Here is a 53,177-nt window from a genome sequence, read left to right as displayed (position 1 = left end):
CATCGACACGTTCGCGAGATGGGTCTCCGCTCCGACCTTCTTGGTGACGTCGATCAGTTCCAGCATCGTCTCTCCCTCGGGCCATCCCGGGCTCCCTCCTCTCGGGAAACCGGGCGCCGGGTCTTGGTCTCGTTCGCGCCGGAGAAAAGTCCGGCGATTCATATATCAAGATAATTGAATCGATTAGGGCGCAGAACGGGCTGTGCCTGGGTCGATCCCGGTTCCTTCGATCATCCTGGTGCGTCCGCCGTCCTCCCGGCCGGCGAAAGCGGTGTTCTAGCGGACGGACGCGGCCTGGGTGGACCGTGGCTGCCCCTTCATGAAGTCGTCCAAGGCCGACGCCTCGGCGGGCGCCAGGCGGAGGCCGAGCTTGGAGCGGCGCCAGAGGATGTCCTCGGCGCTGACGGCCCATTCGCGGTCGACGAGGTAGCGGATTTCCGCCTCCGTCAGGCCGGCACCGAAGTCGCGGCCGAGGTCGGCGTCTGTCCGCGCGTCGCCCAGAAGGTCGCGGGCCCGGGTGCCATAAGCGCGGGCAAGGCGCCGGACGAGAGCGGGCGTGACCTGAGGATGCGCCTGCTGGAGTAAGGACACCAGCGCGTCGAAGCCTTCCACCGGGAAATCGCCGCCGGGTAGGGTGGCACCCGAGGTCCAGGGGCGGTTGCGGCGGCCGATCGCCTCCTCGACCTTTTCCAGAACGCTTTCGGCAAGCCGGCGGTAGGTGGTGATCTTGCCGCCGAAGACGTTGACGAGGCGCGGCGCGGCGGCCTCGCCGTCGACCTTCAGCACGTAGTCGCGGGTGGCTTCCTGCGCCTTGGATGCACCGTCGTCGAACAACGGGCGCACGCCGGAGTAGGTCCAGACGATGTCGGCGCGGGTGACAGGCTCGGCGAAATACTCGCTGGCGGCGGCGAGGAGGTAGTCGGTCTCCTCGTCGGAGATGCGGACGGCGGCGGGGTCGCCGGTCCAGTCGCGGTCGGTGGTGCCGATCAGCGTGAACTCGCCCTCGTAGGGGATGGCGAAGATGATGCGGCCGTCCGGGTTCTGGAAGATGTAGGCGCGATCGTGCCGGAACATCTGGCGGACGACGATGTGCGAGCCCTGGACGAGGCGTACGTTGTGGGCGTCGTTGCGGCCGAGGGGGCCGCGCAGGACCTCGTCGACCCAAGGGCCGGCGGCATTGACGACGATGCGGGCGGTGACCTCGCGCCGGGCGCCGGACTGGCGGTCCTCCAGCGTAGCGACCCAGTGGCCGTCGGCCCGGCGGAGCGCCGCGACCCGGGTGCGGGTGAGCACGGTGGCGCCGCGGTCGGCTGCATCTCGGGCATTGAGGACGACGAGGCGGGTGTCCTCCACCCAGCAGTCGGAATACTCGAAGCCCTTGCTAAAGCCGCCCTTGAGCGGCTTGCCGGTGACGTCGGTGGTGAGATCGAGCGTGCGGGTGGGCGGCAGGCGCTTGCGGCCGCCGAGGTGGTCGTAGAGGAAGAGGCCGAGGCGCAGCAGCCAGGCGGGCCTGAGGCCCTTGGAATGGGGCAGCACGAAGCGGAGCGGGCGGATGATGTGCGGGGCCATCGCCCACAGCACCTCGCGCTCCTGCAGCGCCTCGCGGACGAGACGGAACTCGTAGTGCTCCAGGTAGCGCAGGCCGCCGTGGATCAGCTTGGTGGACCAGGAGGAGGTGCCGGAGGCCAGATCGTTCATCTCGGCGAGCAGCACCGAGTAGCCGCGACCGACGGCGTCGCGGGCAATGCCGCAGCCGTTGATCCCTCCGCCGATGACGAGAACGTCCACGTCGGCCATGGCCGCGTGCTCCTCCCTTGCAGTGCAGCATTTTGTTTTCGATCAGCTGCTTGAAGGGGAGATTATGCGAAAGGAAACGAACGTCAAGCGAAAGTTCGAGCGAAAGGCCTTACGCGGGGAGAACCCCGACGGGACCCAAGCAACGTCCACAAGTCGGATCCGGCAATACGATCTGAAGCTGATCGACGTTGCAGACAGCTCTACACTGCGTCCAGCTCCGATCAAAATTTCCGATTGCGCAAGGCCCTGCAAGATATACGGTTGCGTAGAATCTTAATTTGGAGCTGGAGAGCATTGAGCAGGGCGCGGTTGAATCAGTTCAGCGCAGTTGTAGCGGCTGGTTTCGCTTTACAGCTGATCTTTGCAGCCTGCTGGCTGCTGCTCATCAACGCCAATCCTGCAGTTTGGACGAAATGGTTGCTCCTGGGAGCCTTTGCTGCCGCATCCGGTACGACGTTGTATAAAGTTGGTGGCGATGACGATGCGGGGATGGCCGCGTGTGTCAGCGGCGCCCTTGCTTTCATCGGATCGACAGTCGTCTTGGCTTTGGGTTTTCTCGCGTACCCTGGCCTGGCGAAGGACGTTGTTGCTTTCTCATTCGGTCACTTGGTTCATGCGGCGAAACTTTTTGGATTGATGTTCGCTGGATACCTGATCGTTGCGTGCAGCACGAGGTTGGCCGTCCACTTGGCACGATGTCTCTGATCGTCGAGACGGTTCGGCGAGGGGTTAGCTTTTGCCGATCCCCTCACCTTGTTCTCGCACGCGCGACCGCTCACGCCGTTGTGGCGGCCCCGGCCTTGAGGCGGGCGGCGCGGGCTTCGCGGTACCAGGCGGGGACGGCGAGGGAGGCGACGGCGAGGAGCGCGATGGCGGTCTTGGTCGCCTCGTTGAAGGGGCCGTAGTGGAAGTCGACGGCCTTGAGGAGGTAGATGACGACCACGTGCCAGACGTAGACGTGCAGGGAGTGCCGTCCGATCAGGCGCAGGAAGGGCAGCTGGAAGAGGCTGTGGAGAGCCTCGCCGACGCGGCGGAGCGCAGGGCTTTCCGAGCGGATGCCGGCCATCATCGTCCAGGCGAGGAGGTAGGCGACGGCGGCGAAGTTCAGGGCGTAGAGGATGGAGAACTCGCCGCGGTTGTCGAGCGCGGGGAAACGCTGGCCCATCGCCTCGGGGAAGACCTCGAAGGTGCGGGAAAGGCGGAGCGCCAGGAAGAAGAGGGTGAGGATCAAGGCGGTCCACGCCAGGGTGGTGCGGTTCGGGTCCATGATCTTCGCCCAGTCGATGCGGCGGGCGCTGGTCAGTGCGCCGAGGACGAGGCCGCTCATGAAGACGACCTGCCAGGCGAAGACGTTGAAGTGGGCGCGGAGGGCCAGCGCCGGGTCGACCTGCTTCATGGCGGCGTCGACGGCGTTGGCGAGCGGCAGGTGCGCGCCGAACTGGACGGCGAGCCAGAGCACGAGCGAGCCGATGGCCACCGCCTGCCAGCGGCCGTTGACGCACATCCAGACAAGCGGCGGCGCCACCATCATGTAGACGATGTACTGGGGCAGGATGTCCATGAAGGTGGGCTGGTAAAGGAGCAGCGCGGCAGCGGCGGCGAAGTGGAGGTCGTTCTCGGCGAGTTGCCAGAGATAGGGCTCCCAGATGGTGCGCGCGTCCTTGACGAGGGCGACGAGCGCCATCACCGCGATGAGGCAGAAGAGCGCCCACATGTAGAGTTCGCGGGCGCGATTGCGGATCTTTGCTGCACCTGCGTCGTAGCCGCGCTTCTTCATCTGCCCGGCGTAGACCATGCCGACCAGAAGGCCGGACATGAACACGAATCCCTGGGCGTCCTGGACGAAGCCGAGCTCGCCGTGATTGATCTTCACCAGGAGGTAGCCTCCGGCGAAGCTCAGGTGATTGAGCACCATAAAGACGAGGAAATAGCCTCTGAGGCCGTCGAGAGCTTCCAGGCGACGCATCGCTTCTCACCTCACAAACGCCGCCCGCCCGTCCTCATGAACCCTTCTTTCACCACTCGGTTCCATAGCCACGGCAAAGCCTAGCAATGGTCATTTTGTCGTCGCGATCTGCATGCTATTTCAGCACGCCGATCGGAACCCCGGGCAATTTCCGGCGTTTGTGATCGGTATGCGTTTTGCAGCGCACATCCGTCCTTCCAGATCGAACCGACTGACACGAGGATCTTATGATCGACGTCGTACGGGATGAGGTCGTACCCGCGACCATCCGGGCCGCCATGGTGGCCGCCCTGTTTCTGGTGCTTTGGATCGTGCTGGTGATCGGCGGCAGCCTGATCACCCTGGTCGCCTACGCGGCCATCAAAGCGCCCGTCCTTCTCTGGCTCTACGAGCACATGGCGCTGGCGGCGCTTGCACCGATCACGGCCTACGGGGTGTTCCGGCTGGTGGAGTTCAGCACCCGACCGCGCACGGCCTGACAGGGACGCGGCTTGGGCGCCCATCGGGGAGCGACCGGCCGGTCCGCAACCAACGCACATGAAAAGACCGCCCTCGGGCGGTCTTTTTTCGTTCGGTTTCGGGAGATGACCCGTCGGCGGCTACTCGGCCGCCTGGGGAAGGTCCGGACGCTCGGCTTCGGGCGGGCGGCGGAGCGCGAGGGGGGTGACGTTGGCCGGGGCTGGTCCAGGGACCGGGGCCTCGGCTGCCGGCATGGACTGGGCGTGGGCGTGCGTTGGCAGCGCCGCTGCCGCGGGCACCTCGTCCATTGCCTCGCGCGGGTTTGGGTTGAGCAGCCAGCGGAAGACGACCGCGATGCCGTGCGAGATGCTGTCCATGATCGAGTAGACGGACGGGATGTAGACCAGCGACAGCACGGTGGAGACGATGAGGCCGCCGATCACCGCGATGGCCATCGGCGCGCGGAACTCGCCGCCCTCGCCGTGGGCCATGGCGGCGGGGAGCATGCCGGCGGCCATGGCGATGGTGGTCATCACGATCGGTCGGGCCCGCTTGCGGCCGGCGTCGATGATCGCCTCCTCGCGCGGGACGCCGTGCTTCTCGCGCTCGACGGCGAAGTCGACCAGCATGATCGCGTTCTTGGTGACGATGCCCATCAGCATGAGGATGCCGATGACGACGGGCATGGAGACCGCGTTGTTGGTCAAGAGCAGCGCCAGCACCACGCCGCCGACGGAAAGCGGCAGCGAGGCGAGGATGGTGAGCGGCTGGAACACGTTGTTGAAGAGGACGATCAGCACCACGAAGACCATCAGGATGCCGGAGCCCATGGCTGCGGCGAAGCCGGAGAAGACCTCGGCCTGGATCTCGGCGTCGCCGGTTTCCTGGACGCGGATGCCGGCCGGCAGGTTCTTTATCGTCGGCAGGCTCATGATCATTTCCTGACCCTCGCCGGTGGTGTAGCCGGGGGCCATGTCGGTGCCGACCTTGACGAGGCGCTCGCGGTCGTAGCGCTCGATGGTGGACGGGCCATAACCGAAGCCGATGTCGGCGACGGCGGACAGCGGGACGGAGCTGCCGGACCCGGTGGGCACGCGCAAGGCCGCCAGGGTGGCGAGTTCGCCGCGGGCGCCTTCCTTGAGCTCGACGCGGATCGGGATCTGCCGGTCGCCGACGGTAAACTTGGCGAGCGCGGCGTCGGCGTCGCCCATGGTGGCGACGCGGATGGTGGAGGAGATGCCCGCCGGAGAGATGCCAACGTCGGCGGCCTCGTCGGACTTCGGCGTGATCCGGATCTCCGGGCGCGGGAAGGACGACATGGCGGACGGGCCGGAGAACATCGCCTCGCGGCGCATCTCCGCCTCCAGCTGGGTGGCGGTGCGGCTCAGCGCCTCGCCGTCGCGGCCGAGCAGGGCGATGGCGGTCTCGCGTTCGCCGCGGTCGTTGACGAAGTAGCTGCGGATGTCCGGGACCGTGTTGAGCAGGTCCTGGACGACCATCTGGACGTCCTTCTGCTTGCGGATGCGCTCGGTCTTGGGAACGAGGGTGATGATGACCGCTGCGCGGCGTTTCTCCAGCGTGCCGGTGGGCGAGGTGCCGCCCATGACGAAGACGCCCTTGACCTCCGGAACCTCCTTGCGAAGCAGCGCGGCGATGGCGTCGGTGGTGTCGCGCGTGTCGTCGAGAGTGGCGCCGGGCGGCAGTTCGACCGAGGCGACGATGCGGGATTCGTCGCCCGGCGGGATGAAGCCGGTGGGCAGGAACTTGGTGGACCAGAGCGAGACCGCGAAGAGCGCGATGCCGACCACCAGCGTGACCCAGCGCATGCCGAAGGGAACGCGCAGGCGGCGGCCGTCGTGGCGGCGGAACGGAGTCGGGATCCGGAAGGTGTGCAGCGTGCCCTTCAGGAAGCCGGTGTAGCCGCGCATGATGAAGCCGTCGTGCTCCTCCTCCGGGTGGGGACGGGCGAGCCAGGCAGAGATGAGGGCGAGGCCGACGATGCCGGCGAAGAGCGCCACGCCGACCGTCTGCCAGCCATAGGCCTCCAGCCGGGCGATCGTGCCGGCGAAGCCTTCCAGCGAGCCGCCCGGAGCAAGGAGCGCCTTGTCGTCGGCGACGACGATCGCGGCGACGAAGGCGACGGTGGCGAGCGGCGCCATGATGGCGATGCGTTTGGCGACCGAACGCCCGAAGCCACGGTAGACCGGGCGGCCGTCGGTGCCGTCGCCGAGATAGGGCCGGCGCATCAGGAAGGCCGCCATCATCGGCGTGATCAGGCGGGCGACGAGCAGCGAGAAGAAGACCGCGACCGCAACGGTGAGGCCGAACTGCTTGAAATACTGGCCGGCGACGCCGCCCATGAAGGAGACGGGGGCGAAGATCGCGATGATGGTGACGGAGATGGCGATCACGGCGAGGCCGATCTCGTCGGCCGCTTCCATCGCCGCCCGGTAAGGCGACTTGCCCATGCGGATGTGGCGGACGATGTTCTCGATCTCGACGATGGCGTCGTCGACGAGAATGCCGGTGACGAGCGTGATGCCGAGCAGGCTGACGAGATTGAGCGAGAAGCCCATCATGCTCATCGCCCAGAAGGTGGGGATGGCGGAGAGGGGCAAGGCGACGGCGGCGATGATGGTAGCGCGCCAGTCGCGCAGGAAGAGCAGCACCACGAGCACGGCGAGAATGGCGCCTTCGATCAGCGTGCCCATGGCGCTTTCGAAGTTGCCGTAGGTGTAGTTCACGCTGTCGTCGATGCGCTCGAAGGCGACGTCTGGGAAGTCCTTGGCGAGCTGGTCGACGCGGGCGCCGACGACGCGCGAGACGTCCGCATCCGAGGCGCCCTTGGCGCGGTAGACGGAGAAGGCGACGATCGGCTTGCCGTCCAGGCGGGCGAACGAGCGGGGATCCTCCCAGCGGTCGACGACCTCGCCGAGTTCGGAGAGGCGCACCTCGCGCCCGCCGGAGATGACGATGCGGCGGTCGGCAAGATCCGCGAGCGTGGTGGCGCCTGCGAGCGTGCGGATCGCCTGCTCCTGGCCGCCGACTTCGCCCTTGCCGCCGGACAGGTCGACGTTGGTGGCGCGGAGCTGTGCGTTGACGTCGGCGGCGGTGACGCCGAGCGCCATCAGCCTGTCCGGGTCGAGCTTGACCTGGATCTCGCGCCTGACGCCGCCCATGCGCTCGACGCGGCCGACGCCCTTGAGGGCCTGCAACTGGCGGATGACGGTGTCGTCGATGAACCAGGAGAGCTCCTCCGGCGTCATCGCAGGGGCCGCGGCGGCGTAGGTGAAGATCGACTGGCCTTCGACGTCGATGCGCTGGACGACCGGCTCCTCCACGGAGCCCGGGAGGTCGCCGCGGATCTTGGCGATGGCGTCCTTGACGTCGTTGAGGGCGCGGTCGGTGTTGATCTCCAGGCGGAACTCGATGGCGGTGGTGCTGGCGCCGTCGGTGATGGTGGAGATGACGTGCTTAACCCCGGCGATGCCGGCGACGGCATCCTCGACGGGCTTTGTGACCTGGGTCTCCAGTTCGGAGGGGGCCGAGCCGGAATCGGTGATCGTGACCGCGATGACGGGAACGTCGATGTTTGGGAACCGCGTGATCGGCAGGTTCATGAACGAAACCCAGCCGAACAGGCAGAGCACGACGAAGAGCAGGACGGGCGGGACCGGGTTGCGGATCGCCCAGGCGGAAAAGTTCCAGTTCATCCCTTCGCCCCATCGTTGACCGCCGCGACGGGCGTCACCGCATCACCGTCGCGCAGGAAGGATCCCGCGCGCGCCACCACCTGCTCGCCTTCGGCAAGACCCTCGACCAGTTCGACGTAGCCGTCGGCCGTGATGCCGGTCTTGACCGGGCGGCTCGCCACCTTGCCGTCGCGGACAACGAGTACCGAGCTTTCGCCACCTTCCGTGGCGACCGCGGAGACCGGGACGGCGATGCCGGTGGTCTCGGCCGTGACCACCTCGCCGCGCGCGAAGGCGCCGGTGCGGACTGCCAGATTTCCCGGAAGTGCGATGTGGACCTTGCCCAGGCGTGTCGCGGCATCGATTTCGGGCGAGACGAGGCGCACCTTGCCGGCGATGGGCGCCGCCGCGCCGGCGAGGGTGACGGAAACGGACTGGCCGGGCATGAGCCGGGCCAGGACAACCTCAGTCACCTCGGCGGCAAGTTCGAACTCGCCGTCGCGGGCGATCTCGAAAAGCGGACCGCCGGCCGCAGAGGCGATTGCGCCGACGCGGGCCGACCGGCTGAGGACGAGGCCCGCGGCGGGCGCCCTGATGGCGGCCTTGGAGAGCCGCAGCTCAATCTCGCGGCGCTGCGCCTCGATCAGGGCCTTGTCGGCCTCCGCAAGAGCGAGACCCTGCCGGGCGCTGGCGAGGCGAGCCGCGGCGGTGGCAGCGGCGGACGTCCGCTGTTCAAGGACATCCTGGCTGGTGACACCGCGGCGGGTGAGCTCCTCGGCGCGGACCAGGGCGGCAGCGGCTTCCTTCTCGGTGGCCTCGGCCTCGGTGATCTGCGTCAGCGCCTGGGCGATGGCAGCCTCGGACCGGGCACGCTGCGAGTCGTTCTGGGCGAGCTGGATCTCGATCGTATCGGTGGCGAGGCGGGCGACCACGTCGCCGGCGGCAACCGTGTCGCCCTCGTCGACGAGCAGTTCGGCGATCCGGTAGCCCTCTAGGTCGACGCTGACGAAGACCCGCTCACGCGGGACGATGCTGCCGGTGACGACCAGCTGCTCGGACAAAGAGCGGACGGCGGCGGCGATGACGGTGACGGATGGGGTCTTGCCGGCAAGGGCGGCCGAGGGCGTCTCGGCGGCTTCCTGGCCGACAGCGGGGCCGGCGACCGGAAGCGCGACGAGCGCGAGGGCGAGGACAAGGGCGGAGCGGACCATCGGGCTTTCTCTGGGCAGTCACGAGCCGGTTCGCGGCTCGGATCTTCTACGGAATGCAACCGCCATCAGACCTGATGTGCGGCCAGACAAATGCTTAGAACCAGCATGCAACCGGGCACTTCTATACGCGGGCATCGCCTAATCCCGGCAGCAATGCACGCGGGATCGGCGGAGCGGTCCGTCAATCGGGGGGCGCGCCGGCGCGCGGCAGCAACAGGCCCTCGATCACGCGGGTCAGGTAGGGGGCGATGCCATCGACGGTCACCGCAGGATCGAGCTGCAGGCGCAGCATCAAACCGTCGGCGACCGAGAAGAGGACATGCAAGACCGTGTCCACATCCACGGTGGGGTCGATCTCGCCGGTGTGCTGACCTTCGCGGAGGGCGGTGAGGAAGGTGTCGCGGACGCCGCACTCGATGTCGTGGAACTGGCGGCCGAGGTCATGATTGCGGATCGACTCGACGCAGATCTCGACCATCAGGGAGCCGAAGCCGCGGGCCTCGACGTCCTTAAGGTAGGCGATGGCGACACGAACAAGGCGCTCGACAAGCGGGCCTTCGGTCTTGAACACCTCCAGCGTATGGCTGGCACGTTCGCGCTCGTCGCCGGCGATGGCGGCGATGATCGCCTCCTTGGAGGGAAAATAGCGGTAGAGCGCACCGGGGCTCATCCGCGCCTCGCGGCAGATCTGGTGCATGGAGGCGCCGTGGAAGCCCCAGCGGGAGAAGCAGATCCGCGCAGCGTCGAGTATCTGCGTGCGGCGCAGGTCTTCCCGCGTTTCCCGGCCGTCGACCAGGGCATCCGGCTTCAAGGCAGCATCCATGGCGGCAGGGCCGATCACGATCATCACCCCCGAGGATCGGGAGCGAACGTTCGTTCTCACTTAGGCGAGGCCGTGAGCGGAGTCAACAGGCTCCGCTGCCCTGCAGCATGCAGCCACCGCGGCCGCTCCTCGGGGAAGCGGCCCTGGGCGATCAGGCGGCGATTTCCGGCGGGCCGCAGCGCCAGCGGTTCAAGCGCCACTTCGGGTGGGTCTGTAGCCATTCCACCGCGGCGATCTGGCCGTTCATGGCGCAGGCCATTAGGGGACCATCGAAAGGCATGCGTTGGTGGCGGCATTCATTGGGCGACGCCATCAGGCAGACTGTCAGGACAAGCTCGATCATCGTGACCTTCTCCTCGCAGGTGCGGGACAATTTCCCGCAATGCACAAAGAGGGCCAGACGGATGGAGTGCGGATTCAGAATACCTTTCGGCAGATTTCAGCGTGCAGCAGACCTGCGGGAGAAGCCCGGGATTGGTGCAATGCAGCATCCTGGGTGGTGCATCGACCCGCCTCTTACAGGTTCCGTCCTGCGTCGACCTGCTGCATGCCGCATCACCTGCCTCTCTCGTGTGCAGATGATGAAGCCCGTGCTCCGCGTTCCGTTCCACCGACGGCGCGCCTCGGGCGCACGAAAAAGGGCGGCCGCTCGAAAGCGGCCACCCTCCTGGTCAATCCCGATCCGATCCTACTTGGCGAGCGCGCCGGCGACCTTGCCGGAGACGTAGCCGAAGAGAGCGCCGATGATCATCGACGCGGAGATCGTCAGGAAGGGGTTGTTGCCCAGGCCACCGGAGATCAGGAAGTCCGTCTTGCCGGCGAGCAGGGTGAAGCCAGCCGTGGAGGCGTAGCCATAGACCGCAGCGGGAATGCCGCTGAAGATCGGCAGGTGAGCGCCGAGAATGAAGATCGCGACGGTGACGCCGACGCAGATCGCCGCGTTCACCGGCGTGACGCCGAGCGTGATGATCGCGTAGAGCGCGACAGTGGCCCAGAGCGCGCCCCACAGGTGGGCCGGGATGTTCGTCTTCAAGGCCGCTTCGCCGCCACCGGAGTGGAAGAAGGCCGCCCAAGCGATGAACGCCGCCCAGATCTGCAGGCCGAGACCACCGGCCGGTCCAAGGAAGAGATAGGTCGCCACGGCGCCGAGCACGCCAATGACGACGGCGAGTGCCGTCACCAGATTCATCAGATTCCTCCCGTTTCCCCTGCCACGGCAGATGGATGTCGACTCCGATGTCCGGCGATGACCGTTGTTGTACACGGTGTTTGGTGCCGGACCTCGCAGTCCCCCCTTTCCGAAACCTGCCCGTGACTGACCAGACTATGAACAACGTTTCCGCTGCTGTCACGGGTATCGCCTGCGGCTTTTTGTGCAATCTGCTTGGAAAAGAACGTTTTCGATCGTTTCGTCGGTCGTGTGTAGTTTGCTCCACACAGCCATTCCGCCGACTTTCCTTTTACGCAACTGCGTAAGGGTGGACGCTTTTTCCTTTTGCAATGCACTCATCACTATCATTCTGCGTTGGCAGAACAAATCTCGGCAGTTGGTGAACTTCACCGACTTTCGGCTTAAGACTTTAGAAAGCACGCTACAAGCGGCTGCAAACGGGGATACCCACGGCTGCGTCCACGCTTGCCAGCTGGTGGCGACACTCGATGCATGCTGCGATTGCGAGGGATTTGGCGGGAAACAGCGGATTGATATGATAATTTTTATAAGTGATCCACTGTTTCATCTTTCGGAAATGGTGCGCTCGCTAGACTCGCTCGATCGGCTGCTTTTCGCATGTCGAGGAGGGGGAAGACCGGGATGAGCGCGCAGCCCATCGATCTCATGGCTTACGGTATCGACGAGGCCGCAAAGGCCGATATCCGGGCTGCATGGCCGATCATCGACGGCGTGCTCGACGCGGCGCTGGCCCGCTTCTACGCGAAATGGTCGACCTTTCCGAAGATGGCGGCAATCATCGGCAACCAGCAGCCGCGCCTGATGGCCGCTCAGCGGCAACATTGGGCGCGCCTCTTCAAGGCGGATTTTGACGCCGAATATGCGCAGAGCGTACGGCGGGTGGGATTTGCCCATGTGAAGGCGGGGCTCGAGCCGGACAGCTACATCGCCGGGTACAACGACCTCCTGGCCGAGATGGCCGAGGCGGTCGCCCGCAAGCACCGCTGGAGCGCGACCCGGGCGACCCGGATGATCGCCTCCGTGCAGCGGGCCGTGCTGCTGGACATCAGCATCGCCATCCGGGTCTACAACGACGCGATGGTGGACCGGGAGAAGGAGCGGTTCAGTGCCACGGACCGGGCGATCCGGGAGTTCGAGGGTTCGGTGGAGATCGTGCTCGGGGCCGTGAACAAGGCGGCGCAGGCGCTCGGTTCGTCGGCGAGCCGGCTGAGCAAGGACGCCGAGGCGACCACCACCAAGGTGATGACCATCGCCGGGCTGCAGGAGCAGACCGCGGACGGCATCAATTCGTCGGCGGCGGCGACGGAAGAGCTGAACGTCTCCATCAACGAGATCGGGCGGCAGGCGACGGCCTCGCAGGCGGTGGCGGACCGGGCGGTGGAGGGTGCGCGGCGGACGTCGGATTCGGTGCAGATGCTGGCCGGGGCGGCGGAGAAGATCGGGTCGGTGATCCAGTTGATCAGCGAGATCGCCGAGCAGACGAACCTCCTGGCGTTGAACGCCACCATCGAGGCGGCGCGCGCGGGCGAACTCGGCAAGGGCTTCGCGGTGGTGGCTGCGGAGGTGAAGAGCCTCGCCGCGCAGACTTCCAAGGCGACGGGCGAGATCACGCACCAGATCTCGGCGATCCAGGAGGCGACGCGGCGGTCGGTCATCGACATCCAGGGAATTTCCTCGACGATCGACGAGGTGGCGCGGATCGGCGCCGCGATCGCCGCAGCGGTGGAGGAGCAGGGCGCGGCGACACGCGAGATCGCAGCCAGCGTCCAGGGCGCGGCGCGCAACACCGACCAGGTGACCGCCTCGCTGGACAGCGTGCAGATGGGATCGTCGGAAACCGCCAGCGTGGCGGGCCAGGTCACATCGCTCGCCGGCGACCTTGGCGCACAGGCCCGGTCCCTGGAGGACAGCGTGCGCGCCTTCGTGGCGAAGATCAGCGCGGCGTGAGGCGGGCCAGCGCGCGGGTCCCGGGCCGGGACCGTTCAGGGGCGGCATTTCTTCTTCCATCGCGGACAACAGCGGGATAGAAGACGCGCCAGACAATCCCCCTTGATCGAAGGCCCACGGACCGACCATGGCGCGCGAGTTCATCTATTACATGCACGGCCTCACCAAGTCCTATGGTGGTGGCAAGAAGGTGCTCGACAACATCCACCTGCAGTTCTACCCGGACGCCAAGATCGGCGTGCTGGGGCCGAACGGATCGGGCAAGTCGACGCTGCTTCGGATCATGGCCGGGATGGACAAGGAGTTCACCGGCGAGGCGTGGCTGGCCAAGGGCGCGACGGTGGGCTACCTGGCGCAGGAACCGCAGCTGGATCCGGCCAAGGACGTGCTCGGCAACGTTATGGACGGGGTCGCCAAGGACAAGGCGCTGATCGACCAGTACAACGAGCTGATGATGGACTACTCGGACGAGAACGCCGAGAAGGCCGCCAAGCTGCAGGACATCATCGATTCCAAGAACCTCTGGGACCTCGATTCCAAGGTCGAGATGGCGATGGACGCGCTGCGCTGCCCGCCGGGCGACGCCGACGTGACCACGCTGTCGGGCGGCGAGAAGCGCCGGGTGGCGCTCTGCCGGCTGCTCCTGGAAGCGCCCGACCTGATCCTCCTGGACGAGCCGACCAACCATCTCGACGCGGAATCGGTGGCGTGGCTGGAAAAGCACCTGCGCGAGTTCCCTGGTGCCGTGCTGATCATCACCCACGACCGCTACTTCCTGGACAACGTGACGGGCTGGATCCTGGAGCTCGACCGCGGCCGCGGCATTCCCTACGAGGGCAACTACTCGGCCTATCTGGAGGCCAAGGCCAAGCGCCTGGCGCAGGAAGGCCGTGAAGAGGCCGCCCGGCAGCGGGCGCTCGAGCGCGAGCGCGAGTGGATCGGGGCGAGCCCCAAGGCCCGGCAAGCCAAAAGCAAGGCTCGTATCAAGAGCTACGACGAGCTCTTGCGCCGCAACGAGGAGCGCCAGACGCTCGGCACCGCGCAGATCATCATTCCGCCCGGCCCGCGGCTCGGCGACGTGGTGCTGGAGGTGGACGGGCTTTCCAAGGGCTATGGCGACCGGCTCCTGATCGACAACCTGTCGTTCAAGCTGCCGCCGGGCGGCATCGTGGGCATCATCGGGCCGAACGGCGCGGGCAAGACCACGCTGTTCCGGATGGTGACGGGGCAGGAGAAGCCGGACGCGGGCAGCTTCCGCCTGGGCGAGACGGTGCAGCTCGGCTACGTGGACCAGAGCCGCGACGCGCTCAACCCGAACAAGACTGTGTGGGAGGAGATCTCCGGCGGGCTCGACGTGATCACGCTCGGCAAGAAGGACGTGAACAGCCGCGCCTACTGCTCCAGCTTCAACTTCAAGGGCGGCGACCAGCAGCAGAAGGTGGGTTCGCTCTCCGGCGGTCAGCGCAACCGGGTGCATCTCGCCAAGATGCTGAAGAGCGGGGCCAACGTGCTGCTGCTCGACGAACCGACCAACGACCTCGACACGGAAACGCTGTCGGCGCTTGAAGACGCGCTGGAGGATTTCGCCGGCTGCGCCGTGGTGATCAGCCACGATCGCATGTTCCTGGACCGGCTGGCGACGCATATCTTGGCGTTCGAGGGCGACAGCCACGTGGAATGGTTCGAGGGTAACTTCGAGGCCTACGAAGAGGACAAGAAGCGGCGGCTGGGGGCGGATTCGGTGAACCCGCGGCGGATCAAGTACAAGCCGCTAACGCGGTAGGGGGCTCATGGCGGAAGGGGGCACGGCGTCCCCGAAACGGTCTTTCGCAGCCGTTTCGAGCGCAGCCTCTTCAACCTGGCTTCCTTCGTCCCGCTCTGTTCGTTGTGGCGTGTGTTCAATTCGACATCGCTGCCGCCCAAGCTGGCACTGGGGGGCAGCGCGGCACGGTTTCGTTCAGCAACGGCGAGTCGCTCAGCGAACCGCCGGCCGCGATCCGACACCCAGGTTCCCGATCTCCCAAGCCTTGAGCCGAGCGATGTCCGACTGGTCTCCCTCCTCCTATCTGACGTTCGAGGACGAGCGGACGCGGGCGGCGCGGGACCTGCTGGCCGCGGTGCCGCTGGCCGAGGCGCGGGCGGTGGTGGATGTCGGCTGCGGGCCGGGGAACTCGACCGAACTGCTGGCGCGGCGGTATACGGAGGCGGCGGTGACGGGGTTCGACACCTCGCCGGCGATGCTGGAGGCGGCGCGGTCGCGGGTGCCTTCGGCGCGCTTCGTGGCCGGTGACGCGGCGACGTGGGAGCCAGACGGGCCGGTGGACCTCTTCTTTGCCAATGCGGTGTTGCAGTGGGTGCCCGATCCGCTGTCGGCGATGGAGCGGCTCGTCGGGCTGCTTGCGGACAGTGGCGTGATGGCCGTGCAGATGCCGGATAATGTCACCGAGCCGAGCCATCGGCTGATGACGGAGGCGGCGCGCGCCGGCGGTTGGGGCGACCGGCTCGCTGGGGCGGCGCGGGCACCGCTGGCGTCGGTGGGCGAGATCTACGATCGGCTCGCGCCGCGGGTGCGGCGGCTGGAGATCTGGCACACCGCGTACAACCACGCGCTGCCCGGGCCCGAGGCGGTGGTGGACTTCGTGCGAAGCACGGGGCTGAAGCCGTTCCTGGACCGATTGGACGCGGCGGAGCAGGCGGCGTATCTGGCGCTCTACCAGGCGCGGATCGCCGAGGCCTATCCGCGGCGGGCGGACGGGCGGGTGCTGCTGCGGTTTCCGCGCGTGTTCATCGTGGCCGTGCGGTGACGACGGCGGACTGGCTCTGACAGAAGGCGTGGCGTCGATGGCGGACAACGGACCGGTGGGGATTGCACTGGAGCGCGACGAGGCGCTGGTGCTGTTCGAGTTCCTGCAGCGTGTGCTGGAGGACGAGAACGGCGAGGGGCTGCGGGAGGCGATCGAGGACGATGCGGAGCTCTGGGCGCTCAACGCGGTGATGGCCGTGCTGGAACGGTCGCTTGCCGAACCGTTCGCGCCCGGGTTCGAGAAGCTTTTGAAAGCGGCCAAGAAAGCCGTACGCGAGCGGAGCGGCGCATGGCCGTGGGATGCGGGCGAGGGCTGAGCGCGGCGGCGGTTCGAAAGGTCAACTGGCGCTTTCGCGCAGCACCAGGCGCGGGGAAATCCCGATCCGGGTTGGCTCGGTGAGCGTGCCGGAGAGCGCCTGTCGGATCAGGCCGGCGGTCTCCTCGCCGATCAGGCGGGGGTAGGGGTCGATGGTGGTCAGGCTCGGCACGCAAACGTCGCCGATCTCGTAGTTGCCGAAGCCGCCGATGGCGATGCGCCCAGGCACGGGAACGCCGCGGCGCTGGCATTCGGTGAGCGCGCCGAAGGCGGAGAGGTCGGAGACGCAGATCACCGCCTCGGTGTCCGGAAAGCGCTCCAGCAGCAAGGCCATGGCCTCGGCGCCCTCGCGCATGGAGATCGGCGGTGCGCCGGCGGCGATCAGGCGCGAAGCGTCCAAGCCGTGCGCCTCCATGGCCGCGACGAAGCCGGCGCGGCGGTCGGTACCGCGCGTGTCGCGATCGGCGTCGCCACCGATGAAGGCGATGCGGCGGCGGCCGGCTTCGACGAAGTGGTCGACCATCGCCCGGACGGCGGCGGCGTTGGAGAAGCCGACGACATGACCGATCGGTGCTGCCGGCAGATCCCAGGTCTCGACGACCGGTATTCCAGCGTTCTCCAACAAGCGGCGTGCCCGCGGGGTGTGTTTGCCGCCGGTGACGACGATGGCGCAGGGGCGGCGGCGCAGCAGCTGCTCGATCAGACGCTCCTCCTCCTGGATGTCGTAGTTGGTGTAGCCGAGCAGCGTCTGAAGGCCTGATTCCTTCAATCCCTCGATCAAGCCGCCGACGGTGTCGGCGAAGTTGGCGTTGTTGATCGAGGGAATGGTGACGGCGACGAAGTCGCTGCGCTGGGAGCGGAAGTTGGAGGCGGTGGAATCGAAGACGTAGCCGAGGTCGTCGGCGGCGGCGAGGATCGCCTCGCGTGTCGCGTCGCTGACCGAGGCGTCACGCTTGAAGGCGCGGGACACGGTCATCGGCGAGACGTTCGCCCGGCGGGCGACGTCGGCCATGGTCGGCTGTCTCTTCGGCGGGTTCATCGCATCGGCCGTGATTCCTGGGCGGAAGGGTACACGAAGGGCAGCCGGACCGGGCAAGTCCGCCGACGGGGTCAGACGGCGTAGCTGTGGGCGGTGGTGACGTGGTGGTGGATGCGGCCGGTGAAGAAGCGGGCGAGGACGCCCTGGGTGGCGGCGCGGCTGACGGCGCGGGCCGGGCTGGCGAGCGCGGCCTCGACGGCGGCGAGGTCTGGGTAGTCGATCGCCAGGATCAGCGGATAGGCGGGAGCGCCCTCGTCCCGTTCCTCGGCGAAGGTGACGCGGACAGCGAGCGCACCGGGGAAGGCCTTCCAGGTGGGCAACACCTCGGTGAGGATGGCGTCGCGGAAGTCCTGCGTGCGGCCGGCGGCGATCTCGCCCTCGAACAGGGCGTAGCGGGTGATCATGGGGCGATGTCCTTGTCGGGGCGCTTGAAGAATTCCATCAGGGCGGCCTGATCCTCGCCGCCGAGGCCGGCGGCGGTGAGCATGCGGTGGATCTCCGCGCAGATGGCGGTGAGCGGCATGGCGGTGTGCGTGGCGCGGGCGAGGTCCTGCGCGCCGGCGAGGTCCTTGACCATGTTGTCGATGCGGCCGGTTCGCCGGTAGTCGCGGGCGACGAAGCGAGGCATGTACTCCTGGAGGATGGCGCTGTCGGCGCGTCCGCCCTTCAGGGCCTTGGGGATCATCGCGGCGTCGACGCCAGCCGCTTCGGCGAGGGCGGTCGCTTCGGCGACGGCGAGGAAGCCTAGGCCGCACAGTACCTGGTTGATGAGTTTGGTGGTCTGCCCTGCGCCGGAAGGGCCCATGTGCGTGATGTTGGAGGCGACGTCGCGGAGGATCGCCTCGGCGGCGGCCACATCGGCGGCCGAGCCGCCGGCCATCAGGGTCAACTGCCCGACGAGCGCCTTGGGCGCGCCGCCGGAGAGCGGACTGTCGACGAAGCGCAGGCCCCGCTCTGCGGCTTCGGCCGCGATCGAGCGGGTCGACTCCGGGTCGATGGAGGACATGTCGATGACGAGAGTGCCGGGACGCGCGCCCTCTGCGACGCCTCCGGGACTGAACAGGGCGGCACGGACGATACGGGCGGCGTTGAGGCTGAGGATCACGGCGTCCGCCTCGGCCGCGGCGGCGGCGGCGGAAGCGGCCGCGACAGCGCCTTTCTCTACCAGCAGGGCGACCTTGGCGGGGTCGAGGTCGAAGACTGCGAGGCGGTTGCCGGTCTGCAGTAGGCGGGTGCCGATGGCGCCGCCCATCGCGCCGGCGCCGATCAGCGCGAGACGGTTGCTCATCGGTCTCTTCCTTCCAGTTCGGCCACGATTTGCGCGACGACGACGGGCAGTGGCGCGGCGATGTCGACGGTGAAGGCGGCCTCGTCCGGTGCGGGTGGTTCCAGCGCCGCGAACTGGCTGTCGAGCAGCGAGGTGGGCATGAAGTGACCCGGCCGGACGGCCATGCGGCCCTCGATCAGGGCGCGCGAGCCGGCGAGGTGCACGAAGACGACCGGGCCGCCGGCACGGGCGCGGATGTGGTCGCGGTAGCGCCGCTTCAGGGCCGAGCAGCCGATGATCAGCGGCGCGCCGTCGGCGAGCGCCTCGGCGACCAGGGTGAGCCACGGCCAGCGGTCGTCGTCGGTGAGCGGCTCGCCGCGGCTCATCTTGGCGATGTTTTCGGCCGGGTGGAGATCGTCGCCGTCGGCATAGGGCACGCGGAGGGCGGCGGACAGGGCTGCGCCGACGGTAGACTTGCCGCTGCCGGCGACGCCCATCAGCACCAGCCGGCCGGGTTCAGAGCGAGGCCGTGATGCCGCCGTCGACATAGAGCACGTGTCCGTTCACGAAGGAGGAGGCGCCGGACGCCAGGAAGACGCAGGCGCCGACGAGTTCCTCGACGCGGCCCCAGCGGCCGGCCGGGGTCCGCTTCTCCAGCCAGGCTGAGAAGGCCGTGTCGGCGACCAGGGCGGCGTTGAGCGGCGTGTCGAAGTAGCCGGGGGCGATGGCGTTCACCTGCAGGCCGTGGCGGGCCCAGTCGGTGGCCATGCCCTTGGTGAGGTTGCCGACCGCGCCCTTGGTGGCGGTGTAGGGCGCGATGGACGGGCGGGCGAGGGCGGTCTGCACCGAGGCGATGTTGATGATCTTGCCGGCGCCGCGGCCGATCATGTGCCGGGCGACGGCCTGGCCGACGTTGAACACGGTGGCGATGTTGGTCTGGAGGAGTCGCTGGAAGGCATCCGCGGGGAAGTCCTCCAGAGGCGCGCGGTGCTGCATGCCGGCGTTGTTGACGAGGATATCGATCGGGCCGACTTCAGCTTCGAAGCGGTCGACGGCCGCGCGGACGGCGGCATGGTCGGTGGCGTCGAAGGGTAGGGTGCGGGCGCCCGGAACGGTCGCGGCCGCGGCGGCGAGCTTGGCTTCGTCGCGGCCGTTGAGGACGACCTCGGCGCCGGCTTCGGCGAGGCCCTTGGCAAGCGCCAGGCCTATGCCCTGGGACGAGCCGGTGACCAGGGCCCGCCGGCCGGTGAGATCGAACAATCCGTTCGCCACATGCATCTCCGTTTTCGGTCTCGACAAGCCGCTTCGATGGCGTTTATGTTATCGATAACATCACCTGTCAAGGTGCAATCGAACCAGGAGAAGACTGTGCCCCGCCCGGATGTTCTGCAAGTCGGCCCGTACCCTGAATGGGACCAGGTGCCTCTCGACGAGGCTTTCGTCATGCACCGCTATTTCGAAGCCGCAGACAAGGCTGCGTTTCTGGCCGCAGTTGGGCCGTCGGTGCGAGGGATCGCGACGCGGGGCGAACTCGGTGCGAATGCGGCGATGATCGCGGCTTGCCCCAATCTCGAGGTCATCTCGGTCTATGGCGTCGGCTACGACGCGGTGGATCTTGCCGCCTGCCGGGAGCGGGGCATCCGGGTGACGAACACGCCCGACGTGCTGACCAACGATGTCGCCGACCTTGGCGTGGCGATGATGCTGACCCTGTCGCGCGGAATGATCGGGGCGGAGACCTGGGTGAGAGACGGCAGCTGGGCGGCGAAGGGGCTCTACCCGCTGAAGCGACGAGTATGGGGGCGTCGAGCCGGGGTGCTCGGGCTGGGACGCATCGGCTACGAGGTGGCGAAGCGTCTGGCCGGCTTCGACATGTCGATCGCCTATACGAATGTGACGGAGAAGCCCTATGCCGCGCCCGGGTGGGCCTATGTGGCCGATCCCGTGGAACTCGCCGCCCGGTCGGACTTCCTGTTCGTGACGCTGGCGGCGTCGGCGGCAACGCGGCATATCGCGGGGGCGGCGGTGATCGACGCACTCGGTCCGGAGGGCATGCTGATCAACATCAGCCGGGCCTCGAACGTCGATGAAGGCGCGCTGCTCGACGCGCTGGAGACCGGGCGGCTGGGATCAGCCGCGCTCGACGTGTTCGAGGGGGAGCCGAACCTCAACCCGCGGTTCCTCGCCCTGTCGAACGTGCTGCTGCAGCCGCACCACGCGTCCGGCACGATCGAGACCCGCAAAGCCATGGGGCAGCTGCTGCGCGACAATCTCTCGGCGCATTTCGCTGGCCGCCCACTTCCCACGCCCGTGCTCTGACCGGACAGCCAGCCATGAAAGCCATCGTGATCCATGCCGCCCGCGACCTCCGGATCGAGGAGCGCGACGCGGGAGAACCCGGGCCCGGGGAGGTACGGCTGAGGCTCGCCACCGGCGGGGTTTGCGGCTCCGACCTGCACTACTACAACCACGGCGGCTTCGGGGCCGTGCGGCTGAAAGAGCCGATGATCCTGGGGCACGAGGTGTCCGCGCATGTGGAGGCGCTCGGTGCCGGCGTCAGCCACCTCAGCCTGGGCCAACTTGTGGCGGTGTCGCCGTCGCGACCTTGCGGGGCTTGTCGATACTGCCTGGAAGGGCTGCTGAACCAGTGCCTGGCAATGCGGTTCTACGGGTCGGCGATGCCGTTTCCCCATATCCAGGGGGCGTTCCGGGAGGTGCTGGTGGCGGACGCGGCGCAGTGCGTGCCGGCGGACGGGCTTTCGCCCGGCGAAGCGGCGATGGCCGAGCCGCTCGCGGTGACGCTGCACGCGACGACGCGGGCCGGCGGGATGCTGGGCAGGCGCGTGCTGGTGACGGGCTGCGGACCGATCGGCCAACTCGCCATCCTGGCCGCCCGGCGGGCCGGCGCGGCGGAGATCGTGGCCACCGACCTCTCAGACTTCACGCTCGCGATGGCGCGACGGGTGGGGGCGGACCGGACGGTGAACATGGCGGCCGAGCCAGACGGGCTGGCCGGCTACTCGGCGAACAAGGGCCATTTCGACGTGCTCTACGAGTGCTCGGGCGCGGCGCCGGCGCTGGCTGCAGGAATCGCGGCGCTGCGGCCGCGCGGGGTGATCCTGCAGCTCGGGCTGGGCGGGGACATGACGCTTCCGATGATGGCGATCACGGCCAAGGAGCTGGAGCTGCGTGGTTCATTCCGGTTCCACGCGGAATTCGCAGTCGGGGTGGAGCTGATGCGGGCGGGACTGATCGACGTGAAGCCGCTGATCACGCACACCGTGCCGCTTCGGGATGCGGAGACGGCGTTCCAGCTGGCCTCCGACCGCGGCCAGGCGATGAAGGCGCAGATCGTTTTCAGCTGAAGCGGTGAAGGCCGTGCCGCGCTCGTTGACGGCGGGCCGGCAGCGGTGCCATCGATCGGGTCAGAGGCCGGCGGTTCCGGCCAGGGGAGTTGTGAAGACATGTCGTTCTTCGAGGTGATCGATCCGGTGTTCGCGACCTATGTGCTCGGCAACGCGCCGGTGAAGCGGCTCGCCACCGGGTTCGACTGGGTGGAGGGGCCGGTGTGGTTCGGCGACGCGGGATGTCTTCTCTTCTCCGACATCCCCAACAACCGCATCGTGCGGTACACGCCGGGCGAAGGGGTAACCACCTATCGCCAGCCTTCGAACTACGCCAACGGGCACACGCGGGACCGACAGGGGCGGCTGATTTCCTGCGAGCACGGGACGCGGCGGGTGACGCGGAGGGAGTGGGATGGCACCGTCACCGTGATCGCCGACCGCTACCAGGGCAAGCGGCTCAATTCGCCGAACGACGTCGTGGTGGCCGCGGACGGCGGGATCTGGTTCACCGACCCGCACTACGGGATCATGAGCGACTACGAGGGCTATCGCGCCGAGCAGGAGCTCCCGTGCAACGTCTACCGGGTGGATCCGGACGGGACGCTCGAGGCCGTCATCACGGACATGAACTGCCCGAACGGGTTGGCGTTCAGCCCGGACGAGAGCCTGCTCTACGTGGCCGACACGGGGCGGATGTTTTCCGCCGACCCGCGGCACATCCGCGTTCATCCGATGCGCGACGGGCGGCCCGGAGAAGGGCGCCTGTTTCACGCGATCGAGCCGGGTTGCGCGGACGGGTTCCGGGTGGACACGGACGGGAACCTCTGGTCGTCGGCGGCGGATGGGGTGCACTGCATCGCCCCGGACGGGCACCTGATGGGCAAGATCCTGGTGCCGGAGCTGGTCTCCAACGTCTGCTTCGGAGGACGGGCCAAGCAGCAGCTGTTCATCACCGCGACGACGAGCCTCTACGGGCTGACGCTCAACCGATCCGGTGTGCAGCGGCCGTGACGGTGATCATACCGTTTCGCCGGGGACGAGGCGGGTGGGGACGACAGTGACGTCGTCGACCGGTTCGCCCTTCAAGCGCGCGACGAGGGCCTCGGCGGCGAGCTTACCGATCGCGGTGGTGGGCACGACCGTGGTGGTGAGACGGCGCGGCAGAACGGAGGCCGCTTCCATGCCGCCCCAGCCGACGATGCCCAGGTCGTCGGGCACGCGGATGCCGTGCGCCTGGCAGCAGGCGAGGGCGCCGATCGCCATCTCGTCGTTGTGGAAGTAAACCACGTCGAGGTCGCTCCTGCGGGCGAGCAGGGTCTCCAGGCCGTAGTAGCCGGGGTAGAAGCCGGGGCTGTCGTGCAGCACCTCGCGGTCGGCGAGGGGATGGCCGGCGTCGGACAGCGCGCTGGCGAAACCCTCCAGCCGGGCAGCGCCCATGACGTCCGCCCGCGACAGCGCGCCGACGTAGCCGGCGCGGCGGCGGCCACGGCGGACCAGGAAGCGGCCGATCTCCACGCCACAGTCGAAGTGGCTGAAGCCGACCGCCATGTCGATCGGGCTGGTGGTCAGGTCCCAGATCTCCACGACAGGAACCGCGGCGTTGCGCAGGAGGTCGATGGTTCCGGCGGTATGGTGGCGGTTGGAGAGGATGACGCCGGCGGGGCGCCAGGAAACGACCTGCCGGAGCCAAGCCTCCTCGGCCTCCAGCGCGTGGTTGTGGCTGCCGATCATGGTCTGGTAGCCGAGGCGGGAGAGGGCGCGGTCGACACCGTCGAGGACGTGGCCGAAGAGGCCGGAGGTGAGGCGCGGGACGCAGACGCCGACGAGGGTGGACGACTGCTCCTGGCCGAAGGCAAGGGCGAGCCGGTTGGGCACGTAGCCGAGGTCGTCGGCCGCCCGCATGACGCGATCGCGTGTTTCGTCGGAGAAGCCGCTGCCGCCGCGCAGCACCCGGCTGACGGTCATCTTGGAGACGCCGGTCGCGCGCGCGATGTCCTCCAGATTGGCTTTGGGCTTGCGCTCCATCCCGGTCTCTCCGGCGTCAGAATGCCGCGATGTTATCGATAACTTTTGTGCCTTGACAAGCCACGGCGAGAGGATCACCCTCCGCTCAACGTTACCGGTAAACCTGGGAGGACACCAGGGTCTGCCGGTCAGGGGGGAGATGCCATCATGACGGCCAGCGACGGCCTGTTCTTCGATCGCGTCGTCAAGTCGTTCGGCGGCACGCAGGCGCTGCGCGGCGTCTCGCTGCGCGTCGGACGGGGCGAGATCGTTGCGCTCCTGGGCGAGAACGGCGCCGGCAAGTCGACGCTGATCAAGGTGCTGGGCGGCATCCACCGGCCCGACGAGGGCGGCGTCTTCGTCGACGGGGTTCCCTATGCCCACAAGGCGGGCCAGGTGGGCGGGCAGGCGGTCGCCTTCATCCACCAGGACCTCGGGCTGATCGAGTGGATGAGCGTGGCGGAGAACATCGCGCTGTCGCTCGGCTACCGGCGCAAGGGGCGCCGGATCGACTGGGCAGCGACGGAGGCAATGGCCGACCGGGCGCTGGCGCTGGTGGAGGCGGACTTCCCGGCCACGGTGCGAGTTTCGAACCTGACGCGGACGCAGAAGTCGCTCGTGGCGATCGCTCGGGCGCTTGCCGCGGACTGCGCCTTCCTGGTGCTGGACGAACCGACCGCGAGCCTGCCGGCGGACGAGGTGGAGCGCCTGTTCGCGGCGCTGCGCCCGCTGAAGGCCAAGGGCGTCGGGATGATCTACGTCAGCCACCGACTGGACGAGATCTTCCGCATCGCCGACCGCGTCGCGGTGCTGCGGGACGGCCAGATGGTGGGCATGCGCAGCGTCGACCACACCACGCCGGAAGAGCTGGTGGGCCTGATCGTCGGGCGCAAGGCGCGCGAGATCAGCCGACCTGCCGTGCAATCGGGTCCCGAGATCCTCAAGGTGGAGGGCCTGGCGACGCCGCAGGTAGGGCCGGTGAGCTTCTCCATCCAGCGCGGCGAGCTCTTGGGCCTCGCCGGCCTGCGCGGAGCCGGGCACGAGGACATCGGGCGGGCGCTGTTCGGCGTGATCCCGCACGCCGGCCGCGTCGTCCTGGACGGTCGGGCGCCGGACCTTTCCACCGCACAGACGGCGATGGGTTCGGGGATCGGCTTCGTTGCGCGGGACCGGGTGCACGAGAGCATCGCGCCGGGCCTCTCGATCCGCGAAAACGCGTTCCTCAACCCCTCGGCGACGGGCCGCAGCCTGCTGGCGTTGATGGCGCCGTCGCGCGAGGGGGCGGTGGCGGAGGCGGTGGGGCGGAAGGTGGGGCTGTCGCCCAACGATCCGACGCTCGCCATCGAGGCGCTGTCCGGCGGAAACCAGCAGAAGGTGGTGGTGGGGCGCTGGCTCGACGCGAACCGCCGGCTGCTGATCACCGAAGACCCGACGGCCGGCGTGGACGTGGGGGCGAAGGCGGAGATCTATCACTTGCTGTTCCAGGCGCTCGCCTCGGGCATGGGCGTGCTGGTGGTCTCCACCGACTTCGAGGAGATCGCCAACATCTGCCACCGGGCCATCGTGTTCAGCCGCGGGCGGCCTGTGGCCGAACTCTCCGGCGTCGAACTGTCAACCGAATCCCTGATCCAGGCCGCCTCGGCCGGTGAAGCCGCTTGAAAGACACCGATCATGCCGTCGATCGAATCCAATGCGCTCGAACCCACCCGCGACGAGATGGCGGGCGCCACGCTCCCCCAGCGGATCGGCCGGCTGATCCCGGTGTACGGGCTGCTGATCCTGATGATCGGGCTGATTGTGATCTTCTCGGTGCTGTTGCCGAACACCTTCCCGACGATGCTGAACCTGCGCTCGATCCTGTCGGACAAGGCGATCATCGCTCTGCTGGCGCTGGCGGCCACGGTGCCGATGGTGGCCGGCCGGATCGACCTGACGGTCGGCTACGGGATCGTGCTCTGGCACATCCTGGCGATCTCGCTGCAGACGATGCTTGGCATCCCCTGGCCGATCGCGGTGCTGATCGTGCTCCTGCTCGGCACGGCGGTGGGCTTTCTCAACGGGCTCCTGGTGGAGGTGGCGCGGATCGACAGCTTCATCGCCACGCTCGGGACCGGGACGGTGCTCTACGCCCTTGCGCTGTGGCACACCGGCGGCCGGCAGATGGTGGGAGCCCTGCCGGACGGGTTCTACGCCATCAACGGGACCTTCGTCGCCGGGCTGCCGATCACCGCCTTCTACGTGCTGGCGATCTCGGTGGCGATGTGGATCGTGCTCGAATACACGCCCGTCGGCCGGTACCTCTATGCGATCGGCGCGAACCAGCGCGCGGCGGAACTCAACGGCATCCCGACCCGCAAGTTCGTGCTGGGCGCGTTCGTCACGTCCGGCCTGATGACCGCGCTCGCCGGGGTGCTGCTCGCCTCCAAGCTCCGGATCGGACAGGCCTCCGTCGGCCTGGAGTTCCTGCTGCCGGCGCTGGTGGGCGCGTTCCTGGGCTCCACCACGATCAAGCCGGGTCGCGTCAACGTCTGGGGCACCGTGGTGGGCGTGATGATCCTGGCGGTCGGCATCTCCGGCATCCAGCAATTCGGCGGCTCGTTCTGGGTGGAGCCGCTGTTCAACGGGCTGACCCTGCTGATCGCCATCGGCATCGCAGGCTATGCGCAGCGCCGCAAAGGCGCGGTGAAGAAATGACCTGAACGGTTATCACACGTGGGAGGACGATTATGCTGAGAAGGACTTTCCTTGCCGGCGCGGCAGCGCTCGCCCTGATCGGGCCGGCTCATGCCGACGCGGTTTCGGACGCCATGGCCGCCGTGCAGAAGCACGCCGGGCAGAAGACGACCTGGGACGGCCCGACCTCCGGCCCCAAGGCGGCCGAGGGCAAGACCATCGTGGTGCTGGCCGGCGACATGAAGAACGGCGGCATCCTGGGCGTCACCAAGGGCGTCGAAGAGGCGGCCGCGACGATCGGCTGGACGGTGCGCGTGCTCGACGGCGCGGGTTCGATCCAGAGCCGGACTGCGGCCTTCGGCCAGGCGCTCGCCCTGAAGCCGGACGGCATCATCATCAACGGCTTCGACGCCGTGGAGCAGCAGGCGGCGCTGGCGCAGGCGCGCGACGCGAAGATCCCGATGGTGAGCTGGCACGCGGGGCCGGTGATCGGCCCAGACCCGGCGAGCGGCATCTTCACCAACGTCTCGACCGACGCCATGCAGGTGTCCGAAGCCGCGGCCCAGTGGGCCTTTGCCGATGCCGGCGGCAAGCCGGGCGTGGTGATCTTCACCGACAGCACCTACGCCATCGCCATCGCCAAGGCCGACAAGATCAAGGAGACGATCGAGAAGCTGGGCGGCACGGTGCTGGAGTACGTCGACACGCCGATCGCCGACACCTCGAACCGCATGCCGACGCTGACGACGGCGCTGCTGCAGAAGTACGGCGCGAGCTGGACGCACAGCCTGGCGATCAACGACATCTACTTCGACTTCATGGGGCCGTCGCTGGCCGCCGCCGGAATTCCGGGGGACGGCGCGCCGAAGGCGGTGGCCGCGGGCGACGGGTCGGAGAGCGCCTACCAGCGCATCCGGTCGAAGAGCTACCAGTCGGTGACGGTGGCCGAGCCGCTGAACCTGCAGGGCTGGCAGCTGGTGGACGAACTGAACCGGGCGGTCCAGGGCGCGGAGTGGTCGGGCTACACCTCGCCGCTGCATGTGGTGACGACCGAGAACATCGCCTTCGACGGCGGCGACAAGAACTCGTTCGACCCGGGCAACGGGTATCGCGACGAGTACGCCAAGATCTGGGGCAAGAAGTAAGGGCGGGGCAGGACGCCCCATCCCGACTACGACCGGGGCCGATGCGGAGCGATCCGCGTCGGCCTTTTCCGTTGCGGCAGAGCGCCGGGCAGCGGGCTTTTCGAAGCGACGGCGGCATGCTACCGAACGCGTCGGGGGATGTTTTCGATGAAAACGGTCTGGACGCAGCTGGTACGCGGTTTGGCGACGGTACTCGTCGCCTACGCGCTGCTGCTTCAGTCCTTTCCGCAGGGCGATGCCAATCCCGGCATGTCGATTGGCGGGATCATCTGCTCGCCTTCCGATGACGCGGGACCCGATCGCACGGACGACCACGGCGCCCATGCCGGGCTCTGCTGCATCCTCTGCACCCAGGCCGCGTTCGCCGTCGCCCTCGCACCAGGCGACCGCCTGGATCCGCCAGCATCGGTGGCCGTCCGCGCGCCGGCCGTGCCGATCAGCCCCGAGACGGCGCGCCTTCCGCCGGTCGGCTGGCCGCCCGCACCCCGAGCACCGCCCCTCCTCGTCTGACCGCGACCGGTTCGTCCGGTCGCCTTCGATCGCCCCGCCGGAAGGCCGCAGCGCACGCGCCGCGGCGCCGGCTGCGGCGGCGCCCTGTCCCGTTCGTCGCGACCCGGCTCGCCTCGTGCGCCCTGCGTGCGGCGAGTGACGGCGCCGACGAACCGCTTCCAGACCCATCAGACGAGGATTCCATGACCGACATCGTTGCCGAGACCGATCGTGCGAGCAGCCGATCGGCGGCCAACCGCTTCTATTTCGCCGCCTGGCGCTGGCACTTCTACGCCGGGCTCTATGTGGCACCGTTCCTGATCATGCTGGCCGCCACGGGATTGCTCATGCTGTGGAGCGCCGCCCTCTACGGACGCGACGGCGAGGCCGTCGCCGTGGCCGGAGGAACCCCGCTGGCGGTATCCGTGCTGGCCGAGGCCGCGGCCAAGGCTGTGCCGAACGGCACCGTTTCGCAGTACATCGCCCCGACGGCGGCCGACCGGGCGGCAGCGTTCCGCGTGGACGCGGACGGCGCCTCGACCACGGTGATCGTGGATCCGGCCACCGGCAGCGTGCTCGACAGCTTCGAGCGGCGCGCCGGCTGGTACGATCTTGCCAACGATATCCACGGGACGCTGCTGATCGGCGTGACCGGGGACCGGCTGATCGAGATCGCGGCCAGCCTTGGAATCGTGCTGATCGTCACCGGGGTCTATCTCTGGTGGCCGCGCGGCAGGACGACGCTGGGTCGGGCGCTGGTCCCCGAGGTCGCCGCGCGGCGGCGACCGCTGTGGAAGAGCCTGCACCAGACCATCGGGTTCTACGTGGCGGGCGTACTGGTGCTGTTCCTGCTGTCGGGGCTGGCCTGGGCGGGCATCTGGGGCGAGCGCTACGTGCAGGCGTGGAGCACCTTCCCGGCCGAGAAGTGGGACAACGTCCCCCTGTCGGACGCGACGCACGCGTCGATGAACCATGGCGGGACGAAGGAGGTGCCGTGGGCGCTGGAGCAGACGCCGCTGCCGGCTTCCGGATCGAACGCGGGTGTCACGGGCCTCCCGGACGGGACGCCCGTGACAATCGACAGCGTGGTGGGCCTGGCCCGCTCGCTGGGGTTCGACGGACGGTTCCAGCTGAACCTGCCCAAGGGGGAAACCGGCGTCTGGACGATCTCACGGGACTCGATGAGCAACGATTCGCCGGATCCGACCTCCGACCGGACCGTCCATGTCGACCAGTACACCGGCAAGGTGCTGGCCGATGTGCGCTACGCCGACTACTCGCCCGCCGGGAAGGCGATGGCCGTCGGCGTGGCCCTGCACGAGGGCGACTTGGGACTATGGAACCTCGCGTTCAACACGGTCTTCTGCCTGTCGGTGATCTTCCTGTCGGTGTCCGGCGTGGTGATGTGGTGGATGCGCCGGCCGTCCGGTGCGCTGCGGATCGCCGCGCCGCCGGTGCCCAAGGACCTGCCGCTCTGGAAAGGGGCGGTGGTGCTGATGCTGGCGATCTCGTTCGCCTTTCCGCTCGCCGGTCTGGTGCTGCTCGCCGTGCTGACGGTCGACGTGCTGGTGATCTCGCGGGTGGCGGTGCTGCGCAACGCGCTGAACTGAGCCGCAGGCGGAGGGTGGCGGAGCGGCCGCCCTCCGCCTGGCCCGGCGGCGATCGGCGGGCGACGTTCCTGCTCGTCGCTTGGGGGGCGGTTGCCCGCCGGATCGGCCGGGTTGTATAGGTGCGGTTCCCCCGACGGGCCGGTGCCGCCCGTCAACCGGAGCCGATCATGGACCTGCTGAGCCCGATCACATCCGATCCGCGACTCCTGCCCGGACGCTCGATCCGCGGCGAGGCCGTGGACGTGCTCATCGGCGACGGCAAGGGATTTCGGACCCGCCCCGTGGCGGCGCTGAAGCTGACCTTCCAGGGCATCGCAGGCGACGGCCATTCCGGCTTCACGCGCAAGTCCGGCGGACGCGAGCCGTGGTATCCGCGTGGCACGGAGATCCGATCGGGCCGGCAGATCTCGATCATCTCGGAAGAGGAACTCGCGGCGGTGGCCGCGGCGCTGTCCTTGCCGACGGTGGACGCCGGCGTGATCGGCGCCAACCTGGTGATCCGCGGCGTGCCGCGGCTCTCCTTCCTGCCAGCCGGCACGCGGATCAGCTTTGAGAGCGGCGCGGTGCTGGTTGTGGAGGCGTGCAATGCGCCCTGCCGCCTTGCCGGACGGGCGCTCGCCGATGCCCACCCCGGCCGCGACGACCTGGAACTCGGCTTCGTGTCCGCCGCCCGCCGCAAACGAGGCGTGGTTGCCAGCGTGGAACGGCCGGGAGATGCGGCAGCGGGTCGGATCACCGTGAAGATCCCGGAGCAGTGGATCTGGGAAGGGTGAGCCTCGGGTCTCACCGGTCTGCCGTCGCGCCCGGTACGGAGTCGATGGTGGGGAGATAGGGTTTGACGTCGATCAGGGCGGTGTTGTCGCGGCAATCGAGTTGCTCGACTTCCAGCAGGCCGGTGGATTCGTTGAGTGAGAGGACCCGGGCGACCGACAAGGCGATGGGGTTGGGACGGGCGGGGGAGCGGATGGAGAAGACGCCGCGCGGGCCGTCGGCGTGGCTGGGGCGTTGGACAAGCAAGTCTCGCTCGGCCTCGTCCATCCAGTAGAGCAGGATCACGTGGCTGTAGGCCGAGAGGTTGGCAAGACCCGGGCGATAGACCGGGTCGATCTCGACGCGCGCGCTGCCGCCGGCCTCGCGAGCACGGAGGACATTGCGGGGGCAGTCGGCCCGGGTCAGCCATGGGGTGCGGATCCGGCCGATGAAGACCACGACCTCGTCCGGAGCTGTGAGCGGGGGCGTCGCGCGATGTTCTTTATGCATATCCATGCTCCCAAACCCTTGTTTCCACGCGCTATTTCAAGAAGCACGTTTGATTACAATTCAATCGGTCCCCGAAACAGATCCGCTAGGGACGCCTGCTAGAGTGAGCATGTCAGAAATTCAAAATGCTGAAGCGCCATGATCGAAACACATCTCGTCGACTTCCGCAGCCTCGATCTCGACCCGTCGTCGACGCGTCGCAACGAGCTGATGAAGGGGGTTGCCTCACTCTTCGCCTTTGCGTCCGAGCGCTGCACGCTGGAGCAGATCGAAATCTATGACGAGGTTCTGACGCGGCTTGCGGACATGGTCGAGCGGGAGGCGCTGGCGTTCGCCGCGGAGAAGATAGCGCCGCTGCGCCGGGCGCCGGAGGGCGTCGTCCGACGCTTCGCCAGCCATGACGACGAGGCGGTGGCGGCGCCGGTGCTGAAGCACTCGCCGGTGTTGAACGAACGCGACCTGATCGCCGTGGCGGAAAACAAGGGCAAGGCGCACCTCCTCGCCATCGCCTCGCGCCGCAACCTTTCCGAGGGTGTGACCGACGTCGTGGTGTTGCGGGGCGACTTGGATGTGAAGCGCACCATCGCCGGCAATCACGGCGCGGCGCTTGGTCCGGTGTCGCTGCAGAGCATCGTGGAGCAGGCGATGGGCGACGACGAGACGGCCCGCGCACTGGGCGGACGCCGCGACACGCCGGACGAGGTAATCGCCGAAATCGCGGAGAAGGGCGCCGAGCATGTGCGCCGCGCGCTCGCCGAACAAGGCGTGCGGCAGACCGACCGGGAGATGTCGGACGCGGCCCGCCTCGCCTCGGAGCGTATGAGCAACAGCTACTGGCTCGGCCAGTATGATTTCGAGAGCGCCTGGGAGAAACTTCTCAATCAGGGCGGCCATCGCGTGGTGTCGGAATCACTCCTCATGCAGTATGCTGTGGAGGATCGGTTTGCTGACGTTGTGGCAGTGTTTGCCCAGCTCAGCGACCTCTCGCTGGAGGAAGCCAAACATTGGCTCGTCCGCATCGACACCGAACCGTTCATCACCATCGCGCGTGCGCTCGGCCTGCGCATGAACACGGTGCAAATGCTGCTGAAGGTCGGCCCGTGGAAGCACAGGCTGACGGCCGAGCAGCGCAGCGACGCCGTGGCTTCGTTCATCGAGACCGATCCGCGGGTGGCGCGCAGCCGCATCGCCGGGGGGGGGAAACCCCGTCGGGTCGGCTGAACCTTGCCGGCCCCCGTTTTCCAACCCGCCCGCGGCTCCGGCCGCGGGCGTTTTTCATGGTGGCCGGGACGGCCGCCAACCCGGTTCGGCCAGTGGAGCGTGCTTGCCAAGGAGGCGAGAAGGGCATAAAGATATGTTTATGTCCTTCTCTTCATCGGGTCACGTCATGGACCTTGCCGCGCGTTCATCCCTTCCAGACCTGGTCACCGCGTTGAAGAGCGCCGGCGAACCCACCCGTCTTCGTGTCCTGGCGCTGCTGGCGCAGGGCGAAGCCACGGTCAAGGACCTGACGGAAGTTCTGGCTCAGAGCCAGCCGCGCGTCTCGCGGCACCTCAAGCTCCTGACCGAAGCCGGCCTGATCGAGCGGCTGCCCGAGGGAGCCTGGGCCTACTACCGGCTGGCGGAGGAGGGGGAGGGTGCTGCCATCGCGCGCACTATCCTGGCGCAGCTCGATCCCGACGAACCGATGCTCGGCCGCGACCGGCTCCGGCTTGAGGCGATCAAGGCAGCGCATGCGGCCGCGGCGCAAGCCTATTTCGCCCGCAACGCCGCCTCGTGGGACAAGCTGCGGTCGCTGCATGCGCCGGAAGCGGCGGTGGAAGCCGCCGTGCGCGAGGCGATCGGGACCGCGCCCGTTCACAACCTGCTCGACATCGGCACCGGAACGGGCCGGATGCTGACGGTGCTGGCCGACCGCTACACCCGCGGGGTCGGCGTCGACATGAGCCACGACATGCTTTCGGTGGCGCGGGCGAACCTCGCCGCGGCGGGGATCGATCATGCCCACGTGCGGCAGGGCGACATCACCGCCTTGACGGTGGGGGCGAGCGCCTTCGACCTGGTGCTGGTGCATCAGGTTCTGCACTACCTGGACGACCCGGCCCGCGCCCTGCGCGAGGCGGCGCGCGCCGTCGCGCCCGGCGGGCGTCTGCTGATCGTGGATTTCGCGCCGCACGACATGGAGTTCCTGCGGACCGACCATGCGCACCGGCGGCTCGGCTTCAGCCACGACCAGGTGAAGGCCTGGATCGAGGCGGCGGGGCTCGACCTGTCGGCCGTGCGCGACCTGACGGTGGACGGCTCGCCGAAGGCCAAGCTGACGGTCACCCTGTGGATGGCACGGGATCGCCGCATCGAGATGGCCAAGGCCGCCGCCCTCCTGAAGACCGCCTGACCCAAGCAAAAAGCAACAAGGACGTCCCCCATGCGCTTCTCGCACAACATCGGCGCGCTCGACCTCGGCGTATCCTTCGAGTTCTTCCCCCCCAAGACGGAGAAGATGGAGGAGACGCTGTGGGCCTCGATCGAACGGCTGGCGCCGCTGTCGCCGCATTTCGTGTCGGTGACCTACGGGGCTGGCGGTTCCACGCGTGAGCGCACCCACAACACGGTGGCGCGGATCATCAACGAGACGAGCCTCAAGCCGGCGGCGCACCTGACCTGCGTGGATGCGACCAAGGCGGAAGTCGACGACGTGGTGCGGGGCTACTGGGCCGCCGGCGTGCGGCACATCGTGGCGCTGCGCGGCGATCCGGCCGGCGGCGTGGGCGCACGCTACCAGCCGCACCCGGAGGGCTACGCTTCGACGGCCGACCTGATCCAGGGAATCCGCGCGATCGGCGACTTCGACATCTCGGTCTCCGCCTATCCCGAGAAGCACCCGGAAAGCCCGGACGTGCCGGCCGACATCGCGATCCTGAAGCGCAAGGTGGAGGCCGGGGCGAACCGGGCCATCACCCAGTTCTTCTTCGACAACGACCTGTTCGAACGCTACGTGGAGCGGGTGCGGGCGGCGGGGATCGACATCCCGATCATCCCCGGCATCGTGCCGGTGGTGAACTTCGCGCAGACCTCGGTGTTCGCCAAGAAGGCCGGAGCGAGCGTGCCGACCTGGCTGGCGCAGCGCTTCGAAGGCCTTGAGAACGATCCGGCCACGCGGCAGTTGGTGGCGGCGGCAGTGGCGGCCGAACAGGTGATGGACCTGGTCGACAGGGGCTATCGCGACTTCCATTTCTATACGATGAACCGGGCGGATCTCGTCTATGCCGTCTGCCACATGATGGGGCTGAGGCCGAAGACGCCGGTGCCGGCGGAAGGCGCGAAGGCGGCTTGAGTTGGAAGAAGGCGCCGGGCGTTCGGCCCGTGCGGCGGAAGCGTTCAGGAAGGATCTCGTGATGACCCAGACACTCTCCAAGACCGAAGAGACGCTGCGGGCGGCCGCTGCCAAGCGGATCCTGGTGATCGACGGGGCGATGGGCACGATGATCCAGCGCCACAAGCTGAGCGAGGCGGACTTCCGCGGCGAGCGTTTCAAGGACTGGCCGCGCGATCTCAAGGGCAACAACGATCTCCTGTCCATCACCCGGCCCGACGTGATCAAGGGTATTCACCTGCAGTATCTGGAGGCGGGCGCCGACATCCTGGAGACGAACACGTTCTCGTCGACCACGATCGCGCAGGCCGACTACGGAATGGAGGCGCTCGCCTACGAGTTGAACTTCGAGAGCGCGAAAGTCGCCAAGGAGGCGTGCCGGGAGGTGGAGGCGCGGGATCCGTCGCGGCCGCGCTTCGTGGCCGGCGCCGTGGGGCCGACGAACCGGACTGCGTCGATTTCGCCCGACGTGAACAATCCCGGCTTCCGGGCGGTGAGCTTCGACGACCTGCGGATCGCCTATGGCGAGGCCGTACGCGGGCTGATCGACGGCGGAGCGGACATCATCCTGATCGAGACCGTGTTCGACACGCTGAACGCCAAGGCGGCGCTGTTCGCTACCGAGGAGGTGTTCGAGGAGAAGGGCGTCCGGCTGCCGATCTCGGTGTCGGGCACCATCACCGACCTGTCCGGGCGGACGCTGTCGGGGCAGACCGCGGAGGCGTTCTGGTATTCGGTGCGGCATGCCGACCTTTTCTCGATCGGCCTCAACTGCGCACTCGGGGCAAAGGAGATGCGGGCCCACGTGGCCGATCTCGCCCGTGTGGCGGATACGCTGGTCTGCGCCTACCCGAACGCCGGGCTGCCGAACGAGTTCGGCGAATACGATGAAAGCCCGGCGGCGATGGCGGCACTGGTGGGCGAGTTCGCGCGCTCTGGCCTCGTCAACATCGTCGGCGGGTGCTGCGGGACGACGCCTGACCACATCGCGGCGATCGCCGAAGCGGTGAGGGGCGTGGCTCCGCGCGTTCCGCCGAGGATCGAGCCGCGCATGAGGCTGAGCGGCCTGGAACCGACGGTGATCGCGGCGTGATACGATGGGGCGAGGACTGGGAGACGGAAGCATGGCGAGCGCACGGACGCGGAAAGACGAACCTGGCCGATCCAAGCCGGCCTATGGCCCGAACGTCGAGCCTCCGCTGACGCCGACGACACCGGAGCAGAGGGCGGCCGATTGGGAGCGTCTCGCGGCCGACATGCGGTCGCTGAAGCTCGCGTCGGACGGCGAGCCCTACTATGGTTCGCGCGACGACCTCTACGAGCGTGACTGACACCTGTGTGGACGATAGACACGAATGTCCTGGTCTACGCATTTGACGAGCGCTTTCCGGCCAAACGTCTCGCCGCGGTCGCTGTCGTCGGCGCTTGTCACGTGGCGGGTGCTCCGCTCGGCTTGCAGGTGCTCGGGGAGGCCTATCGCGTGTTGACCAAGCGGCTGCACGGACCACCCGAGGTGATCAGCGGGATCCTGGCGCGGTTCGCAATGGATCACCCCTGCTTTTCGGTCACTCGCTCGTCTTTCCTGACCGCGATGGAGCACACTGCAAGCCGGCGCCTCGCGATCTGGGACGCCAATCTCGTGGCGGCGGCGGACGCGGCCGGTTGCACCCATCTCCTCTCCGAGGACATGCAAGATAGCCAGCGCTTTGGCCGGCTCGAAATCGTCAATCCTTTCTCCGGCGACGGGCTGTCCCCGCGCGTCCGTGATCTTCTCCAGCTCTGAGCGGTTTCCCACCCGATGTCGACGACCGAATCCTCCGCCGCTACAGCCGGCTTCGCCAACTTCGTCATGGTGGGCGAGCGCACGAACGTCACCGGCTCCGCGCGGTTCCGCAAGCTGATCAAGGACGGCGACCATGCGGCGGCGCTGGAGGTTGCGCGGCAGCAGGTGGAAGGCGGCGCGGTGGTCCTCGACGTCAACATGGACGAGGGGCTGCTCGACAGCGAAGCGGCCATGGTGACCTTCCTCAACCTGTTGGCGGCGGAACCGGACATTGCGCGGGTTCCTGTCATGGTGGACTCCTCGAAGTGGACGGTGATCGAGGCCGGGCTGAAGTGCCTGCAGGGCAAGGGGATCGTGAACTCGATCTCGATGAAGGAGGGCGTCGACGCGTTCATCCAGCAGGCGAAGCTGGTGAAGCGATACGGCGCGGCCGTGGTGGTGATGGCCTTCGATGAGAAGGGGCAGGCCGACACGCTGGAGCGCAAGATCGAGATCTGCGCCAAGAGCTACGAGATCCTGACGCGGCAGGTTGGCTTTCCGCCGGAAGACATCATCTTCGATCCGAACATCTTCGCGGTCGCGACGGGCATCGAGGAGCACAACAACTACGGCGTGGACTTTATCGAGGCGACACGTTGGATCCGGCAGAACCTGCCCGGCGCCCATGTCTCCGGCGGCGTGTCGAACCTGTCCTTCTCGTTCCGCGGCAACGAGCCCGTGCGCGAGGCGATGCACACGGTGTTCCTCTACCACGCGATCCAGGCGGGCATGGACTTCGGCATCGTCAACGCCGGCCAGCTTGGCGTGTACGACGACATCGATCCGGAATTGCGCGAGCTCTGCGAGGACGTGGTGCTCAACCGGCGGCCGGACGCGACGGAGCGGCTGGTGGATGCCGCCCCGCGGTTCAAGGGCGACGGCGCGGTCAAGGAGAAGGTCGCGGACGCGGCGTGGCGGGCCTGGCCGGTGGAGAAGCGGCTGGAGCACGCGCTGGTGCACGGCATCACCGAGTTCATCGACCTCGACACGGAGGAGGCGCGCGCCAAGGCGGAGCGGCCGCTGCATGTGATCGAGGGGCCGCTGATGGCCGGCATGAACGTGGTCGGCGACCTCTTCGGCGCGGGAAAGATGTTTCTGCCTCAGGTGGTGAAGTCAGCCCGCGTGATGAAGCAGGCGGTCGCCTATCTCATGCCCTACATGGAGGCGGAGAAGGCGCTGAGCGGTTCCACGGAGTCCTCCTCGGCCGGCAAGATCCTGATGGCAACCGTGAAAGGGGATGTGCACGACATCGGCAAGAACATCGTCGGGGTCGTGCTCGCCTGCAACAACTTCGAGGTGATCGACCTCGGGGTCATGGTGCCGATGCAGAAGATCCTCGACACCGCCCGGGCCGAGAAGGTCGACATCATCGGCCTCAGCGGGCTGATCACGCCGAGCCTGGACGAGATGGTGCTGGTGGCCTCGGAGATGGAGCGCCAGGGGTTGGATCTGCCGCTGCTGATCGGCGGCGCGACGACCAGCCGCATCCATACGGCAGTGAAGATCCATCCGCAGTACAAGAGCGGCCAAGCCGTCTACGTGACCGACGCGAGCCGGGCGGTGGGCGTCGCCTCCTCGATGCTGGGGGAGAAGCGCAATGCCTATGTCGAGGAGGTCCGCCGGGAGTATGCGCGGATCGCGGAGGCGCATGCGCGCGGCCGGGGCGACAAGAAGCGCCTGTCGCTGGCGGATGCACGGGCCAATCGGCTCGACATCGACTGGGCGGACTACCGGCCGGTGAAGCCGAGCTTCCTCGGAACACGGACGTTCCGTTCGTACGATCTGGCGGCGATCGCACCCTATATCGACTGGACGCCGTTCTTCTCGACCTGGGAGATGAAGGGCACTTATCCGCAGATCCTGGAGGACGACCGCTACGGTGTGGCCGCGCGGGCGTTGTTCGAGGATGCGCAGGCGATGCTGAAGCAGATGGTGGAGGAGAAGTGGCTGACGGCCAACGGCGTCGTCGGCTTCTGGCCGGCCAACGCGGTGGGCGACGACGTGGAGCTCTACACCGACGAGACGCGGACGGAGCGGCTCGCCACCTTCCACGGTCTGCGCCAGCAGATCGCACGCGACAGCACGCGGGCGAACGTGTCGATCTCCGACTTCGTCGCTCCAAAGGACAGCGGTATCGCAGACTACGTCGGGGCGTTCGCGGTGACGGCGGGGATCGGCGAGGAGGCGGTGATCGAGCGGTTCGCGCGGGCGAATGACGACTACTCGAAGATCCTCAGCCAGGCGCTCGCAGATCGGCTTGCGGAGGCGTTCGCCGAGGCGCTGCACCAGCGCGTACGCAAGGAACTCTGGGGCTACGCCTTCGAAGAGGATCTGACGCCGGCCGACCTCATCGCGGAGAAGTACCAGGGCATCCGACCGGCGCCGGGCTATCCGGCCCAGCCGGACCACACGGAAAAGAAGACGCTGTTCGAACTGCTCGACGCGACGGCCGAAGCCGGGATCCACCTGACGGAGAGCTACGCGATGTGGCCGGGTTCGGCCGTGTCGGGGCTCTATCTGGCGCATCCGGAGAGCCACTACTTCGGCGTAGGCAAGATCGAGCGCGACCAGGTGGAGGACTACGCCGCGCGCAAGGGTATGAGCGTCGCCGAGATGGAACGCTGGCTGGCGCCGATCCTCAACTATGAGCCGGCGGATGTGGTGACCACAGCCGCTGCTGAATGATCGCCAGTGCCAGCCGCCACCCCGAACCCATGAGTGTTTGATGACCGAGACCGCCGGCGAAACACAGCAGAACACGGGCGACCACCGCGATCCGGCCTATCGGCGCGTGCTGCTGTGGGCGGCGATGGTCAACGGGCTGATGTTCGTGATGGAGGGGGTGATCGGGATCTGGATCGGATCGGCGGCGCTGATCGCGGACGCGGCGGACTTCCTTGAAGATACGGGGATGTATCTGCTGGGGGCGCTGGCAGTCGGGTGGACGCTCCGGAACCGGGCGCGTGCGGGCTTCGTGATGGGGCTCCTGATGTTGGGTGTTGGCGTGGTGGCGCTGGGGCAGGTGTTCATGCGGCTCTACTACGGGGGCGTGCCCTCGTCGCTGTGGATGGCGGCGACGGCGGCCGTGGCGCTCGGGGTGAACGTGACGGTGGCGACCAAGCTGGCGCGCTTCTCCAGCGGGGACAGCTCGATGCGATCGATCTGGCTGTCGACGCGCAACGATGCCGTTCTCAACGGCATGACGATCATGGCGGGCGTGCTGGTCGCGATCCAGGCGGCCGCGTGGCCGGACATCGTCGCCGGCCTCGTCATCGCCGGCGTCAACCTCTGGGCGGCACGGGAGGTGATCGTCTCGGCCTGGCGGGAGATGCAGACGCCGCCTGCGGGATCGCCGCCGGTCTCGGCGTGATCATACTTCTCAGTCTTCTCTACTCGTCGGAGTAGGGCACCGAGCCGACCTCGTCGGGGGCGTAGCCCTGCACGGCCCAGCCCTGCACGGGCTGCGGGCCGACGTTCCAGCCGGGAAGGGCCGGCGGAGGCTGCTGGCTGGCGCCGACGGGCTGGCAGACATAGCCGGGCGGGCAGGCGGGCGTCCCGCCATAGGCCGGCTGCGACGTGGCGCTGCCGGGGATCTCCCCCGGGGGCAGCAGCGAGGGATCGTAGCCGGGCTGCGGCGCGGCGGGGTATGGCTGCGGAGCCGTCGGCACGGGGGCTGCCTGCGCGGCGGCCAGGGTGCCGGGCAGCACGCGCGGCCAGCTGTCGTCGGGAATGTTGGTCGCCATCGGCACGGACGTGTCCGGCCCGACTTGGTAGGTGGGCGGCCAGCTGGCGGGCGGCGGCAACTGCGGCGTCGGACGGCAGTAGCGCATGGTGCCCTGCGCGTTGTGGCGGGCAAGGTCGAGGTGGAGATGGTCCTCGTGCTTGCCGTCGGAGCCGGGTCCGAGCACGGTCGTGAAGGGCCCGCAGGCGCCGGCGTGCACTTCACGCAGAAAGGCCCGGTCGGTTTCGTCGCCGCGCCAGCCCTTCTTGATGCTCACCGTACGGCCGTCGGCCAGCACGAAACCCGCGACGTCGAAGGCGTTGGCGAAGGCGTGCTCGGAGAGCCGAGCGCCGCGGATGTTGTTGCGCGAACGGCAGTTGTAGGTGCCCATCGACTTGATCTCGACGACGGGCATGCCGTAGCGCGCCAGGGCCGCGGGCATGACGACAGTCTGCGTCCAGCTTTCCAGCGCGGCGGTCATCGGACAGGACATCACCTGCGAGCGGCTACCGATCCGCACGGTGCCGTCGGCGAGCGCGGTGACCTTGAGCGGGCGATCGAGGCCGCAGATGCCGCGTCCCTCGATGGCGCTGACCGGCTGGATGAGCGGCGAAAGGCGCACCATGTTGCGGGCAAAGCAAGCCGCCTCGGCCTGGGCACGCCAGGGTTCGCGCTCCTCCCAGTCGAAGAAGCCGCAGCCGGCCAGGGTTGCGACACATAGGAGCAGGGCGGTCCGGTACACGAAACGAATGGACATGATGGGGCGGAGAATGAGCCCCATGCCTTAAGGTTTTGTTGACGGTGCTGACGCGGTCAGATCTGGCCGACGGTCTTCAGGCGGACCCGGGGATGGACCTCGGCCTGGCTCATCACCGTGGTGTGGGCGCGGAAGCGTTCGACGATGGAGCGGACGTAGGGCCGGGCGAGCGGGCTCGTCATCAGGACGGGGAGCTCGCCCTTGCGGGCGGCGTCCTCGAAGCCGTCGCGGACCAGGATGACGAACTCCTGCAGCTTGGAGGGCGCCATGGCCAGGCGCTTGTCGTCGCCGTCGCCGACCAGGCTTTCCAGGAAGGCCTGCTCCCAGGCCGGCGACAGGGAGATCAGCGGGAGATAGCCGCCGGGCGCGGTGTGCTGGGCGCAGATCTGGCGGGCGAGGCGCGCCCGCACGTGCTCAGCGATCATCTGGGTGGAGCGGGAGTGGCCGACCGCCTCGGCGATGCCCTCCAGGATGGTGGAGAGATCGCGGATCGAGATCCGCTCCTGCAGCAGTTGCTGGAGAACGCGCTGGATGCCGGACACGGAGATCTGGCTCGGCACGATGTCGTCGACGAGACGGGCCTGTTCGGCGGGGAGATCGGCCAGCAGTTTCTTCACGTCGGCGTAGGAGAGCAGCTCGGCGACGTTGGACTTCAGCGTCTCCGACAGGTGGGTGGAGAGGACGGTGGCCGGGTCGACAACGGTGTAGCCGCGGATGGCGGCCTCCTCGCGCAGGCGCGCCTCCACCCAGGTGGCGGGCAAGCCGAAGGTGGGTTCGGTGGTCTGGGTGCCGGGAATGGCGACCTTTCCGCCCATCGGGTCCATGACCATGAACTGGCCGGGGAACAGCTGGCCGCGGCCTGCCTCGACCTCCTTGATCTTGACGACGTAATCGTTGGCGGCGAGCTGGACGTTGTCCAGAAGGCGGACCGGAGGCATGACAAAGCCCATCTCCGAGGCGATCTGCCGGCGGAGCGCCTTGATCTGCTCGGAGAGGCGGTCGCCACCGGTGGGATCGTTGATCAGCGGCAGGAGGCCGTAGCCGAGCTCGACGCGCAGGTCGTCCATCTTGAGGGCGGACTGGATCGGCTCCTCGCTGGGTTCGGGCGGCGGAGCGTCGGCCGCCGCCTTGGCGGCCGTCACCTCCTCGCGGGCCTGGAGATTGTTGCGCGCGGCGTAGAAGGCCATGAAACCCGCGCCGATGGAGAGCGAGAGGAACGGCAGCATGGGCATGCCGGGGAGCAGGGCGAGGATGCCCATCACCGCCGACGACATGCCGAGCGCGTTGGGATAGCCGGAGAGCTGGCTGACCAACGCCTTGTCCGCCGCGCCCGAAACGCCCGCCTTGGAGACGAGCAGGCCGGCGGCGGTGGAGACGATGAGCGCCGGGATCTGGCTGACGAGGCCGTCGCCGACCGTCAGCACGGTGTAGCTGTGGCCGGCTTCGGCGAGTGACAGGTCCATCTGCAGCACGCCGATGACGATGCCGCCGATGATGTTGATGAAGGTGATCAGGAGCCCGGCGATGGCGTCGCCGCGAACGAACTTGGACGCACCGTCCATGGCGCCGAAGAAGGCGCTCTCCTCCTCCAGCTTGCGCCGGCGATCGCGGGCCTCGGACTCGTTGATCAGGCCGGCGGACAGGTCGGCGTCGATCGCCATCTGCTTGCCGGGCATGGCGTCGAGGGTGAAGCGCGCGGCCACCTCGGCAATGCGGCCGGAGCCCTTGGTGATGACGATGAAGTTCACGATCACCAGGATGGCGAAAACGATCACCCCGATGACGAAGTTGCCCCCCATCACGAAGTTGCCGAAGGCCTCGATCACGTGGCCGGCGGCGTGGGTGCCCTCGTGGCCGCCCGCCAGGATGAGGCGGGTGGAGGCGAGGTTGAGCGCCAACCGCAGCATGGTGGCGATCAAGAGCACGGTGGGGAAGGAGGAGAACTCCAGCGGCGTCTGGATGAACAGCGCCGTCATCAGGATGAGGATGGAGAAGATGATCGAGAAGGCGAGGAAGACGTCGAGCAGGACGGCGGGCAGCGGCAGGATCAGGACCACAAGGATGGCCATGATCCCGATCGCAAGGCCGACATCGCCCCTCAGGACGGCGGACTTGACCTCGGTGAAGGTCGGAAAGCGGAACCCGGACGGAGAGGACGGTCCAGTGGTGTCGGTCACGATGGGTACGGTTCCAGAAGGGCCGACGGGTCAGTGGGCAGAATTTGCCGGGTGCATGGTTAACGGAGGGTTAAGGGACGAGGGCAATCGGGAAACAGGCGGCGGCGAGAGGGGTCGCGCGTGGTCACGAATCGAAACCCCTAGGTCACTTCCAAACTCTCGTCATGGTCCGCGCAGGCGGACCACCCACGCATTGTTCCAGGATGGTGGGTTGCCGTCGGAGGGGGTGTCGAGCATGCCCACAAATTCGTGGGTGGTCCGCCTGCGCGGACCATGACGGCTGAGAGGTATGGTCCGCCTGCGCGGACCGTGACGGCTGAGAGGTGTGATGTTCGGGTGGGGGCGTTCGGGTAGGGCGGTTGTTCCCCCCGCCCTCCGGCCTCGAAGTCACTTGCCTGATCGGCGTGCGGGCTGTGCCCTTGCCTCCGCAAGGGGGAGGGAGGCGGTTGGCGTGGAGCGGTGGGCGGTGCGGGGGTGGGCGTGGTTGGGCGGTCAGGCCACGGCGGTTCGGGCGGTGCCGGGTTCGGGGACGTCGATGCCGTCGGCGGAGTATTCGTTGAGCTTGTTGCGCAGGGTGCGGATCGAGATGCCGAGGATCCGGGCGGCGTGGGTGCGGTTGCCGAGGCAGTGGTCGAGGGTGTCGAGGATGAGGTCACGCTCGACGTCGGCGACAGTGCGGCCGACGAGGGCGCGGGTGACCGCCTCGGCGGTCTGGGCGGCGCGGGCGGCGGCATCCTCACGGCGGGACTCGATGCGGGTGTCGAAGCGCATGCCGTCGGGCGAGCGGATCGCCTCGACGCCGATGTCCGGGCCGTTGGCGAGCAGCACGGCGCGGTGGAGGGTGTTCTCCAGTTCGCGGACGTTGCCCGGCCAGCGGGCGGAAATCAGTTCGCGCTTTGCGTCGGCGGCGATCTGGCGGACGGGGACGCCGTTCACCTCGGCGTATTTGCGGGCGAAATGCTCGGCGAGCGCGACGACATCGGCCGGGCGTTCGCGCAACGGCGGGATCTTCAGGTTGACGACGTTGAGGCGGTAGAGGAGGTCCTCGCGGAACAGGCCTTCGCGGACGGCGTCGGCGAGGTTGCGGTTGGACGTGGCGATGATGCGGATGTCGACCGGCACCGGCTTGCCGCCACCGACGCGGTCGATGACCCGCTCCTGGATGGCGCGCAGGAGCTTGGCCTGCAGGCGCACGTCCATCTCGGAGATCTCGTCGAGCAGCAGCGTGCCGCCGGTCGCCTCCTCGAACTTGCCGATGCGCCGTGCGACGGCGCCGGTGAAGGCGCCCTTCTCGTGCCCGAAGAGCTCCGATTCCAGAAGGTTCTCTGGGATGGCAGCGCAGTTGACGGAGACGAAGGGCTTGTCGGCGCGGGCGGACTTCTTGTGGACGTGGCGGGCGAGCACCTCCTTGCCGGTGCCGCTCTCGCCGGTGATCAGGATCGACGCTTCGGAGGCTGCGACCTGGTCGGCGAGGCGGACGACGGAGAGCATCGCCTCGTCGCGGACAATGAGGTCGCGACCATCGGCAGCGACGGCGGCGATCACCGCGGCAATCAGCTCGGCGTCCGGGGGGAGGGGGATATATTCCTTGGCGCCGGCGCGGATGGCTGCGACGGCGGCCTTGGCGTCGGTGGCCGTGCCGCACGCGACCACGGGAACGTGGATGCGCTCCGCCTCAAGGGCGCTGATCAGGCCGCCGATCGACAGCGCAACGTCGATCATCACCAGATCGGCGCCGCGGCCGGAGCGCAGCGTGCGCAGGGCGGTCTCGACCGTGTCCGCGTGGATGACGGACGCGCCCTTGTCCATGGCCATGCGGGTGGCTGTGGTGAGCTGCCCGCCCAGGATGCCTACGATCAGGAGACGCATGGCAGGTCCTCTTCATTCCCTGTCCACAAGCGCGGTCAGCGCTCGGACTTGATGATCTCCGTCATGGTGACGCCGAGCTTGTCCTCCACGAGGACGACCTCGCCGCGCGCCACGAGACGGTTGTTGACGTAGATGTCGATGGCCTCGCCGACCTTGCGGTCGAGTTCCAGCACGTTGCCGGGCGAGAGCTTCAGGAGCTCGTGCACCGGCATGCGCGCGCGCCCGAGGATGGCGGAAACCCGCACGGGGACGTCGAAGACGGCCTCCAGCTCGGCGGCCGTATGCGCGGCGTTCGGGTCTTCCTCGTCGTCGCGGCGCGGCTGCGCCGTATGCGCCTGGAAGTCGAGAGAGCCGGATTCGGTATCGTCGTCGTCGGCGGCCATGTCAGGCCTCCTCGGTCAGGTCGCCCGTCGTCGCGCCGGCAGGCGCGATCGAGGCGAGATGGTTCTCGATGGCGGCGTGTACCGCGGCCTCGGTGGCGGCTCGGTCGAGCACGATGCCGCCGTCGGCCCACTCGATGCGGCAGTCGCCGCGGGTGACGCTGTCCTCGCCGAGGACAACCAGGCGGCCCTCGAAGCCGCGCTCGGCGGCGATGCGGGTGAGTTCCCCGCGGATCGGCTCGGCGTCGTCGGCTGAGAGCCGGATAACGAGATGCGGCGCGCGGCGCAGGGGACCGAGGGCCTCGGAGACGATGGCGAGAATCGCCTCGCGAGGGTGAAGCTCGATCAGCCGTCCAGCGATCTTGCAGGCGACCGCCTCCGCGAGGCGGAAGGCCTCGACCTCGACACGGGCACGCTCGGTGTCCAGGACGGCGAGGATGGACTGGGCGGCGGCGGCGAGCCGGCCGGCCTCCTCGGCGAGCCGGTCGGCGGCCCGCGCCTCGGCGGCCTCGCGGCCGGCCACCAGTCCGCGGTCGTAGGCGCGGCGCTCGGCCTCGGCCACGATGGCCTCGTGGACCGGCTGCTCGATGGTCGGCACCGGCGGCGCGACAGGCTCCGCCTTCGCCGGCGGAGCGGCGAAATCGGTGTCGAAGAGGAAGCGCGCGGGTGCGGCCATGATGCGGTCTGTTTCCCTCAGAGGACGAGTTCGTCCTCACCCTTGTTCTTGGAGATCATGATCTCGCCCTTGGCGGCGAGGTCCTTGGCGATGTTGATCATGTAGGACTGCGCCTCGTCGACATCGCGCAGGCGGACGGGACCGAGCTGCTCCATGTCCTCCTTGAGGAGGGCTGACGCGCGGGCGGACATGTTGGAGAAGAAGAGTTCACGTACGCTCTCCTTGGCGCCCTTCAGCGCCAGGCCGAGCTTGTCCTTCTCCACGCCGCGCAGCAGCGTCTGGATCGCGGCGGAGTCGAGCTTGCCGAGATCGTCGAAGGTGAACATCAGCGCCTTGATGCGGTCGGCGGCGTCGCGGTTCTCCTCCTCCAGCTGCGTGATGAAGCGCGCCTCGGTGGTGCGGTCGAAGTTGTTGAAGATCTCGGCCATGATCTCGTGGGCGTCGCGGCGCTGCGTGTTGGTCAGGTTCGACATGAACTCGATGCGCAAGGTCTGCTCCACCTTGTCGAGCACGTCCTTCTGGACCGACTCCATCTTCAGCATGCGGTTGACGACTTCGAGCGCGAACTCCTCCGGCAGAATGGCAAGAACCCTGGCCGCGTGGTCGGACTTGATCTTCGAAAGCACCACAGCGACGGTCTGCGGGTATTCGTTCTTGAGATAGTTGGCGAGAACGTTCTCCTGCACGTTGGAGAGCTTCTCCCACATGTTGCGACCCGCCGGACCGCGGATCTCCTCCATGATGGAGTTGACCTTGTCGCTCGGCAGGACCGAGAGGAGCAGTCGCTCCGTCGTGTCGAAGTTGCCCATCAGGGCGCCGGATGACGAAACCTTGGTGACGAACTCGACGAGCAGGTCGTCCAGCATCTGCGGAGTGATCGGGCCCAGCTTCGACATGGCCAGCGAGAGGTGCTTGATCTCGATCTCGTCAAGCGAACGCCAGATCGGACCGCCGTGGCGATCGCCGAGGGCGAGCATCATGACGGCAGCCTTCTCCGGACCGGTGAGGTCGCGCTGGGTGCCGTCGGTGGAGACCGTGAGGACGCCGGCCGTACCTGACAATTGGAGGTTGGACATGGATCAGGCGGCCTCCGAGAGCCACGTGCGGATGATGATGGCGGCTTCGTTCGGGTTCTCCTCGACGAGGCTGCCGACGCGGCGGACCTGGTCCATCTGCTCGGCACCCTTGGCCTTGGCTTCCTCGATGCGGCTAGGCGGGCCGGCCTCGGGCGGCGGCAGGCCGACGGCGGCCGCCGCGTTGGCCGCGTCGGCCGGGACGAGCTGGCCTTCGGCGTTCAGAAGCATGGTGATGGCCTGGCCGTTCGGTCCGGTCACCGTGGTGGTGATCTCGCGATGCTCGGTGACCACTTCCGGCGAGAGGATCCGCTTGATCAGCGGCCGGACCGCGAACAGCAGGACCAGCAGCGTCAGGATGAACATCACGCCCATTTCGGCGAAGCGGACGAGGTCGTCTTTGGAGAACTCGAACATCCCAGGCTCGATCGCGTCGGTCTCCGTCGCCGGGGGGCCTTCGGCGAACTGCAGGTTGACCACCTCGACCTGGTCGCCGCGGTTCTGGTCGAAGCCCATGGCAGTGCGGACCAGCGCGGAGATGCGGTCGAGCTCCTGCTGGTCGCGGGCGACGTAGGTCTGCACGCCGTCCGCGCCGGTCTGGTAGCGGCCGTCGACGACCACGGCGACCGACAGGCGACGGATGCCGCCGGCCTCGGTGACCTGGGTGCGGGTGGTCTTGGAGATCTCGTAGTTGATCGTCTCTTCGCTGGTGTTGGCGTTCTGGGTCGCGGAGGCCCCGGCCCCACCGGCGGGCTGATTGGCGTTGGGGATCTGGTTGCCGGCGGTGACCTGGTCGTTCGGCTGCGGCTCGGACGAGGCGCTGTTCTCCTCCCGCGACTGGGTGGAGCGGACCACTTGTCCGTTCGGGTCGAAGGTGTCGCGGGTTTCGGAGATGCGGTTGAAGTCGAGCTCGGCCGCCACCTTCACCCGGGCTCGGCCAGGGCCGACGACGCTTTCCACGATTTCGCGGACGCGGGCCTCGACGTCCTTCTGGTAGCCGGCGGTCCGCTCGTCCACGGCCGCGGCCATCATCTGGGTGGTCTCGTCGCCCGAGCCTTCCGCGAGAAGGCGGCCTGCCTCGTCGATGATGGAGATGCGCGTCGGCTCCAGGCCGTTCACGGCCGAGGCGACGAGGTGCTGGATGGCGCGGATCTGGCTCGGCTCCAGCACACCGCGCGTCTTCAGGACGATGGAGGCGGTGGGCTTCTGCTCGTTCTGGCGGAACAGCTGGCGCTCGGGAAGCACGAGGTGGACGCGGGCCGATTCGACGCGGTTGATGGCGCGGATGGTGCGGGCGAGCTCGCCCTCCAGGGCGCGCAGCCGATTGACGTTCTGCACGAAGCTGGTGGTGCCAAGAGCGTCCGTCTTGTCGAAGATCTCATAGCCGACGCCGCCGCCCGCCGGCAGACCCTGTTCGGCGAACTGCATGCGCAGGCGGGTCACGTCCTGGTCGGGGACCATGATGACGGTGCCGTTCTGGAGGAGGCGGTAGGCGACGTTGGCCGAATCAAGTTCGGCGATGATCGCCGCCGAATCCTCGAGCGTCAGACCCGTGTAGAGCGGGGCCTCGTTGACCTCGTTGAAGCGGAGGGTGATGTAGGCGAAGAAACCGATAAGACCGATCGCGACGGCGCCCATGGCGGCCAGGCGGGCAGGTCCCAGCGATTTCAAGAGTGCCGCAAGGCCGTTCACTCTTTCCTGCTCCCCCGGTCCCGGTCCACACGGCGGCTGCCGTCATTCGATTCGAGCGGGCCGGCGAGGGCGCTGCGGGGGCTCGATTATTGGCCCGTTCGCGTTGCCTGCCTGGTCGAGAGGAACACGCCCGGACGTTTCGTCCGACCCGGTCCGCACCTCGTCCAACCCGGCAGGAATTTCCGCATGGTTTTGGTAAACAAGTTGTTAACGGAGAGCGCAAGACGTTGGCTGACCGCGCTATTCCGCGGTTTCAGGGTTTCCAGGCCACAAAGATGATCGGCAAAATCTGCCGGGTCGGTCCGGCGGGCCGAAACCGCGCGAAGCGTTCTGCAAGAGCGGAGCGCGAATCCGACAAAAACGAAAAGGCCGGCGACTGCCGACCTTGTCATTCCCTCATCTTGGATCCAGGCTGATCAGGGCCTGTATTGCTGGACACGCGTTGCGCGTAGACCGGCCAATCCGTGCTTGTCGATCGACTGCTGCCAGGAGAGGAATTCCTCCACCGTCAGAGTATACCGCTTGCAGGCTTCCTCCAGGGAGAGGAGTCCACCCCGCACTGCCGCGACCACTTCCGCCTTGCGACGGATCACCCAACGTTTCGTGTCCTCGGGCGGCAGATCGGCGATGGTCAGGGGGCTCCCGTCCGGTCCGATCACATACTTAACGCGGGGACGCATCTGCTCGGTCATCGTACTCTCACACTGAACTGACCTCTCAGTGGGAGACTTTACGCCCGGGCTTTTAAAATTCGGCTAATTGCCCAGCAAGAATTTAGTAAGAATTGGAATGGCTTGCGCAGAGGTCCCGATGTCGCCTGCGAATACTGGTCGGCAACCGCATTTCTCGTGTGTTCAGCCGGAGATACGGGAGACTCCGGAAATCGGCACGGCGGTGGTGCCAACGTAGAGGTAGGGCTCCGAGCCGGATGTATCGATCGCGGTAACCTTACCTGACATCCGGGTGGATACGGCCACGGCCTTGCCGTCCGAATCCTCGGCGTCGAAGGCGATCTTGTAGTTCCCCGCTGGCGCGTCCCCGCCGGCGTCGGTCTTGCCGTCCCACTCGTAGGTGTTGTCGCCGCTGGAGAAGGTGGTGGTGCCGGTGAAGACGACCGTGCCGGTGCTGTCGGTGATGGTGACCTTCACCTTGTCGGCAACCGACGCGGCGTTGGCTTTCCACGTGGCCTTGCCGCCTTCCAGAAGCGTCGTGTCGCCGCTCGCCTCGATCGACTTGCCGATGTAGTTGACGAGGTTCAGCGAGGTGGTGCTGGCGAGCGAGGCGAGGATCGATTCCAGGTTCTTGTTGGTCTGGATCTGCTGCTCCACGCCGGAGTACTGGACCAGCTGCTCGGTGAACTTCTCCGCGTCCATCGGCTCGAGCGGGTTCTGGACCTTCAGCTGCGTGGTCAGCATCTTCAGGAAGGTGTCGTAGGTGGTGGCCAGCCGCTTCGCCGTTTCCGACGTGTTGCTGGTGGTTGCGGGGGTGGTGGTGGTGCCTGTGGCGCTGGTGACGGCCATGATCGGAACTCCTTGGCGTCAGATCCGGACATCGAGAAGCTGGTCTCGACGCGGACGGTAGATGTCGACGGGCAGGGGTGCCGCGGTGGTCTCCGCAGCCTCCCCGCCGGGGTAGCGGATGAAGCGGGGTTCACGACCGTCCTGGCCGTTGCCGCCCGCGAATCGCTGCTGCTGCTGGTCGGAGCCGTTGTTGCGCAGGGACACCGACACCGAGCCGTCCTTGGCTTCGAAGCCGGCTTCGCGCAGGGCGCGCTCCAGGGCGCGCTGATCGCGGGCAAAGAGATCCAGGGTATCGCGCCGCTCCACGGTCAGGTGGGCGCGCGCCTCGCCCTTGTCGGACAGCTCCAGGCTGACGTCGACGCGGCCGAGCTCCGGCGGATCCAGGCGGATCTGGAAGCTGGTCTCGCCGAGCTTGGCCATGCGGGCGATCTCGACGCCGACCATGGCGAGCGGAATGGCGTTGAGCACGGACTGGGCACTTGGCGGCGCAGCGGCGGTCTGCGGGGCTGCGAGCGACTGCGGCTGCGCCTGCTGCTGGGTCACGGACTGGACGGCGTCCTGTGCGAGGGCGCGTTGATCCTCGCCTTCTCCGCGGACGCGCGCGGCAAAGGCGACGGCGCCGGCGTTGACGGGCAGGGGCGGCCTTGCGGCGGCGTCGGGCTTCTCCGGCGCAGTGCGGGCGGGCTTGTCGTCCGTGGTCGCCAGGAGATCGTCGGTGGCGGCCTCGCTGTCGGTCTCAGGCGCGGTTTTTTCGGCCGGCGAGGTTGGCAGGGCGGTCTCGATCAGGTCCGGAGCGACCAGCTGTGTGGAGGCCGCGGCCGCGACCGTCGCCTCAGCAACGGCTGCCGGCGGCTGCGCGACGGTGGACGTCTCGACCGTCGCCGACGCGGCCGCCTCGAGCGCAGCCGTGATCACCGCGACATCTGCCGGTGTGAGCGCGGCGGTGCCGGCCTCGGCGCCGGTGTTCACCAGGAGGGGCTGGGCGAGCGCGACAGGCGCGGGTGCTGCCGGGCGTGGCGTTGCTTCGGCCGCCTGGGGGGCGGGCGCCTGCGTCCCGTCGACCTTGGAAAGCGTCGGGGCATCGGTGCTCAGGTCCGGCGCGGGTTGTTCAACCGCGGTATCGGCTGCGGCAACCGAGGGGCTGACCGTCGGCTGGGCCGGCCTCGCCTCGTCCGGGACGGCGGGCGTTCCGCTCACCGACGCGAGGTTCCGCGCTGCATCCTTCGCCGGATCGGCCGGGAGGTCTGCGGCGGTGAAGGCGAGGGGTTCGGCCTCCGAAGGCACGTCGATCGACGTCGACGCAAGGCCGGGGGACGGTTGCGACGCGATCGCAGCGGCGGGCACTTCCGGCAGGGTGGGCGCCGCGGTCGCCTGCGGCAGGGCGGGGGCGGACGGCGCGGCCGCGGCCTGCGTCGACGACACGGGTGTGACGGGAGCTGCCGGCTTCGATGTCTTCGGCTCGGGTTTTCCGGCCACGCTCGTGACGGCCTCAGCGACGGGTGACGAGGTCGGGGGAAGCTGGGGCGCCGCAGGGGCAGGCTTCGGCGCGGCGGCGACAGGCGCCGGCGCGACCGGGGCAGTGGCGGGCGAGGTCTTCGGCGCGGCGATGCCGGCGAGATCGTCGAGCATGGCCGACGGGTCGGCAGGCAGCGTCGCGGCCGCGATCGGGTCGGTGGCGGTGGCGTCGGCCGGAACGACCGCGACGGGGGTGACCGGGGGCGGTGCAGGAACCGGGATGGGCACAGGGATCGCCGAGGCGAGCGCGGCATTGGTCTCGGCCTCGGAAGGTTCGGTACCGGAGGCGGCCTCGACCGGCTCGGCCGGTTCCACCTTGCCGGCGACCATGACGGGCTTCTTGGTACCCATGGCCGCAGCCAACTCGGCAAGCGCGACGTTCACGCCGTCGGTGGCGGCAAAGGCGTCGGCGCCGAACTCGGCAGGCAGCGCGATGGAGGTCTGGCCGGGCACCGCGTCGAGCGCGCCGGCGGTCGGTCCGGTGCCGGCGGTCATGGCGTCGACCAAGGCGGCGAAACCGCCACCCGCGGCCGCACCGGTCTCGGACGACGGCATGCCCCCAGGGGCGGAGGTGTTCAAGGGGGCGAAAAGCGCGACGGCGACCGAAACGTCAGACATGGTGGACCTTCTCCAGGCAGCCGGGATCTGCAAGCGCCGGGCCAGGGCGCTTTCCGGTGACATCCGCTTGATTTTTCGCTAGCTTCCGCCCAGTTGAGAGCGCAGGGCCGCGACGAGGGCGGCAAAAGCTGGCCGGAAACCCGGCAAAGCTTGCCGAGGCGGGGCCGTCGTCTCCCACCTCTTCGAAGAGGGCCGATGTCGGCCGGAACGGGCGGGCGGTCTCGGCGACAACGCGGCGCGCGGGTGATGCCGCGTCGGAAAGGCTTATGGAGCGATGCTGAACAGTCTCGATCTCCCCGGTCGTCCGGAGGACACGCGCGTGGTCGTGGCGATGTCCGGGGGCGTCGATTCGTCCGTCGTCGCCGGCCTGCTGAAGGCGGAGGGCTACGACGTCGTCGGCGTGACGCTGCAACTCTACGACCACGGCGAGGCGACCCACCGCAAGGGCGCCTGCTGCGCCGGGCAGGACATCCACGACGCGCGCCAGGTCGCGGCGATGCTCGGCATCCCGCACTACGTGCTCGACTACGAGGCGCGGTTCCGCGACGCGGTGATCGACCGCTTCGCCGAAAGCTATATCGCCGGGGAGACGCCGATCCCCTGCGTCGCCTGCAACCAGACCGTCAAGTTCTCCGACCTCCTGGACACCGCGCGCCAACTCGGCGCGCAGGCGCTTGCGACCGGTCACTACGTCCGCTCGCAGCTGACGCCGTCCGGCCGGCGGGCGATGTTCCGGCCGGTGGATCTCGACCGGGACCAGAGCTACTTCCTGTTCGCCACCACACCCGACCAGCTGGATTTCCTGCGGTTTCCCCTGGGCGGGCTCGCCAAGCCGGAGGTTCGGGAGAAGGCACGGGCAATGGGCCTGGTGGTCGCCGAGAAGCACGACAGCCAGGACATCTGCTTCGTGCCGCAGGGCAAGTATGCCGACGTGATCGAGCGGT

46 protein-coding genes and 2 pseudogenes (1 of these 48 cut by a window edge) are annotated in these 53,177 nt (G+C 68.0%); 24 read left to right on the top strand and 24 right to left on the bottom strand.

All coding sequences use genetic code 11. The features are described 5' to 3' along the window. Positions 1-276 precede the first annotated feature (276 nt). On the bottom strand, positions 277-1,797 hold the full coding sequence (glpD, locus tag HZ321_RS19205) for a glycerol-3-phosphate dehydrogenase (RefSeq protein WP_181704012.1): 1,521 nt from the start codon (positions 1,795-1,797) through the stop codon (positions 277-279). A 309-nt stretch (positions 1,798-2,106) separates the two neighbouring features. Here glpD and HZ321_RS19200 point away from each other — a divergent pair, with 309 nt between their 5' ends. Beyond that, a complete protein-coding gene (locus HZ321_RS19200; RefSeq protein WP_181704011.1) occupies positions 2,107-2,502 on the top strand; it encodes a hypothetical protein in 396 nt (131 codons plus the stop codon). A gap of 70 nt (positions 2,503-2,572) precedes the next feature. Here HZ321_RS19200 and HZ321_RS19195 read toward each other — a convergent pair whose 3' ends face one another. After that, complete coding sequence (locus HZ321_RS19195; protein WP_181704010.1) at positions 2,573-3,763, bottom strand: OpgC family protein; 1,191 nt, start codon at positions 3,761-3,763, stop codon at positions 2,573-2,575. A gap of 227 nt (positions 3,764-3,990) precedes the next feature. On the opposite strand from HZ321_RS19195, the gene HZ321_RS19190 reads away from it, so the two are divergent. Continuing rightward, complete coding sequence (locus tag HZ321_RS19190; protein ID WP_181704009.1) at positions 3,991-4,242, top strand: hypothetical protein; 252 nt, start codon at positions 3,991-3,993, stop codon at positions 4,240-4,242. 120 nt (positions 4,243-4,362) lie between these two features. Here the strand turns inward: HZ321_RS19190 and HZ321_RS19185 are convergent, their stop codons facing one another. The 5 genes from HZ321_RS19185 to HZ321_RS19165 all read right to left on the bottom strand — a co-directional run bounded on the left by HZ321_RS19185 (position 4,363) and on the right by HZ321_RS19165 (position 11,137). Next, entirely contained in the window at positions 4,363-7,935 is a 3,573-nt protein-coding gene (locus HZ321_RS19185) for an efflux RND transporter permease subunit (RefSeq protein ID WP_181704008.1), read from the bottom strand. Continuing rightward, positions 7,932-9,125, bottom strand: coding sequence for an efflux RND transporter periplasmic adaptor subunit (locus tag HZ321_RS19180; protein ID WP_181704007.1), 1,194 nt, complete (start codon positions 9,123-9,125; stop codon positions 7,932-7,934). The genes HZ321_RS19185 and HZ321_RS19180 overlap by 4 nt, the downstream gene beginning before the upstream one ends. 181 nt (positions 9,126-9,306) lie before the next feature. Further along, a complete protein-coding gene (locus HZ321_RS19175) occupies positions 9,307-9,972 on the bottom strand; it encodes a TetR/AcrR family transcriptional regulator (RefSeq protein WP_244636036.1) in 666 nt (221 codons plus the stop codon). Positions 9,973-10,099: 127 nt separating this feature from the next. Next, entirely contained in the window at positions 10,100-10,291 is a 192-nt protein-coding gene (locus tag HZ321_RS19170; protein WP_181704005.1) for a hypothetical protein, read from the bottom strand. A 345-nt stretch (positions 10,292-10,636) separates the two neighbouring features. Then, positions 10,637-11,137, bottom strand: a complete 501-nt coding sequence (locus HZ321_RS19165; RefSeq protein WP_181704004.1) for a DUF1097 domain-containing protein — start codon at positions 11,135-11,137, stop codon at positions 10,637-10,639. Positions 11,138-11,761: 624 nt separating this feature from the next. On the opposite strand from HZ321_RS19165, the gene HZ321_RS19160 reads away from it, so the two are divergent. The 4 genes from HZ321_RS19160 to HZ321_RS19145 all read left to right on the top strand — a co-directional run bounded on the left by HZ321_RS19160 (position 11,762) and on the right by HZ321_RS19145 (position 16,207). Beyond that, complete coding sequence (locus HZ321_RS19160; RefSeq protein WP_181704003.1) at positions 11,762-13,087, top strand: globin-coupled sensor protein; 1,326 nt, start codon at positions 11,762-11,764, stop codon at positions 13,085-13,087. Between the two features lie 127 nt (positions 13,088-13,214). Further along, the gene (gene ettA, locus HZ321_RS19155; protein WP_181704002.1) at positions 13,215-14,870 is read left to right on the top strand and encodes an energy-dependent translational throttle protein EttA; all 1,656 of its coding nucleotides are present in this window, start codon (positions 13,215-13,217) and stop codon (positions 14,868-14,870) included. 256 nt (positions 14,871-15,126) lie between these two features. Beyond that, positions 15,127-15,891 (top strand): trans-aconitate 2-methyltransferase, encoded by a 765-nt coding sequence (tam, locus tag HZ321_RS19150; protein WP_181704001.1) that lies wholly within the window; start codon positions 15,127-15,129, stop codon positions 15,889-15,891. Between the two features lie 37 nt (positions 15,892-15,928). Next, positions 15,929-16,207 carry a hypothetical protein gene (locus HZ321_RS19145; RefSeq protein ID WP_181704000.1) on the top strand — a complete coding sequence of 93 codons (279 nt, stop codon included), beginning with the start codon at positions 15,929-15,931 and terminating at the stop codon, positions 16,205-16,207. A gap of 21 nt (positions 16,208-16,228) precedes the next feature. On the opposite strand, the gene HZ321_RS19140 is transcribed toward HZ321_RS19145, so the two are convergent. The 5 genes from HZ321_RS19140 to HZ321_RS19120 all read right to left on the bottom strand — a co-directional run bounded on the left by HZ321_RS19140 (position 16,229) and on the right by HZ321_RS19120 (position 19,784). Next, positions 16,229-17,218: a LacI family DNA-binding transcriptional regulator gene (locus HZ321_RS19140; protein ID WP_425305419.1), complete on the bottom strand. Its 990-nt coding sequence runs from the start codon at positions 17,216-17,218 to the stop codon at positions 16,229-16,231. A gap of 98 nt (positions 17,219-17,316) precedes the next feature. Then, a complete protein-coding gene (locus HZ321_RS19135) occupies positions 17,317-17,649 on the bottom strand; it encodes a hypothetical protein (protein ID WP_181703998.1) in 333 nt (110 codons plus the stop codon). Beyond that, a complete protein-coding gene (locus HZ321_RS19130; RefSeq protein ID WP_181703997.1) occupies positions 17,646-18,533 on the bottom strand; it encodes an NAD(P)-dependent oxidoreductase in 888 nt (295 codons plus the stop codon). The genes HZ321_RS19135 and HZ321_RS19130 overlap by 4 nt, the downstream gene beginning before the upstream one ends. Continuing rightward, positions 18,530-19,060, bottom strand: a complete 531-nt coding sequence (locus HZ321_RS19125) for a gluconokinase (protein WP_181703996.1) — start codon at positions 19,058-19,060, stop codon at positions 18,530-18,532. The genes HZ321_RS19130 and HZ321_RS19125 overlap by 4 nt, the downstream gene beginning before the upstream one ends. Further along, on the bottom strand, positions 19,029-19,784 hold the full coding sequence (locus tag HZ321_RS19120; protein WP_181703995.1) for an SDR family oxidoreductase: 756 nt from the start codon (positions 19,782-19,784) through the stop codon (positions 19,029-19,031). The genes HZ321_RS19125 and HZ321_RS19120 overlap by 32 nt, the downstream gene beginning before the upstream one ends. Before the next feature lie 45 nt (positions 19,785-19,829). Here HZ321_RS19120 and HZ321_RS19115 point away from each other — a divergent pair, with 45 nt between their 5' ends. The 3 genes from HZ321_RS19115 (at position 19,830) to HZ321_RS19105 (ending at position 22,870) form a co-directional block, all read left to right on the top strand. Then, a complete protein-coding gene (locus HZ321_RS19115; protein WP_194304071.1) occupies positions 19,830-20,831 on the top strand; it encodes a 2-hydroxyacid dehydrogenase in 1,002 nt (333 codons plus the stop codon). A 14-nt stretch (positions 20,832-20,845) separates the two neighbouring features. Continuing rightward, positions 20,846-21,877, top strand: coding sequence for an L-idonate 5-dehydrogenase (locus HZ321_RS19110; protein WP_181703993.1), 1,032 nt, complete (start codon positions 20,846-20,848; stop codon positions 21,875-21,877). 99 nt (positions 21,878-21,976) lie between these two features. Beyond that, the gene (locus HZ321_RS19105; RefSeq protein WP_181703992.1) at positions 21,977-22,870 is read left to right on the top strand and encodes an SMP-30/gluconolactonase/LRE family protein; all 894 of its coding nucleotides are present in this window, start codon (positions 21,977-21,979) and stop codon (positions 22,868-22,870) included. 6 nt (positions 22,871-22,876) lie between these two features. Here the strand turns inward: HZ321_RS19105 and HZ321_RS19100 are convergent, their stop codons facing one another. Continuing rightward, positions 22,877-23,884, bottom strand: a complete 1,008-nt coding sequence (locus HZ321_RS19100; RefSeq protein WP_181703991.1) for a LacI family DNA-binding transcriptional regulator — start codon at positions 23,882-23,884, stop codon at positions 22,877-22,879. A gap of 147 nt (positions 23,885-24,031) precedes the next feature. Here HZ321_RS19100 and HZ321_RS19095 point away from each other — a divergent pair, with 147 nt between their 5' ends. The 6 genes from HZ321_RS19095 (at position 24,032) to HZ321_RS19070 (ending at position 30,553) form a co-directional block, all read left to right on the top strand. Next, complete coding sequence (locus HZ321_RS19095; protein ID WP_181703990.1) at positions 24,032-25,522, top strand: sugar ABC transporter ATP-binding protein; 1,491 nt, start codon at positions 24,032-24,034, stop codon at positions 25,520-25,522. Between the two features lie 12 nt (positions 25,523-25,534). Then, positions 25,535-26,557 (top strand): ABC transporter permease, encoded by a 1,023-nt coding sequence (locus tag HZ321_RS19090; protein ID WP_181703989.1) that lies wholly within the window; start codon positions 25,535-25,537, stop codon positions 26,555-26,557. A 32-nt stretch (positions 26,558-26,589) separates the two neighbouring features. Beyond that, the gene (locus HZ321_RS19085) at positions 26,590-27,681 is read left to right on the top strand and encodes a substrate-binding domain-containing protein (protein WP_181703988.1); all 1,092 of its coding nucleotides are present in this window, start codon (positions 26,590-26,592) and stop codon (positions 27,679-27,681) included. Between the two features lie 147 nt (positions 27,682-27,828). After that, positions 27,829-28,191, top strand: coding sequence for a DUF2946 family protein (locus tag HZ321_RS19080; RefSeq protein WP_181703987.1), 363 nt, complete (start codon positions 27,829-27,831; stop codon positions 28,189-28,191). A 182-nt stretch (positions 28,192-28,373) separates the two neighbouring features. Further along, complete coding sequence (locus HZ321_RS19075) at positions 28,374-29,780, top strand: PepSY-associated TM helix domain-containing protein (protein ID WP_181703986.1); 1,407 nt, start codon at positions 28,374-28,376, stop codon at positions 29,778-29,780. Between the two features lie 167 nt (positions 29,781-29,947). Then, the gene (locus tag HZ321_RS19070; RefSeq protein WP_181703985.1) at positions 29,948-30,553 is read left to right on the top strand and encodes an MOSC domain-containing protein; all 606 of its coding nucleotides are present in this window, start codon (positions 29,948-29,950) and stop codon (positions 30,551-30,553) included. A 10-nt stretch (positions 30,554-30,563) separates the two neighbouring features. On the opposite strand, the gene tsaA is transcribed toward HZ321_RS19070, so the two are convergent. After that, positions 30,564-31,040 (bottom strand): tRNA (N6-threonylcarbamoyladenosine(37)-N6)-methyltransferase TrmO, encoded by a 477-nt coding sequence (gene tsaA / locus HZ321_RS19065; RefSeq protein ID WP_244636017.1) that lies wholly within the window; start codon positions 31,038-31,040, stop codon positions 30,564-30,566. A 138-nt stretch (positions 31,041-31,178) separates the two neighbouring features. Here tsaA and HZ321_RS19060 point away from each other — a divergent pair, with 138 nt between their 5' ends. From HZ321_RS19060 to HZ321_RS19025, 8 genes and pseudogenes are all read left to right on the top strand, one after another. Next, positions 31,179-32,261 carry a DUF2336 domain-containing protein gene (locus tag HZ321_RS19060; RefSeq protein WP_181703983.1) on the top strand — a complete coding sequence of 361 codons (1,083 nt, stop codon included), beginning with the start codon at positions 31,179-31,181 and terminating at the stop codon, positions 32,259-32,261. A 139-nt stretch (positions 32,262-32,400) separates the two neighbouring features. Beyond that, the gene (locus HZ321_RS19055; protein ID WP_244636009.1) at positions 32,401-33,435 is read left to right on the top strand and encodes an ArsR/SmtB family transcription factor; all 1,035 of its coding nucleotides are present in this window, start codon (positions 32,401-32,403) and stop codon (positions 33,433-33,435) included. A gap of 30 nt (positions 33,436-33,465) precedes the next feature. Continuing rightward, positions 33,466-34,374 (top strand): methylenetetrahydrofolate reductase [NAD(P)H], encoded by a 909-nt coding sequence (gene metF, locus HZ321_RS19050; protein ID WP_181703982.1) that lies wholly within the window; start codon positions 33,466-33,468, stop codon positions 34,372-34,374. Positions 34,375-34,435: 61 nt separating this feature from the next. After that, a pseudogene (locus tag HZ321_RS19045) lies at positions 34,436-35,488 on the top strand (homocysteine S-methyltransferase family protein); the annotation flags it as partial. Between the two features lie 49 nt (positions 35,489-35,537). Next, positions 35,538-35,744, top strand: coding sequence for a hypothetical protein (locus tag HZ321_RS19040; protein WP_181703981.1), 207 nt, complete (start codon positions 35,538-35,540; stop codon positions 35,742-35,744). A gap of 5 nt (positions 35,745-35,749) precedes the next feature. Continuing rightward, the gene (locus HZ321_RS19035) at positions 35,750-36,196 is read left to right on the top strand and encodes a PIN domain-containing protein (RefSeq protein ID WP_181703980.1); all 447 of its coding nucleotides are present in this window, start codon (positions 35,750-35,752) and stop codon (positions 36,194-36,196) included. A 57-nt stretch (positions 36,197-36,253) separates the two neighbouring features. Further along, positions 36,254-38,920: pseudogene (gene metH / locus HZ321_RS19030) on the top strand (methionine synthase); the annotation flags it as partial. 40 nt (positions 38,921-38,960) lie between these two features. Then, positions 38,961-39,605, top strand: coding sequence for a cation efflux transmembrane domain-containing protein (locus HZ321_RS19025; protein ID WP_181703978.1), 645 nt, complete (start codon positions 38,961-38,963; stop codon positions 39,603-39,605). Positions 39,606-39,624: 19 nt separating this feature from the next. Here HZ321_RS19025 and HZ321_RS19020 read toward each other — a convergent pair whose 3' ends face one another. The 10 genes from HZ321_RS19020 to HZ321_RS18975 form a co-directional block, all read right to left on the bottom strand. Then, positions 39,625-40,737, bottom strand: coding sequence for an extensin-like domain-containing protein (locus HZ321_RS19020; protein WP_181703977.1), 1,113 nt, complete (start codon positions 40,735-40,737; stop codon positions 39,625-39,627). Positions 40,738-40,769: 32 nt separating this feature from the next. Then, entirely contained in the window at positions 40,770-42,893 is a 2,124-nt protein-coding gene (gene flhA, locus HZ321_RS19015) for a flagellar biosynthesis protein FlhA (RefSeq protein WP_425305420.1), read from the bottom strand. A 489-nt stretch (positions 42,894-43,382) separates the two neighbouring features. Further along, on the bottom strand, positions 43,383-44,759 hold the full coding sequence (gene flbD / locus HZ321_RS19010; RefSeq protein ID WP_181703975.1) for a sigma-54-dependent transcriptional regulator FlbD: 1,377 nt from the start codon (positions 44,757-44,759) through the stop codon (positions 43,383-43,385). A 35-nt stretch (positions 44,760-44,794) separates the two neighbouring features. After that, on the bottom strand, positions 44,795-45,142 hold the full coding sequence (gene fliN / locus HZ321_RS19005) for a flagellar motor switch protein FliN (RefSeq protein WP_181703974.1): 348 nt from the start codon (positions 45,140-45,142) through the stop codon (positions 44,795-44,797). 1 nt (position 45,143) lies between these two features. Then, the gene (locus tag HZ321_RS19000) at positions 45,144-45,815 is read right to left on the bottom strand and encodes a FliH/SctL family protein (protein WP_181703973.1); all 672 of its coding nucleotides are present in this window, start codon (positions 45,813-45,815) and stop codon (positions 45,144-45,146) included. Between the two features lie 17 nt (positions 45,816-45,832). After that, positions 45,833-46,891 carry a flagellar motor switch protein FliG gene (gene fliG / locus HZ321_RS18995; protein ID WP_181703972.1) on the bottom strand — a complete coding sequence of 353 codons (1,059 nt, stop codon included), beginning with the start codon at positions 46,889-46,891 and terminating at the stop codon, positions 45,833-45,835. A 3-nt stretch (positions 46,892-46,894) separates the two neighbouring features. Continuing rightward, a complete protein-coding gene (fliF, locus tag HZ321_RS18990) occupies positions 46,895-48,580 on the bottom strand; it encodes a flagellar basal-body MS-ring/collar protein FliF (protein ID WP_181703971.1) in 1,686 nt (561 codons plus the stop codon). Between the two features lie 416 nt (positions 48,581-48,996). After that, positions 48,997-49,272, bottom strand: coding sequence for a CtrA inhibitor SciP (sciP, locus tag HZ321_RS18985; protein ID WP_075215430.1), 276 nt, complete (start codon positions 49,270-49,272; stop codon positions 48,997-48,999). 162 nt (positions 49,273-49,434) lie between these two features. Beyond that, positions 49,435-50,100 carry a flagellar hook assembly protein FlgD gene (locus tag HZ321_RS18980; RefSeq protein ID WP_181703970.1) on the bottom strand — a complete coding sequence of 222 codons (666 nt, stop codon included), beginning with the start codon at positions 50,098-50,100 and terminating at the stop codon, positions 49,435-49,437. A gap of 18 nt (positions 50,101-50,118) precedes the next feature. Beyond that, positions 50,119-52,233, bottom strand: coding sequence for a flagellar hook-length control protein FliK (locus tag HZ321_RS18975; protein WP_181703969.1), 2,115 nt, complete (start codon positions 52,231-52,233; stop codon positions 50,119-50,121). A gap of 274 nt (positions 52,234-52,507) precedes the next feature. Between HZ321_RS18975 and mnmA the strand changes: the two genes are divergently transcribed. Further along, positions 52,508-53,177, top strand: the 5' portion of a protein-coding gene (gene mnmA, locus HZ321_RS18970) for a tRNA 2-thiouridine(34) synthase MnmA (protein WP_181703968.1). 521 nt of this gene lie beyond the right edge of the window; only the first 670 of its 1,191 coding nucleotides appear in the window; its start codon is at positions 52,508-52,510; its stop codon lies beyond the right edge, outside the window.

Origin of the sequence: Chthonobacter albigriseus (assembly GCF_013839445.1) — a bacterium.
Lineage (GTDB): Bacteria > Pseudomonadota > Alphaproteobacteria > Rhizobiales > Pleomorphomonadaceae > Chthonobacter > Chthonobacter albigriseus.
Note: the sequence above shows the minus strand (reverse complement) of the source record. Positions and strands in the feature narration are given on the sequence as shown.

Coding starts and splice junctions, on each gene's coding strand:
- glpD (WP_181704012.1), bottom strand. CDS start 1,797: ATGGCCGACGTGGACGTTCTCGTCATCGGCGGAGGGATCAACGGCTGC.
- HZ321_RS19195 (WP_181704010.1), bottom strand. CDS start 3,763: ATGCGTCGCCTGGAAGCTCTCGACGGCCTCAGAGGCTATTTCCTCGTC.
- HZ321_RS19190 (WP_181704009.1), top strand. CDS start 3,991: ATGATCGACGTCGTACGGGATGAGGTCGTACCCGCGACCATCCGGGCC.
- HZ321_RS19185 (WP_181704008.1), bottom strand. CDS start 7,935: ATGAACTGGAACTTTTCCGCCTGGGCGATCCGCAACCCGGTCCCGCCC.
- HZ321_RS19180 (WP_181704007.1), bottom strand. CDS start 9,125: ATGGTCCGCTCCGCCCTTGTCCTCGCCCTCGCGCTCGTCGCGCTTCCG.
- HZ321_RS19175 (WP_244636036.1), bottom strand. CDS start 9,972: ATGATCGTGATCGGCCCTGCCGCCATGGATGCTGCCTTGAAGCCGGAT.
- HZ321_RS19170 (WP_181704005.1), bottom strand. CDS start 10,291: ATGATCGAGCTTGTCCTGACAGTCTGCCTGATGGCGTCGCCCAATGAA.
- HZ321_RS19165 (WP_181704004.1), bottom strand. CDS start 11,137: ATGAATCTGGTGACGGCACTCGCCGTCGTCATTGGCGTGCTCGGCGCC.
- HZ321_RS19160 (WP_181704003.1), top strand. CDS start 11,762: ATGAGCGCGCAGCCCATCGATCTCATGGCTTACGGTATCGACGAGGCC.
- ettA (WP_181704002.1), top strand. CDS start 13,215: ATGGCGCGCGAGTTCATCTATTACATGCACGGCCTCACCAAGTCCTAT.
- tam (WP_181704001.1), top strand. CDS start 15,127: ATGTCCGACTGGTCTCCCTCCTCCTATCTGACGTTCGAGGACGAGCGG.
- HZ321_RS19145 (WP_181704000.1), top strand. CDS start 15,929: ATGGCGGACAACGGACCGGTGGGGATTGCACTGGAGCGCGACGAGGCG.
- HZ321_RS19140 (WP_425305419.1), bottom strand. CDS start 17,218: ATGGCCGACGTCGCCCGCCGGGCGAACGTCTCGCCGATGACCGTGTCC.
- HZ321_RS19135 (WP_181703998.1), bottom strand. CDS start 17,649: ATGATCACCCGCTACGCCCTGTTCGAGGGCGAGATCGCCGCCGGCCGC.
- HZ321_RS19130 (WP_181703997.1), bottom strand. CDS start 18,533: ATGAGCAACCGTCTCGCGCTGATCGGCGCCGGCGCGATGGGCGGCGCC.
- HZ321_RS19125 (WP_181703996.1), bottom strand. CDS start 19,060: ATGTCGACGGCGGCATCACGGCCTCGCTCTGAACCCGGCCGGCTGGTG.
- HZ321_RS19115 (WP_194304071.1), top strand. CDS start 19,830: ATGTTATCGATAACATCACCTGTCAAGGTGCAATCGAACCAGGAGAAG.
- HZ321_RS19110 (WP_181703993.1), top strand. CDS start 20,846: ATGAAAGCCATCGTGATCCATGCCGCCCGCGACCTCCGGATCGAGGAG.
- HZ321_RS19105 (WP_181703992.1), top strand. CDS start 21,977: ATGTCGTTCTTCGAGGTGATCGATCCGGTGTTCGCGACCTATGTGCTC.
- HZ321_RS19100 (WP_181703991.1), bottom strand. CDS start 23,884: ATGGAGCGCAAGCCCAAAGCCAATCTGGAGGACATCGCGCGCGCGACC.
- HZ321_RS19095 (WP_181703990.1), top strand. CDS start 24,032: ATGACGGCCAGCGACGGCCTGTTCTTCGATCGCGTCGTCAAGTCGTTC.
- HZ321_RS19090 (WP_181703989.1), top strand. CDS start 25,535: ATGCCGTCGATCGAATCCAATGCGCTCGAACCCACCCGCGACGAGATG.
- HZ321_RS19085 (WP_181703988.1), top strand. CDS start 26,590: ATGCTGAGAAGGACTTTCCTTGCCGGCGCGGCAGCGCTCGCCCTGATC.
- HZ321_RS19080 (WP_181703987.1), top strand. CDS start 27,829: ATGAAAACGGTCTGGACGCAGCTGGTACGCGGTTTGGCGACGGTACTC.
- HZ321_RS19075 (WP_181703986.1), top strand. CDS start 28,374: ATGACCGACATCGTTGCCGAGACCGATCGTGCGAGCAGCCGATCGGCG.
- HZ321_RS19070 (WP_181703985.1), top strand. CDS start 29,948: ATGGACCTGCTGAGCCCGATCACATCCGATCCGCGACTCCTGCCCGGA.
- tsaA (WP_244636017.1), bottom strand. CDS start 31,040: ATGCATAAAGAACATCGCGCGACGCCCCCGCTCACAGCTCCGGACGAG.
- HZ321_RS19060 (WP_181703983.1), top strand. CDS start 31,179: ATGATCGAAACACATCTCGTCGACTTCCGCAGCCTCGATCTCGACCCG.
- HZ321_RS19055 (WP_244636009.1), top strand. CDS start 32,401: ATGTCCTTCTCTTCATCGGGTCACGTCATGGACCTTGCCGCGCGTTCA.
- metF (WP_181703982.1), top strand. CDS start 33,466: ATGCGCTTCTCGCACAACATCGGCGCGCTCGACCTCGGCGTATCCTTC.
- HZ321_RS19040 (WP_181703981.1), top strand. CDS start 35,538: ATGGCGAGCGCACGGACGCGGAAAGACGAACCTGGCCGATCCAAGCCG.
- HZ321_RS19025 (WP_181703978.1), top strand. CDS start 38,961: ATGACCGAGACCGCCGGCGAAACACAGCAGAACACGGGCGACCACCGC.
- HZ321_RS19020 (WP_181703977.1), bottom strand. CDS start 40,737: ATGGGGCTCATTCTCCGCCCCATCATGTCCATTCGTTTCGTGTACCGG.
- flbD (WP_181703975.1), bottom strand. CDS start 44,759: ATGCGTCTCCTGATCGTAGGCATCCTGGGCGGGCAGCTCACCACAGCC.
- fliN (WP_181703974.1), bottom strand. CDS start 45,142: ATGGCCGCCGACGACGACGATACCGAATCCGGCTCTCTCGACTTCCAG.
- HZ321_RS19000 (WP_181703973.1), bottom strand. CDS start 45,815: ATGGCCGCACCCGCGCGCTTCCTCTTCGACACCGATTTCGCCGCTCCG.
- fliG (WP_181703972.1), bottom strand. CDS start 46,891: ATGTCCAACCTCCAATTGTCAGGTACGGCCGGCGTCCTCACGGTCTCC.
- sciP (WP_075215430.1), bottom strand. CDS start 49,272: ATGACCGAGCAGATGCGTCCCCGCGTTAAGTATGTGATCGGACCGGAC.
- HZ321_RS18980 (WP_181703970.1), bottom strand. CDS start 50,100: ATGGCCGTCACCAGCGCCACAGGCACCACCACCACCCCCGCAACCACC.
- HZ321_RS18975 (WP_181703969.1), bottom strand. CDS start 52,233: ATGTCTGACGTTTCGGTCGCCGTCGCGCTTTTCGCCCCCTTGAACACC.